Origin of the sequence: Peribacillus deserti, from assembly GCF_016909175.1 — a bacterium.
GTDB classification, from domain to species: domain Bacteria; phylum Bacillota; class Bacilli; order Bacillales; family DSM-1321; genus Paraperibacillus; species Paraperibacillus deserti.
In genome coordinates, this window is sequence record NZ_JAFBFI010000014.1 from 57,672 (window position 1) to 115,342 (window position 57,671).

General features: G+C 40.6%; 50 protein-coding genes, 1 pseudogene and 1 riboswitch (1 of these 52 only partly in view). Of the genes and pseudogenes, 16 read left to right on the top strand and 35 right to left on the bottom strand.

Going from position 1 to position 57,671, the window contains the following annotated elements:
* The first annotated feature begins 225 nt into the window (after window positions 1–225).
* On the top strand, window positions 226–987 hold the full coding sequence (locus JOC77_RS14845) for an SDR family oxidoreductase (protein WP_204544515.1): 762 nt from the start codon (window positions 226–228) through the stop codon (window positions 985–987).
* A gap of 99 nt (window positions 988–1,086) precedes the next feature.
* Here the strand turns inward: JOC77_RS14845 and JOC77_RS14850 are convergent, their stop codons facing one another.
* Window positions 1,087–2,637 (bottom strand): fumarate hydratase, encoded by a 1,551-nt coding sequence (locus JOC77_RS14850; protein WP_338047230.1) that lies wholly within the window; start codon window positions 2,635–2,637, stop codon window positions 1,087–1,089.
* A gap of 249 nt (window positions 2,638–2,886) precedes the next feature.
* Between JOC77_RS14850 and JOC77_RS14855 the strand changes: the two genes are divergently transcribed.
* Window positions 2,887–3,468 (top strand): GNAT family N-acetyltransferase, encoded by a 582-nt coding sequence (locus tag JOC77_RS14855; protein WP_204544516.1) that lies wholly within the window; start codon window positions 2,887–2,889, stop codon window positions 3,466–3,468.
* A gap of 17 nt (window positions 3,469–3,485) precedes the next feature.
* Here JOC77_RS14855 and JOC77_RS14860 read toward each other — a convergent pair whose 3' ends face one another.
* Together JOC77_RS14860 and JOC77_RS14865 are read right to left on the bottom strand one after the other, a co-directional pair.
* Entirely contained in the window at window positions 3,486–3,665 is a 180-nt protein-coding gene (locus JOC77_RS14860; RefSeq protein ID WP_204544518.1) for an SE1561 family protein, read from the bottom strand.
* 209 nt (window positions 3,666–3,874) lie between these two features.
* On the bottom strand, window positions 3,875–4,024 hold the full coding sequence (locus tag JOC77_RS14865; protein WP_204544520.1) for a hypothetical protein: 150 nt from the start codon (window positions 4,022–4,024) through the stop codon (window positions 3,875–3,877).
* Window positions 4,025–4,205: 181 nt separating this feature from the next.
* Here JOC77_RS14865 and yfkAB point away from each other — a divergent pair, with 181 nt between their 5' ends.
* Window positions 4,206–5,330 (top strand): radical SAM/CxCxxxxC motif protein YfkAB, encoded by a 1,125-nt coding sequence (gene yfkAB, locus JOC77_RS14870; RefSeq protein WP_204544522.1) that lies wholly within the window; start codon window positions 4,206–4,208, stop codon window positions 5,328–5,330.
* A gap of 166 nt (window positions 5,331–5,496) precedes the next feature.
* Here the strand turns inward: yfkAB and JOC77_RS14875 are convergent, their stop codons facing one another.
* Window positions 5,497–6,300 carry a YfkD famly protein gene (locus JOC77_RS14875; protein ID WP_204544524.1) on the bottom strand — a complete coding sequence of 268 codons (804 nt, stop codon included), beginning with the start codon at window positions 6,298–6,300 and terminating at the stop codon, window positions 5,497–5,499.
* A gap of 416 nt (window positions 6,301–6,716) precedes the next feature.
* Window positions 6,717–7,772, bottom strand: a complete 1,056-nt coding sequence (gene cax, locus JOC77_RS14880) for a calcium/proton exchanger (protein WP_204544526.1) — start codon at window positions 7,770–7,772, stop codon at window positions 6,717–6,719.
* Window positions 7,773–7,957: 185 nt separating this feature from the next.
* On the opposite strand from cax, the gene JOC77_RS14885 reads away from it, so the two are divergent.
* Complete coding sequence (locus tag JOC77_RS14885) at window positions 7,958–9,136, top strand: MFS transporter (protein ID WP_204544528.1); 1,179 nt, start codon at window positions 7,958–7,960, stop codon at window positions 9,134–9,136.
* A 321-nt stretch (window positions 9,137–9,457) separates the two neighbouring features.
* Window positions 9,458–11,392 carry a heavy metal translocating P-type ATPase gene (locus JOC77_RS14890; protein WP_204544529.1) on the top strand — a complete coding sequence of 645 codons (1,935 nt, stop codon included), beginning with the start codon at window positions 9,458–9,460 and terminating at the stop codon, window positions 11,390–11,392.
* A gap of 148 nt (window positions 11,393–11,540) precedes the next feature.
* Here the strand turns inward: JOC77_RS14890 and JOC77_RS14895 are convergent, their stop codons facing one another.
* Together JOC77_RS14895 and JOC77_RS14900 are read right to left on the bottom strand one after the other, a co-directional pair.
* Window positions 11,541–12,377: a YihY/virulence factor BrkB family protein gene (locus tag JOC77_RS14895; protein WP_204544530.1), complete on the bottom strand. Its 837-nt coding sequence runs from the start codon at window positions 12,375–12,377 to the stop codon at window positions 11,541–11,543.
* Between the two features lie 28 nt (window positions 12,378–12,405).
* Entirely contained in the window at window positions 12,406–12,798 is a 393-nt protein-coding gene (locus tag JOC77_RS14900; protein ID WP_204544531.1) for a hypothetical protein, read from the bottom strand.
* Window positions 12,799–13,060: 262 nt separating this feature from the next.
* Between JOC77_RS14900 and JOC77_RS14905 the strand changes: the two genes are divergently transcribed.
* Both JOC77_RS14905 and JOC77_RS14910 read left to right on the top strand, forming a co-directional pair.
* Window positions 13,061–13,285, top strand: coding sequence for a DUF1128 domain-containing protein (locus tag JOC77_RS14905; RefSeq protein WP_204544532.1), 225 nt, complete (start codon window positions 13,061–13,063; stop codon window positions 13,283–13,285).
* A gap of 24 nt (window positions 13,286–13,309) precedes the next feature.
* The gene (locus tag JOC77_RS14910) at window positions 13,310–13,549 is read left to right on the top strand and encodes a DUF2164 domain-containing protein (RefSeq protein ID WP_204544534.1); all 240 of its coding nucleotides are present in this window, start codon (window positions 13,310–13,312) and stop codon (window positions 13,547–13,549) included.
* Window positions 13,550–13,593: 44 nt separating this feature from the next.
* Here the strand turns inward: JOC77_RS14910 and map are convergent, their stop codons facing one another.
* The 7 genes from map to JOC77_RS14945 form a co-directional block, all read right to left on the bottom strand.
* Window positions 13,594–14,349 (bottom strand): type I methionyl aminopeptidase, encoded by a 756-nt coding sequence (map, locus tag JOC77_RS14915; protein ID WP_204544535.1) that lies wholly within the window; start codon window positions 14,347–14,349, stop codon window positions 13,594–13,596.
* 99 nt (window positions 14,350–14,448) lie between these two features.
* Window positions 14,449–14,964 (bottom strand): type 1 glutamine amidotransferase domain-containing protein, encoded by a 516-nt coding sequence (locus tag JOC77_RS14920; protein WP_204544536.1) that lies wholly within the window; start codon window positions 14,962–14,964, stop codon window positions 14,449–14,451.
* A gap of 68 nt (window positions 14,965–15,032) precedes the next feature.
* Window positions 15,033–16,868, bottom strand: a complete 1,836-nt coding sequence (locus JOC77_RS14925; protein WP_338047232.1) for a family 43 glycosylhydrolase — start codon at window positions 16,866–16,868, stop codon at window positions 15,033–15,035.
* A 130-nt stretch (window positions 16,869–16,998) separates the two neighbouring features.
* On the bottom strand, window positions 16,999–17,883 hold the full coding sequence (locus JOC77_RS14930) for an alpha/beta fold hydrolase (RefSeq protein ID WP_204544537.1): 885 nt from the start codon (window positions 17,881–17,883) through the stop codon (window positions 16,999–17,001).
* A gap of 111 nt (window positions 17,884–17,994) precedes the next feature.
* Entirely contained in the window at window positions 17,995–18,777 is a 783-nt protein-coding gene (gene motB / locus JOC77_RS14935) for a flagellar motor protein MotB (RefSeq protein ID WP_204544542.1), read from the bottom strand.
* Complete coding sequence (gene motA / locus JOC77_RS14940) at window positions 18,770–19,561, bottom strand: flagellar motor stator protein MotA (protein WP_204544544.1); 792 nt, start codon at window positions 19,559–19,561, stop codon at window positions 18,770–18,772. Before motA ends, motB begins: the two co-directional genes overlap by 8 nt.
* 152 nt (window positions 19,562–19,713) lie before the next feature.
* A complete protein-coding gene (locus tag JOC77_RS14945) occupies window positions 19,714–20,094 on the bottom strand; it encodes a DnaJ family domain-containing protein (RefSeq protein ID WP_204544546.1) in 381 nt (126 codons plus the stop codon).
* A gap of 474 nt (window positions 20,095–20,568) precedes the next feature.
* Between JOC77_RS14945 and JOC77_RS14950 the strand changes: the two genes are divergently transcribed.
* Window positions 20,569–21,015: an NlpC/P60 family protein gene (locus JOC77_RS14950; RefSeq protein WP_204544548.1), complete on the top strand. Its 447-nt coding sequence runs from the start codon at window positions 20,569–20,571 to the stop codon at window positions 21,013–21,015.
* 174 nt (window positions 21,016–21,189) lie between these two features.
* The gene (locus JOC77_RS14955; protein WP_204544550.1) at window positions 21,190–21,360 is read left to right on the top strand and encodes a hypothetical protein; all 171 of its coding nucleotides are present in this window, start codon (window positions 21,190–21,192) and stop codon (window positions 21,358–21,360) included.
* Between the two features lie 257 nt (window positions 21,361–21,617).
* Here the strand turns inward: JOC77_RS14955 and JOC77_RS14960 are convergent, their stop codons facing one another.
* Both JOC77_RS14960 and JOC77_RS14965 read right to left on the bottom strand, forming a co-directional pair.
* The gene (locus tag JOC77_RS14960) at window positions 21,618–22,193 is read right to left on the bottom strand and encodes a helix-turn-helix domain-containing protein (RefSeq protein WP_204544552.1); all 576 of its coding nucleotides are present in this window, start codon (window positions 22,191–22,193) and stop codon (window positions 21,618–21,620) included.
* Entirely contained in the window at window positions 22,183–23,856 is a 1,674-nt protein-coding gene (locus tag JOC77_RS14965) for a M20/M25/M40 family metallo-hydrolase (protein WP_204544553.1), read from the bottom strand. The genes JOC77_RS14960 and JOC77_RS14965 overlap by 11 nt, the downstream gene beginning before the upstream one ends.
* A 286-nt stretch (window positions 23,857–24,142) precedes the next feature.
* On the opposite strand from JOC77_RS14965, the gene JOC77_RS14970 reads away from it, so the two are divergent.
* Both JOC77_RS14970 and mreBH read left to right on the top strand, forming a co-directional pair.
* On the top strand, window positions 24,143–25,420 hold the full coding sequence (locus tag JOC77_RS14970) for an MDR family MFS transporter (protein WP_204544555.1): 1,278 nt from the start codon (window positions 24,143–24,145) through the stop codon (window positions 25,418–25,420).
* A 266-nt stretch (window positions 25,421–25,686) separates the two neighbouring features.
* Window positions 25,687–26,694, top strand: a complete 1,008-nt coding sequence (gene mreBH, locus JOC77_RS14975; RefSeq protein ID WP_204544557.1) for a rod-share determining protein MreBH — start codon at window positions 25,687–25,689, stop codon at window positions 26,692–26,694.
* A 1,808-nt stretch (window positions 26,695–28,502) separates the two neighbouring features.
* On the opposite strand, the gene JOC77_RS14980 is transcribed toward mreBH, so the two are convergent.
* The 5 genes from JOC77_RS14980 to JOC77_RS14995 form a co-directional block, all read right to left on the bottom strand.
* Window positions 28,503–29,009, bottom strand: a complete 507-nt coding sequence (locus JOC77_RS14980; protein WP_204544559.1) for a hypothetical protein — start codon at window positions 29,007–29,009, stop codon at window positions 28,503–28,505.
* A gap of 242 nt (window positions 29,010–29,251) precedes the next feature.
* Window positions 29,252–31,162, bottom strand: a complete 1,911-nt coding sequence (abc-f, locus tag JOC77_RS14985; protein WP_204544561.1) for a ribosomal protection-like ABC-F family protein — start codon at window positions 31,160–31,162, stop codon at window positions 29,252–29,254.
* A gap of 156 nt (window positions 31,163–31,318) precedes the next feature.
* Window positions 31,319–31,444, bottom strand: coding sequence for an RAxF-45 family protein (locus tag JOC77_RS21740; protein ID WP_338047231.1), 126 nt, complete (start codon window positions 31,442–31,444; stop codon window positions 31,319–31,321).
* A gap of 474 nt (window positions 31,445–31,918) precedes the next feature.
* Window positions 31,919–33,637 (bottom strand): assimilatory sulfite reductase (NADPH) hemoprotein subunit, encoded by a 1,719-nt coding sequence (gene cysI / locus JOC77_RS14990; protein ID WP_204544567.1) that lies wholly within the window; start codon window positions 33,635–33,637, stop codon window positions 31,919–31,921.
* A 26-nt stretch (window positions 33,638–33,663) separates the two neighbouring features.
* Window positions 33,664–35,487, bottom strand: a complete 1,824-nt coding sequence (locus tag JOC77_RS14995) for an assimilatory sulfite reductase (NADPH) flavoprotein subunit (protein WP_204544571.1) — start codon at window positions 35,485–35,487, stop codon at window positions 33,664–33,666.
* 239 nt (window positions 35,488–35,726) lie between these two features.
* On the opposite strand from JOC77_RS14995, the gene JOC77_RS15000 reads away from it, so the two are divergent.
* A complete protein-coding gene (locus JOC77_RS15000; protein WP_204544573.1) occupies window positions 35,727–36,629 on the top strand; it encodes a LysR family transcriptional regulator in 903 nt (300 codons plus the stop codon).
* Window positions 36,630–36,974: 345 nt separating this feature from the next.
* On the opposite strand, the gene JOC77_RS15005 is transcribed toward JOC77_RS15000, so the two are convergent.
* The 7 genes and pseudogenes from JOC77_RS15005 to JOC77_RS15035 form a co-directional block, all read right to left on the bottom strand.
* Window positions 36,975–38,222, bottom strand: coding sequence for a DUF445 domain-containing protein (locus tag JOC77_RS15005; RefSeq protein ID WP_204544575.1), 1,248 nt, complete (start codon window positions 38,220–38,222; stop codon window positions 36,975–36,977).
* A 106-nt stretch (window positions 38,223–38,328) separates the two neighbouring features.
* Window positions 38,329–39,390 carry a DUF3900 domain-containing protein gene (locus tag JOC77_RS15010; protein WP_204544576.1) on the bottom strand — a complete coding sequence of 354 codons (1,062 nt, stop codon included), beginning with the start codon at window positions 39,388–39,390 and terminating at the stop codon, window positions 38,329–38,331.
* 232 nt (window positions 39,391–39,622) lie between these two features.
* Complete coding sequence (gene ribH / locus JOC77_RS15015; protein WP_204544577.1) at window positions 39,623–40,090, bottom strand: 6,7-dimethyl-8-ribityllumazine synthase; 468 nt, start codon at window positions 40,088–40,090, stop codon at window positions 39,623–39,625.
* 261 nt (window positions 40,091–40,351) lie between these two features.
* Window positions 40,352–40,948, bottom strand: a pseudogene (ribB, locus tag JOC77_RS15020) (3,4-dihydroxy-2-butanone-4-phosphate synthase); the annotation flags it as partial.
* Window positions 40,949–40,961: 13 nt separating this feature from the next.
* Complete coding sequence (ribE, locus tag JOC77_RS15025) at window positions 40,962–41,603, bottom strand: riboflavin synthase (protein WP_204544579.1); 642 nt, start codon at window positions 41,601–41,603, stop codon at window positions 40,962–40,964.
* A gap of 145 nt (window positions 41,604–41,748) precedes the next feature.
* Window positions 41,749–41,881: riboswitch (FMN riboswitch) on the bottom strand.
* An 871-nt stretch (window positions 41,882–42,752) separates the two neighbouring features.
* Entirely contained in the window at window positions 42,753–44,222 is a 1,470-nt protein-coding gene (locus JOC77_RS15030) for a SulP family inorganic anion transporter (RefSeq protein ID WP_204544580.1), read from the bottom strand.
* 152 nt (window positions 44,223–44,374) lie between these two features.
* The gene (locus JOC77_RS15035; RefSeq protein ID WP_204544581.1) at window positions 44,375–45,841 is read right to left on the bottom strand and encodes a hypothetical protein; all 1,467 of its coding nucleotides are present in this window, start codon (window positions 45,839–45,841) and stop codon (window positions 44,375–44,377) included.
* A gap of 279 nt (window positions 45,842–46,120) precedes the next feature.
* Here JOC77_RS15035 and JOC77_RS15040 point away from each other — a divergent pair, with 279 nt between their 5' ends.
* Entirely contained in the window at window positions 46,121–46,387 is a 267-nt protein-coding gene (locus JOC77_RS15040; protein WP_204544583.1) for a GlsB/YeaQ/YmgE family stress response membrane protein, read from the top strand.
* Window positions 46,388–46,534: 147 nt separating this feature from the next.
* Here the strand turns inward: JOC77_RS15040 and JOC77_RS15045 are convergent, their stop codons facing one another.
* Complete coding sequence (locus tag JOC77_RS15045) at window positions 46,535–47,251, bottom strand: phosphotransferase enzyme family protein (RefSeq protein ID WP_204544585.1); 717 nt, start codon at window positions 47,249–47,251, stop codon at window positions 46,535–46,537.
* A 753-nt stretch (window positions 47,252–48,004) separates the two neighbouring features.
* Here JOC77_RS15045 and JOC77_RS15050 point away from each other — a divergent pair.
* Window positions 48,005–49,144, top strand: a complete 1,140-nt coding sequence (locus JOC77_RS15050; RefSeq protein WP_204544587.1) for a zinc-dependent alcohol dehydrogenase — start codon at window positions 48,005–48,007, stop codon at window positions 49,142–49,144.
* Window positions 49,145–49,206: 62 nt separating this feature from the next.
* Here the strand turns inward: JOC77_RS15050 and JOC77_RS15055 are convergent, their stop codons facing one another.
* Both JOC77_RS15055 and JOC77_RS15060 read right to left on the bottom strand, forming a co-directional pair.
* On the bottom strand, window positions 49,207–49,605 hold the full coding sequence (locus JOC77_RS15055; RefSeq protein WP_204544589.1) for an acyl-CoA thioesterase: 399 nt from the start codon (window positions 49,603–49,605) through the stop codon (window positions 49,207–49,209).
* A 34-nt stretch (window positions 49,606–49,639) separates the two neighbouring features.
* Window positions 49,640–50,815 carry an iron-containing alcohol dehydrogenase gene (locus JOC77_RS15060; RefSeq protein ID WP_204544591.1) on the bottom strand — a complete coding sequence of 392 codons (1,176 nt, stop codon included), beginning with the start codon at window positions 50,813–50,815 and terminating at the stop codon, window positions 49,640–49,642.
* A gap of 406 nt (window positions 50,816–51,221) precedes the next feature.
* Between JOC77_RS15060 and JOC77_RS15065 the strand changes: the two genes are divergently transcribed.
* Window positions 51,222–51,755 carry a D-glycero-alpha-D-manno-heptose-1,7-bisphosphate 7-phosphatase gene (locus JOC77_RS15065; RefSeq protein WP_204544593.1) on the top strand — a complete coding sequence of 178 codons (534 nt, stop codon included), beginning with the start codon at window positions 51,222–51,224 and terminating at the stop codon, window positions 51,753–51,755.
* A gap of 79 nt (window positions 51,756–51,834) precedes the next feature.
* Here JOC77_RS15065 and megL read toward each other — a convergent pair whose 3' ends face one another.
* Complete coding sequence (megL, locus tag JOC77_RS15070) at window positions 51,835–53,019, bottom strand: methionine gamma-lyase (RefSeq protein ID WP_204544595.1); 1,185 nt, start codon at window positions 53,017–53,019, stop codon at window positions 51,835–51,837.
* A gap of 184 nt (window positions 53,020–53,203) precedes the next feature.
* On the opposite strand from megL, the gene JOC77_RS15075 reads away from it, so the two are divergent.
* Entirely contained in the window at window positions 53,204–54,067 is an 864-nt protein-coding gene (locus tag JOC77_RS15075; RefSeq protein ID WP_204544597.1) for a sulfite exporter TauE/SafE family protein, read from the top strand.
* A 501-nt stretch (window positions 54,068–54,568) separates the two neighbouring features.
* Here JOC77_RS15075 and JOC77_RS15080 read toward each other — a convergent pair.
* The 3 genes from JOC77_RS15080 to JOC77_RS15085 form a co-directional block, all read right to left on the bottom strand.
* On the bottom strand, window positions 54,569–55,738 hold the full coding sequence (locus tag JOC77_RS15080; protein WP_204544599.1) for a DEAD/DEAH box helicase: 1,170 nt from the start codon (window positions 55,736–55,738) through the stop codon (window positions 54,569–54,571).
* 301 nt (window positions 55,739–56,039) lie between these two features.
* Window positions 56,040–56,168, bottom strand: coding sequence for a hypothetical protein (locus tag JOC77_RS21330; RefSeq protein ID WP_239558774.1), 129 nt, complete (start codon window positions 56,166–56,168; stop codon window positions 56,040–56,042).
* A gap of 323 nt (window positions 56,169–56,491) precedes the next feature.
* Window positions 56,492–57,671 carry the end of an efflux RND transporter permease subunit gene (locus JOC77_RS15085; RefSeq protein WP_204544601.1) on the bottom strand. It continues 2,021 nt past the right edge of the window, so 1,180 of the gene's 3,201 nt are visible here — the last part of the coding sequence; its start codon lies off the right edge, out of view; its stop codon occupies window positions 56,492–56,494.

Here is a 57,671-nt window from a genome sequence, read left to right on the forward strand (position 1 = left end):
ATTTCCTGTGAGTAATCACAAATAGGCATCCCTTATTAATCGATGCTCCTTTTTTAATGGTTTGTAACCTTTTTGGCTGCTAAAGATTCAAATTTGGGGTAAGAACCGCAAAGCATTCAGCGCTTGATTTTCCTTTTTACGGAAGTTCGTTTTTCCACAAACGCATTTCCACTAATTGTATAATTAAGATATATAGGCATTTTTCTGAACTGGAGGAGGGAATAAATGAAAATTTTAGTAACGGGTGGAACAGGGACTTTAGGAAACTCATTTGTAAAAAATGCTCTGAAAGACAACATAGATGTTCGGATCGCGAGTCGCCGCCAGCCACAAGAACCATTAACAGAGTGGTCGTTTTTAGACTTAGAATCAGGGGAAGGATTAAAAAATTCTTTATTAGATGTTGATGTTGTTCTGCATGCAGCCACGAGCCCTGTTAAAAATACTTCAGCGATAGATGTGGAGGGCACAAAAAAGCTGATCGAAGCTTGTAAAGAGAGCAGAGTAAAGCATTTGATATTTCCATCTATAGTCGGCATAGAATCATTACCTATGGCTTATTACCAATCAAAGACCGAAGCCGAAAAAATTATAAAAGAAGGCGGGGTTCCATATACCATTGTTAGAGCAACACAATTTCATTCTTTGATGGATAGCTTGTTTCATACCTTAACAAAATTCCCGTTATCCATATTACCTGGACAATTAAAGTGTCAAAGTGTTGATGTGGATGAAGTTGCTTCTTATTTAATGGAGTTATGCCAATTAACGCCTCAAGGCACTGTCGATGATTTTGGCGGGCCTGAAATATTAACTCTTAAAGAAATGTATACAGTTTGGGAGCAGCATCGACATCCTAAATCCCTGCTTATTCCTCTATCCTATCTTCCAATTTCACTTTTTAAAGCGATGAAGGAGGGAAAGAATACCAATATTGAACAGAAAAGAGGGAAGAAAACCTGGGAAGAATGGATTAAAGAAAATTGAGCCTTAAATTAAAGTAAAATAGCATGTGATTTCATCAGCGAAATCACATGCTATTTATACGGGGTCCTCAGAAGAGAACGTCTTTATGCTCTTTAACTTTTAGTTGAATACCCGGTCTTTAAATTGGGACAGCTTTTCCAGAGAGCTCATCGCTACATCCTGATGCAGGCTGTTTCCGTGAGAGTCCATGGTTACCACTGCAGTAAAGCCTTCTACCTTGAGATGCCACATGGCTTCTGGTATACCAAACTGCATGAAGTCGACGCCTTCGACTGATTTGATGCAGTCTGCATAATATTGAGCGGCTCCGCCGATAGCATTAAGATATACGCCTCCATGCTCGCTAAGGGCTTGCAGGGTTTTAGGCCCCATTCCGCCTTTTCCGATAACAGCACGGATTCCGAATCTCTTCATAATGTCTCCCTGATATGGCTCCTCACGAATGCTGGTTGTTGGGCCAGCGGCTTTTACATGCCAGTTCCCGGCTTCGTCCTTAAGCACAACAGGGCCGCAGTGATAGATGATTTGTCCATTAAGATCGATTGGTGCATCATGATCAGAAAGGTATTTGTGAATCGCGTCTCTGCCTGTATACATCATTCCGTTAATGTGGACCACATCTCCAACTTTTAACTCTCTAATCTGTTCTTCTGTGATCGGTGCCTGAAGGACAACTTCGCGGATAGCGGTTTCTTCTGAAGAAGCTGCCACCTCTTGTTCCGCTTCAGCGGCAAAACTGATTTTTTCTCCGTCCTGATACAGCCATTGGGTTACTTCTCCAGTATCCGGGCTGATTCTAACGCCTAAACGGCGGTATGCCCAGCAGTTATAGGCAACTGACACGAAGAAGCTCGCTGGAATGCGGTGCATCACTCCAATTTTACAGCCAAGCAGAGTTGTTTCTCCGCCGAAGCCCATTGTTCCGATTCCAAGCTTGTTAGCATTTTCCAAAATATATTCTTCCAGTTTATGAAGGTCTTCGATAGGATTCACATCTTCTACTTCTCTAAATAGCTGTGCTTTAGCAAGATCATATCCAGAGCTTCTGTCTCCGCCAATTCCTACACCGATAAATCCAGCACTGCAGCCCTGGCCCTGTGCCTGATAAACCGAGTGAAGAATGCATTTGCGGATTCCATCCAAATCTCGGCCTGCCCTTCCAAGCCCTTCTAATTCACACGGAAGGCTGTACTGTATATTTTTATTTTCACAGCCGCCTCCTTTTAGGATAAGGCGGGCGTCGATATAATCCTGTTCCCACTGTTCAAATTTAATAACCGGAACGCCATAGCCCAAATTATCTCCGCTATTTTCCCCTGTTAATGAATCAACTGAGTTGGGACGCAGCTTCCCATCCTTAGTTGCCTGTTTGATAGCATGCATGATCGCTGCATTTATTTCAAGCTGATTGACGTCTACTGGTGTTTTTACTTTAAAAGTAGGCAGACCTGTATCCTGGCAGATGGGAGATACATTTTCATCAGCCATTTGAATGTTTTCTGTAATCGTAGCTAAACTCATGGCTGCACGAGTACCCACATTTTCCTGCGCTTTAGCCTTTTTTATTGCCCTGCGAACGTCCTTAGGCAGATTTGTAGAGGTTTCTACAATCAATTGATACATGCTTTCTTGAAGTTTTTCTAGATTCACTGTACTTCCCCCTGTGCTACCAAGCTAATTTATCTAATCCTTCTTTTATTACGGCCTAAATCTATGTCTGATTATATATAAAATTCTAAAATACTTAACTTCTTCATTATACCCTTATCTTTTTTTTTCGAAAAGGTTTAGTGTGCAAACGGTAACAATTTTTATGCTTTTTTAGTATAGAGCAGGAATATATATTCCCTGAGAAGAAACCTATCTTATATCTTTTTTATATTTTGCCGGAGGGATTTTATGAATTTTACAGAACTGCATACACAACGGCTTGAATTAGTAGAAATCAAAGCGGAGCATGGACAAAGGCTGTATGACATTTTCTCTAAGGAAGAAGCGACCAGATACTATGGAATGGACGCTTTCAAATCTGTTGAACAAGCAGCAAATCTCATTCATTCCTTTCAAAAAATGTTCAGTGAAAAGAGAGCTGTCAGATGGGGAATTGTCTTAAAGGAAAACAATAGTCTGATTGGAACGATCGGGCTCAATAATCTTCAGTTATGGAATAAACGGACTGAGATTGGATACGACCTTCATCCTGATTTCTGGAGAAAAGGCTATGTCTCAGAAGCTCTTCAGGAAGTATTAAGACACGTTTTTGAAGACCTCGGCCTGCACAGAGCAGGTGCTGTCACTTTTCCTGATAATGAAGCTTCCTCAAGTTTACTAAAAAAATTGTCATTTAAGGAAGAGGGGCTTTTACGGGGCTATATTTTTCAAGGAGGGCGTTCCCATGATGCCTGTGTTTTTTCCCTTCTAAAGCCTGAATGGGAGACGCTCGTCGATCATAAAGAGCAAAAGGTGAGTACAGCCACATAGGCTGAACTCACCTTTCCTTACTTTTTCTTGAATTGTTCTACTTTTACTTCGAGATCATCAAGCATGTCAATCAACCGATCGATATCTTCAAGCTGTGCTTCTTCTGGATCAATATTATCCAATACTTCAATAAACATGGATAAGCGCTGTTTTAAATAACTTACTTGACCATTTTGGTCTTCTATTGCTTTTCCCATTTCAATCTTCCTTTCATCACTTCTGTCCTAAGTACGGCCGGTATAAAGATATATTTCCCAGTCTCTTTTCTTCCCAATTATAGAGCTTTCATTCAAATATTGATAGTTAAATGGATGAGAATCAGCATACCTTGGCTGCAGCTGACCCTTTATAAGAACGGTTTGAAATAAGTATCTAAAAAGCAGCCAGGAATCAGGCTGCCAGTGTCTTAACCTCGATTATTTTTTCCTTTTACTGCTTCACGGGTTAACCGATCATTCTTCAAACCCGTTCTGCTAAAGGCATTATCGCTCTCAAGAGGGCTTTTGACTGGTCCACCGCCCATATTTTTGTCTAATCCATTATTGTCTTTCGGCACATTAAGTCCCCCTATCCTAATTAATCCTTCATATTATCTGTTATTTATATGTTTCAATACGCGCTCTTAAAGCGTTTAAAAACAGAATAATAAATAATGGTGTCAAAATAAGTATTTGACATATTTTTTTTACTTCACCATAATTGTTTAGTATTTCTAAAAGTTAGGGGAAGCCAACGCTATGATCGAACACAAACTAAAGCCAATCACTATTTCCCATGATCCTTGGGAAGCCTATATGGATATTGAACAGTATGGCCAATTAACTTTATCTAATATTGAATTTACCACCACAACGCTTTGCAATATGAGGTGTGAACATTGCGCAGTCGGATATACGCTGCAGACAAAAGACCCGGAAGCCCTGCCGCTGGAACTCCTTCTAAGAAGACTTGATGAAGTTGGCTCTCTTCGCTCGTTAAGTATAACTGGAGGAGAACCGATGCTCTCGAAGCAGCAAACAAAAAATTACGTATTGCCGCTGCTAAAGTACGCACACGAAAGAGGTATACGCACACAGATCAATTCTAATCTAACTTTGGATATTAAAAGGTATGAAGAAATCATTCCTTATTTGGATGTACTGCATATCTCTCATAACTGGGGAACAATCGATGAGTTTATAGATACAGGCTTTGCAATGATGGAAAAAAAACCGGATCGAAACGTACGGGCAAAGCTATTTACCCGGATGATTGAAAATAGCAGATTTTTATCTGATGCAGGTGTGCTGGTTTCCGCTGAAACCATGCTTAATAAGCGGACGCTTCCATATTTGGAGCATATTCACCAACAAATTGTTGAAGAGATGGGCTGCAAGAGGCACGAAATTCATCCAATGTACCCGAGTGACTTTGCCTCTGCCATTGAATCGCTGCCTTTAGATGAAGTACGTACTGCGATTCACAAACTGTTGGATACACGAGATGAGAATGTCTGGATGCTGTTTGGCACTCTTCCTTTTTATCCATGCAGCAGTAATGAACAGGATGCCAAACTTCTTCAGCGGCTTTACAGCTCTAAAAATGTCACTGTCCGCAATGATCCCGACGGGCGTTCAAGGCTGAACGTTAATATTTTTAGCGGCGAGGTTATTGTAACAGACTTCGGAGACGCACCATCCCTGGGCAATATCACAGACACCCCTCTTCAGGAATCCTATGATAAATGGCTGCAAACCGGATTAGCCCGACAGTTGAACTGCCATTGTCCAGCTGTTAAATGTCTTGGACCCAATGTCCTTGTAAAAGATGCCTATTATAAGGACCTTGACTTTACAAGCCGTAAGTCCAGACTTGTCAGGTAACTTGGGGTTGCTTTTAGGAAATCCTAAGAGTTATGTGTAATTTTGATATAAAATCATAATTCCGTAAAGTTAAGCATTAACAAAAGAAAATTCCCTTTTTTCACCAAAAGTCCGGCAGAATTTCATAAACGGAAAAGAACTCCCAAACGAAGGGAGTTCTTTTACATTATCTTGGACGGCCAGACACCATAAAGCTGAAGGATAGGTGATCTTGAATAGGAATCCAGGCTCCTATTCCCTGTGAGGTCACATTCTTAACGGTAATGTACCGTTTTGTGCCTTTGAGAGTGAGGTAAACTTCTCCATAGGTGACTTTCCCTTTTTCATTAACTGCTGAAGCATAGGCATGCAGATAGCCCATTCTTTTAGCTGGGATATTATAAATTCTGTCTTTCTTTGTACCGTTTCCGATGATCGCTTCATAGGCAAGCGGCAGCTTCGTTTTTTCAGAAGCCTTGATGAGCATCATTTTATGAACATCATCAGCTGCTGGTATTTTTGCGGTAAGTCCTCCGCGCACAGTTTTTTGTGCTTCTTGAACATAGTGAATTTGATATGGTGATTCTCCGCCCCGGTTGTCATAATAATTCGTATTGATTTTTTGATATTCCCAGTTTGGAGCACTTTCAACAGATTGGTAATTCAGGGCCCAGTGGCCTAAATAAACGGTTGCACGGTATCCCAGGGCAAAAGGTGTTTTATTAATGGTCGTTTCATTAAGCATGCGGATAAGTTCAGGATTTTCAATTTTCACATTTGAGGACTTGATCAGCTGCTTCGTTAATTTGCTCGGTTCTAAGTACGGCATATCCTGTGAAGCATTTGGAAACGTATTTTCCTTGGTGATATTTAGTACCGACTGCGGAATGGCAGCCGCTGGTCTGATATGTTTAGCAGAAGCCAGGGAGGAAGTTCCAGAACCAGCTATAAGTGCAAAACAGAGTGATATGGATAAAGCGATTCTTTTCATGTTGCACTCTCCTTATATGCTTTAGAATCTTAATAAGCATAGGATGCTCGTCTTTTTTTTAGAATATGCAGATGTGCAGCACAGCCTTGCTAACTTTTTATTGAAAAAAATGTAACACATTTGTAAGTATCAGAATATTTACAAATTTCCGTTAATCTGTTATGATTTAACTACACCAAAAGCGAAGGAGGCGAAATCGTTCATACCCATCTACATACAGGGAGGTATGCCTATACAATCAGATTTCAGCTATATACGTGCAGAAAGTTGGTTAATGGATAAAATGGTTTCGCTAGAAGAGAAGAACAGCCTGGGGGTGGATTAAGCGAGAAACAATTTGTAGAACGGCCCTGAAATTAAACAAAATATTAATAATATAAATGACTCTGCACCTATAAAGTGCAGAGTCATTTTGGTTAAAGCAGATAAAATCCAATTCCCATAATTACATAAGCAGCCAGTAAGGTTAACCCCTCAAACCAGTTCGTCTCCCCGTCATTCGAGAGCATGATCATAAGGAAGACGGAAGTGACCATAGCGGTAAGCTCCGGCCAGGTAAAGACCAGCGGCATAGCATTTGGGAAAAGCAGTGAAATCAGTACAAGCAGCGGAGCTACAAACATGGCAATTTGCAAGGTGGAACCAACGGCAATTTCTACGGCAATATCCATTTTATTTTTGTATGCCATGACGATTGCTGAAGCATGCTCGGCGGCATTACCTACAATAGCAACGACTATTACCCCTATAAAAAGATCAGTCCATCCAAACGTATGGCCAACCTGTTCAAATGTATGCACCAGGTTTTCCGATACATAGGCCACCGCAATGGTTGCAATAGCCAGGATACCCATTGCCTTCCCCTTTTTCCATTCCGGCTCTTCATGCTCATGCCCTGCTTCATTCTGATGCTGATACACGCCTCGATGTGTTACAAGCTTAAAGAATAAAGCAGCAAGATACAGGACAATCATGATGATTGAAATCCCAACGCTTAATGTCAGCGTTTTTTGTTCATTCATCTGCTGGCTGAATACCTCAGGAATGACAAATGCAACGATAACTCCAAAAATGAGCAGTCCAGAATTGTGCCTGGCATCAAAGACATTAAACTTCTGCCTTTTATATTTTAATCCCCCCATAAAAAATGAGAGACCTGCGACTAAAAGAAGGTTTCCTATTACAGACCCTGCCAATGAGGCCAGGACAACTTCAATTAACCCTGCTTGTAAAGCGAAGATTGAAATAATCAATTCAACTGCATTTCCAAAGGTGGCATTTAACAGCCCGCCAATCCGCGGGCCTGTTGTTATGGCGAGACTTTCGGTCGCGCGGCCCATAAAGCTGGAAAGAGCCACAATTGTAAGACAGTAAATCACAAACATTAATATGGTAGGTAAATGCATAATGGAACCAATGACCGATAGGGGAACCCCAATCAGTACTGCGATTAAAAATATTTTATTAACCATATTTCCCTCCTAATAATAAGAAATGATTTCCTTTATAAGTCTCTTACTAAAGTTATGTAGTGTATATCCCCTTTACTTCACAAAATAATCCACCGCATGGGTATCCTTTACCTCATTTTCTGCTTGCATAATCCTCCTTGTTACTAGTAACATCAAGTATTATTAATTTCTATGGGAGAGAACACATGAATCAGTCAAAATTACACTTTTGGATCATTGTCAGCATTGTGGGAATATCAGGATTTTCACAAGGCATGTTATTACCCTTGCTTGCTATTATCTTTGAACACCATGGAGTCAGCTCCTCGATTAATGGCCTGCATGCAGCCGGTTTATATATCGGAATACTTTTGGCATCTCCATTTATGGAACAGCCGCTTAGAAAACTTGGTTATAAAAAAATGATCTTAATAGGAGGATGTATAGTATTCGCTTCCCTTTTCATGTTTCCACTTTGGACCAGTATTTGGTTTTGGTTTGTTCTTAGAATGCTGATTGGAATCGGAGACCATATGCTTCATTTCGCTACCCAGACCTGGATTACAGCATCCTCTCCCATTGAAGCACGGGGCAGGAACATTTCGATTTACGGCCTATTTTTCGGCATAGGCTTTGCAGCAGGCCCTGTTTTGACTAATTTAGTAGAGATTAACGAAAACCTTCCCTTTTTCATATCTTCAGGAATCAGCCTATTAGCATGGCTGACTATATTTATATTAAAGGATGACTACCCTGAACAGTCCATTGAAACCGTTTCTTTTGCAGGAACTATAAGCAGGTTTGGCCAGGTTACACGTTTCGCCTGGCTTGCTTTTCTTCCAGCCTTTTCATACGGTTTTGTTGAAGCATCACTAAATGGAAATTTTCCAGTATATGCTCTCAGAAACGGTATTGATGTATCAGCCGTATCTATTTTACTCCCAGCGTTTGCGATCGGTGCTATTCTCACTCAATTTCCTCTTGGGTGGCTCAGCGATAAAATTGGCAGAAAAAAAGTCCTTCTTCTTGTCATGTTGTCAGGCTGCGTATTTTTTATGCTGGCTGGAATGAATAAGGATTCTTTTATGGGATTATTTATTTGCTTTTTATTAGCTGGCATGATGACAGGCTCCACCTTCTCATTAGGCATCAGCTATATGGCTGATTTAACACCAGCCAGCCTGCTCCCTGCGGGCAACTTAATGTGCGGGATCTGTTTTAGTGTAGGAAGCCTCGCCGGCCCGTTCTTTGGAGGAGTTGTTATCGAGCACGTTACAGGTGCTGGCTTTTTCTATGTGATTAGCAGTATATTTTTCATTTGCTTTTTACTATTAGCCTTATTTAAACCTGTAAGTACAGAACAGTATCATTCGATGAAGCTATAAGTGTTCACTGCTTATGAAGTCGTCCAAGCCGTTTATGAATGAAAAAACAAGGGTACAGAAATTTAACGTATAAAAAAATTTTCCATTCATCTTTCTTTTACTTAGACTCTGTGATAGGATATAAATATATCCTAGATTAAACTAATTCTAATTTAGCAAACGCTTGGTTTTCTGTCTGAGAGGACTTATTTTTGCGTATAAGCCTTGCTGTCATCGGTAATGATGACAGCTTTAATATTTTTTAGAGGGTAATTGAGCTTGAATATCTTTCTCAATTAGAATTAAATTTCACAGCATGGTCTTAATAAAGGAGGAATAATTATGAATACAAACGCAAAGGTTTTAGATAGCTCTCCCCTTCCTGCGGAACCAAAAGGAGAATCTATTTTAGAGAAGCTGAAGCCCCATGCGGAGCTGGCTGCCGCCCTTCTCAGCGGTCTTCTTATTGCAGCTGGATGGATATTATCAAAAAATGATCTATCATCAGCATCCATTGCTTCCTATCTTTTAGCCTTTGTAATCGGCGGATTTGCTAAAGCAAAGGAAGGAATTGAAGAAACAATTGAGAATAAGGAACTCAATGTAGAAATGCTAATGGTCCTTGCTGCGATTGGTTCTGCCATAATTGGCTATTGGACGGAAGGGGCTATTCTGATATTTATTTTCGCGGTCAGCGGTGCTCTTGAAACATATACGATGAATAAAAGCCATAAAGAAATTTCTGCACTAATGGAGCTTCAGCCTGAAGAGGCAATACGGCTTACTTCAGATGGAAAAGAAGAAAAAATACATGTAAGTTCACTAAATATCGGAGACAGGATATTGGTGAAACCCGGAGAACGTGTTCCTTCTGATGGTGTGATCATGGAAGGTATAACTAATTTAGATGAGGCAGCCATTACAGGAGAATCTATTCCAGTAAGTAAAGGGAAAGATGACGACATATTTGCTGGCACTGTAAACCTGCGCGGTTCTATCATAGTTAAAATTACTAAATCTAATGAGGAAACTCTATTCCAAAAGATTATACAGCTTGTACAGACTGCCCAAAGTGAAAAATCCCCTTCTCAGCAGTTCATTGAGCGTTTTGAAGGCAGGTACGTAAAAATTGTCCTATCAGCAGTACTCCTTATGATGATCGCCCCACATTTTCTTTTTGGCTGGAGCTGGAATGAAACCTTTTACCGGGCTATGATATTATTGGTAGTCGCTTCTCCATGCGCCCTTGTTGCATCCATCATGCCTGCCACTCTATCAGCGATATCCAATGGAGCTAGAAATGGAATTCTGTTCAAAGGGGGCATTCATCTCGAAAATCTTGGGCATCTTAAAGCTATTGCTTTTGATAAAACGGGGACCCTTACAAGAGGAAAGCCTGAGGTTACAGATGTTGTTGTCCGTGCTGATTGGAACGAACAAGAATTTCTTCATCGTGCTGCTTCTATAGAAAACTATTCGAACCACCCTCTTGCGCAATCCATAGTCAAACACTTTACTAAGAGCTCGAATCTCGACCTCTTGACTCCTTCACAAATGGAAGATGTTTCAGGCTGGGGTGTGCAGGCTAGCTTAAGTAATCAGAAGTGGATGATCGGGAAGGCAGAATTTGTAGGAAAAGACCTGGCAGATTCTTTTCTAGACGGCATCGCAAGGAAACTATCGAAAGAAGGCAAAACACTGGTTTTTGCCAGAGATGATAAGGGAATAGCCGGTATTATTGCCCTGAAGGATCTGGTCAGGAGCGAAACGGCTGCCGCTATTGAAGAATTAAGATCCGAAGGTATTCACACAGTTATGCTTACTGGGGACAGTAGAGACACTGCACAAGTGATTGCAGCCGAAAGCAGGATAGACGAATATATTGCTGAGTGCCTGCCAGAGACTAAAGTGGATGAAATAAAAAACCTTAAAGAACGTTTTGGGACAGTCGCAATGGTTGGAGATGGGATAAATGACGCTCCCGCCCTCGCTACATCATCGGTCGGAATTGCAATGGGTGATGGTACAGATGTCGCCCTTGAAACTGCAGACGTAGTTCTGATGAAAAATGATCTGCCTCGAATCGCCGGAGCCGTTAAACTTTCTAAAAAAATGAACAGCATCATCAAGCAAAACATCATCTTCTCGATTTCAGTCATCATGCTGCTGATCTGTTCTAACTTTTTACAAATACTTGATCTGCCTTTTGGTGTCATCGGACACGAAGGCAGTACTATTTTAGTCATTTTAAACAGCCTGAGATTATTAAAACAATAATCAGTTGATTAAAACTTGTCCTGCATCTCTCCCTGATCGGGGGAGATGTTTCCTTTATCCGCTGCTTTTGCATTGAACTGCCTCGCACTCCAGTTTGAACGACAGTGCATGCACACGAACATCACCGTAATTTTCCACCAATAATCTCTTAACAATCTGGCTTTTTCCTGCTGCTTACAATGGCATTGATTTCTCCGCCTATAATAATAATAATCCCGGTAAGGTAAAACCAAATCATCAGCACAATCATTCCTCCAAGACTTCCATATGCAGCAGAATAATGAGCACTTTTTTCTACATAAAAGGAAAAGGCAAAAGAGGCGGTAATCCACCCCAAAACAGCAAAAATGGCTCCTGGAAGAATACTTAAACATGTTAGTTTTATATTTGGGGCAAACCAGTAAATCGCTAAAAAAACAATGAATAATACAGTAGAACTTATAACCCACCTTATCACATTCCAAGCGGATAAAAATTCTTCGGAAAGTCCAAGCTGCTCTGTAAGTAATATCCCAATTTGTTTACCAAACACCGGTAAAAGCAGAGCTGTAATAAATACAGCGATCATCCCCAATGTAAAAAGTATCGACAATCCCCGCGAAACTGCAAAATTACGGCTTTCTTTAACATCATAAGCTTTGTTGAATGCGCTGATAATGGCATTCATCCCACCGGAAGCAGTCCATATTGTACCAATAATCCCCGCTGACAGTAATTTCCCATTTCCTCTCATCACTTCCGTAAGGTTATGTTCGATCATATCCATGGTCTCAGCAGGTGCATACATGGCAGCAAAACTCAATATATCTCCCTGTTTAATAGGTAAATACGGAAGCAGCGACACCAAGAAAATCATAAGGGGAAATAAGGATAACAGAAAAAAATAAGCAAGCTGGGCAGCCATGCCAGAAACATCATCACTCAAAATTCGTTTATAGATGTCTTTTATAAATGACTTTTGGTTGATTGGCTTCCTATGGTTCATGATCCCAGCTCGCTTCTTTTTTTAATTGTTAATGCGTGGAATGTAGAGCTTTATTTCCGTATTGGGCAGATGGAACGGATCCGTCATGAGTAAATACATCTTTCGTTTCCATGACTACTTCTGCTACCTGAATTGGAACTTCTTTCAGCTCATCCACTTTTTCAGAAATAAAATTAATATCTTCGGAAATTTCTTCAATCTGTGATCTTAGTCTGCTTGAATATTCACCCATTTTAGTTATCCCTTCTAAGGGATTCGTTAAAAAAGATTTCATTCCTCGGAAAGTCCGGCCGCTCCCATCCATGAAGGATAGACGGGTATTTCGGTCAAACATTGCAATCATACCTCCTGCGAGCGCGCCATACATTAGTCCTCTTAATAGTTTACTGTTGGTTCTGTACCCTTGCCCAACGTTTTCCATCCATTCTCCTCCTTAGGGAAATGAGGTAAATAACTAAACAGCCTGGATATTTGCAGGCAAAAAAATTGTGGTGCTATGATTATTTTCTGCATTAGAGTCAAATATATAATCTAAAGTTTTTTGAAATAATTTCATAAGAGTATCTGAAAGCAATAATCGCCATATACGCAATTATTAAATATAATTGACTTTTATATCAAATAAATGAAAAGATGGAATTACCAATTTAAAGCCTCGGCTTATATGAAAGGAAGATAATAGTATGGATTTATCACAGAATACTCCTGCCAATGCTGAATTTATGGTAGATAAGATCATTGAAAAATTACGGATTATGAATATTGGAGCAGTTAAGGCCTCACATTTTAATCAGGAAATGTACGAAGAGCTTCGTGATATTTATGAAATGGTCATGAAGAAAACGAACTTTACTCCACGCGAGCTTGAAGCAATTGCTGAGGAATTAGGCAGCTTAAGAAATATTTAACCGTCGGGACGGGAGAAAATGGTGATGATGCGCTTAACTAGAGACCAAAAAAATATTTTGGTTGAAAAAATCCAGGAATTTTTTTACCAAGAGCATGGGGAAGAACTGGGGAACCTTGCTGGTGAGAACTTATTAGAATTTATTTATAGAGAAATCGGTCCTTATATCTACAATATAGGCATTAGTGATGCGAAAGCTCTTGTGCAGGACAGAATGCTTAATATAGATGAGGACTTATCTTCACTGGAAAGACCATTAAAATGACAAAAAAGCATCGGACTTCAGTCCCGATGCTTTTTCTCTGGAGTTCATTCTTCCTCTTGTTCCGTCAGTATAACCGGTCCATTTGAGGTAATAGCTATTGTATGCTCATATTGGGCAGAAAACTCCCCATCATGCGTTCTAGCAGTCCATTTATTATCGTCCAATTTAGACATAAAAGAACCAATATTAATCATCGGTTCAATGGTAAACACCATTCCCTCTTTAATTCTTGGTCCTTTACCCGGAGATCCGAAATGGGGTACGTCTGGCTTTTCATGAATGACGGAACCAATTCCATGTCCAATAAAATCACGAACTATAGAAAATCCTTTCGCTTCTGTAAAGGATTGGATTGCATGGCCAATATCGCCGATTCTGTTTCCAATTTGGGCAGCTTCAATCCCTTTGTAAAGGGCTTCCCTGGTTACGTCCAGTAACTCTTGTACTTTTGGGCTTACTTCCCCTACGGCATAGGACCAGGCAGAATCAGCCAGGGCTCCGTTCAGATTGACAACCATATCAATGGTGACAATATCTCCTTCCTTTAAAGGAGTTTTTCTCGGAAATCCATGACAGATTTCATCATTTATACTGGCACAGATGGCATATTCATATCCTTTATAGCCTTTTTGCTGCGGGATAGCGCCGCGTTCTGTTAAATATTTATCAACAAACTCTTCAATTTCCCATGTAGTAACCCCTGGAGCAATCCTTTTTGAAATTTCTCTATGGCAAGCTGCCAGAAGTTTCCCTGCTTCATGCATCGCTTTAATTTCCCGGGGCGACTTAATAACGATCATATATAACACTCCTGAATGATTCCCTTTTTTCTTATTGTATCCTAATACAGAAAAAACGGGAAACGGAGCAGCCCCCATTTCCCATTTATTTTCCGTTCCTTATTTAAGCAAATTAAGTGATTCTCTTGTAAAGGCAGGGATATCATCTGGAGTACGGCTGGTCACCAGCTGGCTGCCGCATACAACGACTTCTTCATCCTTAAAGTTTACTCCTGCATACTCCATGTCCACCTGGATAGATGTGTACCCCGTTGCCGTTCTTCCTTCTAGTGTTTTTGCTGTGATTAGCAGCTGAGGTCCGTGGCAGATAGCGAATACAGGCTTTTTTTCATCCATAAATGATTTTGCAAATTGGACAAACCTGTTGTCTGCACGGAGCTGATCAGGAGAAAAACCACCCGGGATAAAGAGTGCGTCAAATTCCTCTGGGTTTACGCTGTCAATTGCCTCATCTATCGTTACCTCTACTTCACCTTGTTTCCCTTTAACCGATTTACCCTTTTCTTTTTCGATTGTTACCACAGTGTGGCCAGCCTCTTTAAAGGCATTTGCAGGGTCCCTGTATTCGGAGTCTTCAAAATCATTCGTTACAACACATGCGATTTTTTTGCTCATTTATATCCCCCTCCATAATTATAAGTTAACACCATATTTCTTCCCTTTAATAACCGGGATAAACATGATTATTCGGCTGATGATAAGCTGATATAATCTATTTCAGCATCTCCCGAAGAATGTGTGAGCGTTATATCATTTACACCTTTACGCAGCCTTAAGCTAGCAGACGACATGGCTAAACCTGTGTACCTGCCATTCACATAGACCTTTTGAACATCAGGGGACGAATTGGCTGATTCATTTTTGATTGTTAATAGGTAGCTGCCTTCTTTTGAAACCATGACTGGAAAGTGAATCTTGCTTCCCTTGTTTGTTTGTACTGTTTGATGATTGCTAGACTGCAGATCATTAATAACTTCAGCGTTTTTTACATAGCCATGTTCAGCCTCGTACTTCACTGTTTTCATTTCTTTCGGAATTAATTCTATAGAATCAATTTCCGTGAAAAGCTTCCCTTTTGAGATGCGAATAATATTCTGCTCCTTATCTAACACTGCATCCATCTCCGCAGCTCTCCAGGAATCCCATCCAAATGGCTGATACGACAATTCTTGCACCTTGCCATTGATACTTACTAAGTGGGATGTTGTTTCACCCATTCCAGTTGAATATCTTACTTTAAGGGTGTACTCACCTTTTGGCACTCCCACGTTAAATTCTACATAACTGTCCTCAAAATCGATCATTCCTACTTTTGCTCCTCCAGATGCACCTGTATTATTTACAATACGGGCATTGTGGACAGTCCCCTGCTCCGCTTCGTACTTATATACAAGACCTGGAAGCTTTGGTACAAGGTCTCCTTTTGATTCTCCTGAAGGAACGCGCATTAACGTATCCGCTGCTAGTGGTACTCCAAAGTTTGGTGTTCCATCCTTATTCCATGTAAATGGCTGCATCCGCACACTGCGGTTCCACCCTGCCCCCTGAAACTTGGCTGCATGATAGATAATCCAGTCTTCTTTACCATCCGGTGATTTCACAAAACTATTATGGCCTGGCCCATACACATTTAATTCTAGGTTCTTTTGAAAGACAGGCTGCTGGCTCTTTTTCCATGAGTCTTTCTTTAGCGGATTTTTGCCATCCAGTGACAGCATGCCGAGGCAGTAATCAACCGTCCAGCTGCCGCTTGCTGAATATACGATAAAAACCTGCCCTTTTTTATTTTTTAGGATTTGAGGTCCCTCATTAATCAGAGGGGTTCCGTGCTTTTCCCATTCAAGCTCAGGTCTTGAGATTTCTACCCGATCCCCGCTTAAAGTCCATGGATTTTTCATTGGAGCAATATATAAGTTCTGGCTTACATTTTCATCGCCTTCCCAGCCTGACCAAACAAAGTACAACTGATCATTATGCCGAAGAACAGTTCCATCAATCGCCCATTTATCTGTTGCTGCCGCAATTTTACCGTAATTACCGCCAGGATGGTGATACGGCCCTAAAGGGTCTGCCCCTTCTGATTCCAGCACATACATCCGCTGCTTGCCCATATCTCCTTCAGAACCTGCGTAATAGATATACCATTTCCCATTAATAAAATGTAGTTCCGGCGCCCACATATGTTCTCTATTAGGAGCGTCAGCACTTGGAGTCCACACAACTGTCTTTTCTGCACGATCCAGTTCAGATAATTTTTTAGTTTTCCAGATTGTGATATTTCCGCCTGTCGTCTGCGTGTAATAATAATAGCCGTCTGAATGCTTCACTGCCCATGGGTCAGCACCATCTCCAATGACCGGATTTTTAAATACTCCAAAGTCGTTTGTATCGATTTTCGCATTAAAGGTGTGCGGTCCTCCTGGTATTAGTCTCTCTGAAGCCATCGATTCCTTAGGCATGTTAGTAAACAAAAGCGGCAGGAGCAAGGCTGCAGCCGATATTTTCCCAAATGAATGCACGTTCAAGTGAAATCCTCTCCTTATTTATGATGTTTTAGCAACTACTAAAATGATAGCGCTTACCAATTGATAGAACATCGCACTTTACTCCCATTTACTGTTACATTTGTCCTGAATAAAATAAGCAGAATCACATGTGATTCTGCTCCTTAGGGGCGGACACCTCCTGTATTTGTTGAAGTACATCCCGCCAGATTGATAAAAACATAAAGTGCCCTTTATCTTTAATGATAAACATCCGTGATTTCGTGTACCGCTGCTTTAAAAAACGGGAAGTGAACACCGTCCAAAGGTGATCGTCCTCTCCCTGCCAGATTATGGTTGGATAACAGCCGCTGGGCCTTACTTCAAAGTCTGCCTTACACATGGCGAGTACTTCATAGTAAACCGCCATCCCCTCATATTGATAGGCATCATAAGTTGCCTTTTTCAGCAACTCTGTAAACAGCATAGCAGCTTCCTTATCATCGTGGACCATCTTCTCCATTCTATTCATAACTGCATGATCGATATCCTGATTAATCCTTTTGCTTACTCTTTTAAATAAATATCTGCACACACCAGGGAAATGTAACATAATCCATCTTACAATTTTCCACTTTACCGGCATTATTCTTTCCACTTCTGGCTGGCTCAATGGCAGCACACTGCCGAGTAAGGTTAAACTTGATACACATTGTGGATATAGACGAGCAAACTCTTGAGCAAACATGCCTCCTGTGGACCAGCCTGCCACTGCACACCGCTTAATTCCTAAGCAGGACAGCAACTGATAGAGATCCTCCGCAAAATCTTCAGAGGAGTAGCCTGGATGCAAGTCTGATTTTCCATACCCCGGCCGGTCAACGGCGATGACAAATAGCCGTAAGTCGGAAAGCACGTCCCGATCTTCCACCATTACAGCGGAAGACGACCCAAATCCATGCAAATACACGACTGGGTGGTGGGCCGGGTCTCCAACTATTCTATACGATAATTTTCTTCCATCAGATAGAGTATATAATTCATAATCCATAGTATGTCCGCATCCATTCGAAAACCCATAAAGTTCTACCCATTTACCCTAATATATAAAAATAAAAACCCTGTCCCTCAGACAGAGTTAAATGTGTTTATTTACTTATGGCTATCTAGCTCCTGATTCTTTCTGTTCACGAGGCATAATCAGGATTTCCACTCTTCGGTTAGCTGCTCGTCCTGCTGCAGTTGAATTAGAGGAAACAGGCTTAAACTCCCCATATCCTTTGGCACTAAACCATTGGGGCTTTAATTTTGGATTTTCTAATAGTATTTTCATAAAATTAACGGCGCGCATAACACTAAGGTCCCAGTTGGAGTCAAATTCCGACGTACTGATCGGCATATTATCGGTATGACCGCTGATCACAATCCCCCTCGGCGGATTCATTACCAGCAGGTCTGATATTTCTCCGGCCAATTCTCTATCGACTCCCCTGATTTCAGCCAGACCGGATTCGAATAAGATTTTATCACTGATGGTAACAAGCAGGCCTTCATCTGTAAGCTTGGTCCCAAGTCTCCCCGTTAACTTATTTTTATCAATGTAGGTATTTACCCTTTCCTGGATTTCGGCGAGCTCTTGCTGATCCTCATCGCCTAACCCTTTATCCTCTTGATCATTTCCGCTGACAGCATTATTTTCACTATTAAGATTCTTACTAGAGTTCTCTGGAACAGGACTTGGATAATCCAATACGCCAGTTCCGCCTGAAAAAACGTCATCAAATGCCTGGGATACAAGCTTAAACTTGGCTGCATCTACTGAGCTCATGGCAAATAATACAATAAATAAAGCAACCAGCAGGGTCAGAAGGTCTGCATATGGAAGAAGCCAGCTTTCGTCGACATGCTCCTCATGATTCTTATGTTTTTTCCTCCGCTTAGACATCCTTGTTCACTTCGCCTTCAAGCCACTTTTTCCTGTCTCCTGCCGGCAGATATGAAGTCAGCTTCTGCTCGATTGTCCTCGGTGCTTCTCCTTCAATAATAGAAAGAATTCCTTCAATCATCATTTGTTTAATCTGTACTTCTTCCTTAGATTTTCTCTTTAACTTATTAGCAAATGGATGCCACAGCATATACCCTGTGAATATTCCCATAAGTGTAGCAACAAAAGCAGCTGCAATGGCATGTCCGAGTGCTTCCGTATCATTCATATTGCCGAGAGCTGCAATCAGGCCTACAACAGCACCCAATACCCCAAGAGTTGGAGCATATGTACCAGCCTGTGTAAAAATGGCAGCTCCACCTTGGTGCCTTTCTTCCATTGCATCAATTTCTTCAGATAGCAGGTCTCTGATATAATCCGCGCTTTGACCTTCTACCGCTAAGTTTAAACCATTTTTTAAGAAGGGCTCCTCTACATCCTCGGAAATGGCTTCGAGAGCGAGCAGGCCTTCCTTTCTTGCAATAACGGCCCATTCCGAGAAAGTTTTAATAACCTCTTCCGCACTGATTAGCTTTTTTTCGGTAAATAATATTTTAAAGAGCTTTGGCACCCTTTTTATTTCATTTATAGGAAAAGCAATCACTACTGCAGCTATAGTTCCAAGCAAAATGATTAACAAAGCCGCCGGATTAGCCAGGGCTACCGGGCTTACACCCTTCAAGACCATACCAACTCCTACCGCAATCAGAGCGAGTACAATACCTATTACCGATGTTTTATCCATAAAACCCACCTGTCTTTAATAAAAGTCGTATTTGATTCTTTTATTTATATCGGATACAACAGGTAAATAGTGAGCACTTTTAGTTATTTTTTTGCTTATGTTTCGTTCATGGGCCTTTAAAATAAAAAAATCCGCCCCTGCAGGGACAGATCTTATTTTCGAGATAGTTTATCATAAACTTTTTGATTATACTGTTTGAATGCATGAGAATGGTTCGATTTCCGCTTTTCTATTACTTTCCCAAATTGATAGAGTTTTTCGTTCAGCTGCTTCTTTAATGATTCTCTCTCTTCAGGATCATAACAATAGGCAGCTAAATCTTCTAAGTTCATCAATTCTTTTCGCAAAGCCTCTTCCTGCTGGTCCAGCATGCCGGCATTTTTCATCAGCTTGTAAGCCATGCGAAGACTTTCAGGAATAGAAGATTCATCCTCAATCTCTAAAGGGCGGCCATATCCGGGCAGCCTTTGAAATTCCCCTTCATCAATTGATCTCTTGATCTTATCTTCAGCAACCAGGTGTGCAAAATCCATGATTCACTCCTCCAAGAAATCGTTTTGTATGATCACTATGAGCAGTTTAATTTAATTTATTTATTAGTATCCTACACTTTTGGCATGAAAATTAAATGGGGTTAGTTGTTATCGTTTTTTGACTTTTGATGTAGTACCTTATTAAGACCCAGCAATATCTTACGTGCACCTGCTTAAACGGGGTTTTTAAACATTCTGGGTTTAGTCATTAACCGATCTTCTGAAAAAAGGGTGATTATAGTAACTGCTGGTTTATAATTTTACTTTTTACCTGTTATTCTGACCCTATCCTGCAGGAAAAGAAAAGGTTAAGACCGTAATTTGTTATAAAAATAGAAACTATGACAGTTTTTGTAATATTATTGTAATATTTCTTAATAGACTTGTAATGAATTTTCTGAAATCTTTTTGTTATAGTAAGATTATCATAGAAACAACCAAAATCTTACACGAAAACGGGTCGGAGGTTCTATAGTGAAGAAAGTTTTTATAGCATCCTTGCTTCTTTTTATGATGTTAGCAGGATATTTAACTCCAGGTATTAAGGCCGAAGCATCATATTCACCTGATAAGGTAGTAACTGAAGGTAAAAAATACATAGGAACTAAATATAGATATGGCGGTACCACACCAAGAGGTTTTGATTGTTCAGGTTTTGTAGGGTATACATATAAAAAGAGTACTGGGAAAGTCTTACCGCGTACAGCGGCTGAAATATTCAGCAAAGGCAGCGCTGTTAAGAAATCCAGCTTAAAAAAAGGTGATCTTGTTTTTTTTAGTACATATAAAAGAGGCGCATCTCATGTGGGTATTTATGTAGGTTCAAATCAATTTATCCATGCTGCGTCCAGCGGAGTAAAAATCGATTCAATGAATAACGTTTACTGGAAGCCAAAATTTTTGGGAGCCAAAAGATTATAAAACCGAACAGACGGCTGCCGCTGTCTGTTTTTTTATACCCCATTTTCCAATGTAAAAAACCCTTTTTAATGATTTTTCTTGTTAAATTTTGTCCGGGTAAAAACTACAATCTCTTTGATAATTCTGGAATGTTTGAGCAAACTTGTGATAGACCATGAAAAAGGAGGCATTTGAATGTCACGCGGAAAATCATTTGATCACAAGCGCAGAGGTCATCCAGGCAACTTTCCAGATCATACCTTTGTTGAAGAAAAAAATTCTTCACGTCAATTTGAAGAAGTAGAGGATATTGTTACACATGAAGCCTTCAAAAACCGGATAAAAACGGGTGAAAATGAAGAGTAACTTAAAGAACAAAGCAGGCATTTCTTATGAGTGCCTGCTTATGGGTTAAACTTCTCTTTCTCTTAGCCTTCTAGAACATTAACGTTGTGCAGGGCGACGTGCTGGTCTTATCCTTATTTTTGTGTGAGCCCTAGCACATCTTCTAAGCTGCTGGAATCTACTTTGACTTCATCATATGACGCTATGTAATACACTCTGCCTGTCAACGTTATATTCACTAGTTATTTTCCTTATAGAAATAAGATTATCTTATTTAACTATTCTAGCGACATCATCCAGATCCCGACAGCCGGTATAGAGCCTGTATTCTTGAAACTATGGGGACTGGTACTATCAAATGTGATAGAGTCACCTTCATGTATTTCATACACTTGATCACCAATCGTTACCTCCATGCTCCCTTGCAGCATATATCCGCTTTCCTCTCCATTATGAAACATTAAAGGCTGTTCTTTTGTTTGTGCTGCTTGAAGAATCATTTTAAAAAATTTATATTTTTTGCCTGTATTAGGTGTAAGCATTTCATACCATACTTCTGGTCTGGACATTTGGAGCTTACGATGCTCACCTTGCCGGATAATTTTCACACTTTCAGGCTCTTGATCTTCAAAAAATGTAAATACATCAACCTCTAGGAAGTAGCTCAGCTTCCATAATGTATCTAGAGAAGGCGCAGCCAAGCCGCGTTCAATTTGGGAGATCAAACTCTGGCTGACTCCAATAAGCTCTCCAAGTTTATCAGTGGTGTACCCTTTTGTTTTTCTATAATGACGTATCTTATTTCCAATCAGCTCCTTAGGGAGCTCTGCTGGCTGTTCAAGCCTACTTTCCATGCAGAACTCCTCCTTTAAGGACTGATAATACCGCATATTTCAGCAAGGCAGGGGCTGCTTTCAAGGAAAAGGGAAGTTCAAGCCTCTCCGTGCGTTTATGTGCATCTTTTCCATAAGGTCCTATATTAATTGTTGGGATATTTAAGTCTTTTATCGTATGAAGAGGAAGATTATAGCCTTTTCCATAGAGCGGCATCTCCTTTTCAAGTGAAGGAATGATTTCATCTGCATCAAGCAGCCTGCAGTAACTTACATCTGATAGCCCTTCAAAAAACGTCTTCAGCTTAATTTCTTCACCAAAGTTATATCTCGCGTATTCCTTGATTTCCTCTGCCATTTCAAAGAGTTTTTCTTCATTCGAATTGCTCCTGTCCAAGTGCACATGTGGATAATATGGAGGTGCAAACATAATTAAATAATACGGAGCCAGATCAGGAAAATAACTGCTAATTCCTCTGGCTATTTCTACAGAGAGCTGACGATAATCTAAATCTGCTGAAGTCTCTTTATTAATCAGTTTTGCCATACTAGCTTCGAATTCTTCTCCGTGCCTGTTCTGTCCCATTTTATAAAGGTCAGAATAGGTATATACTCTAGGCTTTAAGAATGATAGTTTATCCATTCCCGAATCTAAATGGTCCTCGTAATAAGCTTGTGACATTTTGGTATAAATTTCATCCGAACACTCGCGGGCTAATATCAATAATTTTTCTATTACATCCTGAGGGCTCTGCTGAAGGGTAAGTATATTATAAAGAACATAAGCATCTGTAGGTGTTTGTACATTATAAACATCCTTTAGGTCCGAAAGCTTCAGGCAGGTTGGCCGAGGGTTCCTTTCCCCTCCTGCCTCGTCTTTAAAATGAGTGGACAGCTCCATTTTATTTGTAAAGGATGCAGCCATCCATGAAGCATTAACACCTTCGAGCGGCTCACCTACATGAGTTTCTTTCCCATTACAGAATATAAGTGGAAGAAGTTTGCCGACAGAACCTAAATAAATATATTTTGTTCGGTCTCCCGGGTATCCGGCAAAGCTTGGCTCACTGCAAATACAAACTTCGTATTCCAGCCCACGCTCTTCCTTAAGCCTAGCGAGCAGCCTGATTCCTTCAAACATCCCCTCGGAATTTCTTTCTTCATCAGGAGTAGCAAGCAGCAGAATATTCCCCTCAAACCCTTCATCAAGACAAATTTCCGATAATAATGCAATTTGGAGGGCAAGGCCAGCTTTCATATCCATAATGCCTCTCCCAAAAAGCCACTCACCTGATTCAAGATCTTGTCTAACATCATCTTCTAACCGCTCAGAATGCAGCTTAGCCGTATACTCCACTGGATTGAATGCATATGGCTTTAAATAACCATAATCCTCCACTCCAACCACATCAAAATGGCTCAGCAGAATTACCGTCTTATTGGAGTTCCCTTTCCCTTTGAAAAAAGCTGCTACTGTTTTACGGTTTAAAGAGTCATTTGTCAGCGGTTCATTATAAATTTGATCTTCATGTACCTGAAAGTAAGGGATTTCTTTTATTATCTCAATTATTTTATCAGCCATTGTTATTTCCTGTTCTGTGCCGGAAATGCTCGGGGTTTCAACTAATCTCGTGATTATCTTCAAAATATCTGTTTCATTATTCCAATGGGACTCTTTTAACATAATGATCCCCCTTCAATATTAATCACATTAATTTTTTTATTAATCATACTATTATAATCTTACAATTATTCGAATCTATCAATATAAATTTTATTTCTAATCAATTAGATTTCTAAGATACTTATAAGATTATCTGCAATTTCTCTTAAAAACCTGCGAATATTGTCCGGGAAATATGTCTGATTATGGTTCTTATCAACCGCCAGATCCGCCGATTTGTATTGTCACGAGTTGTAGAATCAAGGTAAGATGGAAATGAAAATAAGAGAAATGGAGATTCAATATAATGCGGCTTCGTGATTGGAACAAAAACTTAAAAATCCGATTGGGTGCGGAAGCTTTAGTTAACATCACCTTTTGGATGTTTTTCCCCTTTTTGGCCATTTATTTTACAGATTCTTTCGGTAAGAATATGGCTGGTTTTCTGCTGATTTTTTCTCAAGTTTTTTCTGTGATTGCTAATTTAATGGGTGGATATTGCGCAGATAGATTTGGCAGAAAACGAATGATGGTTATTTCAGCAATAGGACAAGGTGTTTTCTTTGTTCTATTCGCTTTTGCAAATTCACCCTGGTTTGAGTCGCCTATCATCGGCTTTATCTGTTTTACTATTGTCAGCATTTTTGGTTCCTTTTATTGGCCTGCCAGCCAGGCTATGGTTGCAGATGTTGTAGAAGAAAAGGACCGTAATGATGTTTTCGCCGTATTTTACACCTCTATTAATATAGCAGTGGTAATCGGCCCTATAGTAGGGGGTATTTTTTATGCGAATTATCGTTTTGAACTATTATTAATATCTGGGCTATTATGTATAGCGCTGGGTTTAGTCCTGGCTAAATGGATTGATGAAACAGCACCCCAAAAAGAACATTCAACTTTGGCCGGAAAAAGCTCTAATTGGGTTCATTTCTTAAAAAATCAACTTAATGAATATGCTATTATTTTGCGGGATAAAACATTCCTCCTATTCATTGTTGCTGGTGTTCTTGTAGCCCAGACCTTTATGCAGCTGGATTTACTTATTCCTGTTTATACAAAAGAAGCAGTTGACACACAAACCCTTTTATCTTTAAATAATTGGTCATTTGATATAAAAGGTGAACAGGCTTTCGGACTTTTAATCTCCGAAAATGGCTTGCTGGTTGCACTATTTACAATAGTCATATCAAGATGGATGTCGATCTTCAAAGAAAGAAATGTATTTATCACTTCTTCCATTGTTTACGGGATCGCTATTTTTGCCATGGGGCAGACCAGCTGGATTTGGGGATTAATCATGGCCATGGCTCTATTTACTTTTGCCGAGTTAATGACAGCAGGAATCCAAAACGGATTTATTTCAAAATTGGCACCAGAACATATGAGAGGCCAATATTTCGCAGCCGCCAGCCTTCGTTACACAATTGGCAGAATGATAGCACCTCTGTCTATTCCCATGACCGATATTCTTGGGTTTACATGGACCTTTGGCACTCTTGCTATACTTTCGTTTATAAGTGCATGTATTTTTCATATTATGTATAAGCGGTTCGAGTCGCAAAATGTTGTAAAAGCCGTGAGTTAACATTCATAATGGATATAAAAGGGCTTATCCATGCGGTAAGCCTTTTTAACTGTTTTTTTATATGTCCCAACGTGATAAAGATAGAAAATCGGCCATTTTTTATTACTAACTTCCCTGTTTCCTGCAATTACCTGTACCTGTAGAACTAGTGATTCTCTGCCTTTCGTGTATGAACCATTAATTACCATAAGTTTAATCCGACAAAAAATTTAAATTTTATGTAGAATGCTTTTATGGGGTTAAACTCTATGAAAGGGTGACTAAATATGTTTTCGAACACTGAAATTGGAATTGATTTAGGAACAGCAAATACGCTAGTATACAGTAAAAATAAAGGGATTGTTCTAAACGAGCCATCCGTTGTTGCGATAGATACAGAAACAAAGACTGTATTGGCGGTTGGACTAGAAGCCAAAAGTATGATTGGTAAAACTCCGGGAAATATAGTAGCGGTCCGTCCTCTAAAAGATGGGGTCATTGCTGACTTTGATGTAACCACACAAATGCTTAAGCAAATCATGAAAAAAGCTGGAAAAAAATTAGGATTCTCTATTAGAAAGCCTAATGTAGTAGTTTGTACTCCATCTGGTTCTACCTCCGTAGAAAGACGGGCCATTCATGACGCGGTTAAGAGCTGTGGAGCTAAGCATGTACATCTTATTGAGGAACCTGTTGCAGCAGCAATCGGGGCAGATCTTCCTGTAGATGAGCCCATTGCAAACGTAGTCGTTGATATTGGCGGAGGCACTACAGAAGTAGCAATCATCTCATTTGGAGGAGTAGTATCCTGTAATTCCATCCGAATTGGCGGAGACCAGCTGGATGAAGACATCGTACAATTTGTCAGAAAAAAATATAACCTGCTAATAGGCGAACGCACAGCTGAACAAATCAAAGTAGAAATCGCCTACGCACTAGTAAAACACGAAGAACTTTCCATGGAAGTCCGCGGGCGCGATCTCGTAACAGGTCTCCCAAAAACTATTACTCTACGATCTTTTGAAATACAAGATGCAATCAAGGAATCACTATTACATATTCTTGAAGCCATCCGTGCAACCCTGGAAGACTGCCCGCCCGAACTAAGCGGAGACATCGTAGACCAAGGTGTCATCCTAACTGGCGGCGGTGCACTACTAAACGGAATACAAGAATGGTTAAGCAATGAAATCGTAGTTCCTGTCCATATCGCACCAAACCCTCTAGAATCCGTAGCCATCGGAACAGGCCGCTCCCTAGAGGTCATACACAAACTACAAAAAGCAGCGAGGTAAACAGAAAAGCGGAAAGCGGTGCCTTCCCAAGAACATTCATTAAACCCTCCATGATTGACAATTTTTTTGGGGGTGCAAATTTTCATTAGGAAGGCAGAGACCCGACAAGCATAAGACGAGCAGGCCGTGAGAAGTGCTTTTCTTCTCATGGACTGATTGGCTTATGTCTCGAGGGTCTCAGCTTGAAGCTAGACAAAACCGAAAAGCGGAGAACGGTGCTTTTCTAAATAATTCGTATTGAATAGGCTAAGCTTAATGCTTAGCCTTTCGTATCTTGTCACAGACTAATGAAAAGCAGACACCTGATAAAGTAGGCTTGCTGATTGACGAGCGTAGCGAAGACAGAAGCCTAGCCGCACTTATGCGTTAGCCAGGCATAAGAAAAGCGGAGAACGGTGCTTTTCTAAATAATTCGTATTGAGAGGCTAAGATTTTCGTTTAGCCTTTCGTATTTTGTCACAGACAAGGTGTCAGTTCGCAGCTAGACAAACCCGAAAAACGGAGAACGATGCTTTTCCTAACAATTTATATTGTAAAGCCTCAGCTTATCGCTTAGCCTTTCGTATTTTGTCACAGACTAATGAAAAGCAGACACCTGATAAAGCAGGCTTGCTGATTGACGAGCGTAGCGAAGACAGAAGCCTAGCCGCACTTATGTGTTAGCCAGGCATAAGAAAAGCGGCAGCGAAAGGCCGCTTTTGCCTTTTGATGGCGATTGATTTATGACCGAAGGTGTCAGTTCGCAGCTGGACAAACCCGAAAAGCGGAAAGCGGTGCCTTCCCAAGAACATTCATTAAACCCTCCATGATTGACAATTTTTTTGGGGGTGCAAATTTTCATTAGGAAGGCAGAGACCCGACAAGCATAAGACGAGCAGGCCGTGAGAAGTGCTTTTCTTCTCATGGACTGATTGGCTTATGTCTCGAGGGTCTCAGCTTGAAGCTAGACAAACCCGAAAAACGGAGAACGATGCTTTTCCTAAGAATTTATATTGTAAAGGCTAAGCTTATCGCTTAGCCTTTCGTATTTTGTCACAGACTTATGAAAAGCAGACACCTGATAAAGCAGGCTTGCTGATTGACGAGCGTAGCGAAGACAGAAGCCTAGCCGCACTTATGCGTTAGCCAGGCATAAGAAAAGCGGCAGCGAAAGGCCGCTTTTGCCTTTTGATGGCGATTGGCTTATGACCGAAGGTGTCACAAACAGATAGGCGAAGTGCCTTTCCCAGACCCGATAAAGAAGCCTTGCTGATTGCCGGACAGAAGCATAGTCGCAATTATGCCTTAGCTTAGCTTAGCTTAGCTTAGCTCAGCCTAGCATAACCAAACAGCCCTGTGAAAGTACCTTTTATTTCATCGGGCTGTTTGGCTAATTAAGATACCGAATTCAGAATAGATTTCTCACTAAAATTAGTAACATCCCTTGAATTTTTAAAAAACCTCTTATATCTCGAAAATCCCACTTATATTTTCAAAAACCCTCTATATTTTTAAATTCCCTTTAAAACTTCAAAAATCCCTCTTAATTGGTGACTCGCTTCTACACAGACCAATTTCCCTGCCCAACAATGAGTTCACCCTATAGTTAATACTAAAAACCCCTTTATCTCAAAATCAACTTTGAAAAATAACATACTCATGCTAAGTAAAATCTCCGTTTTAGCTAAAAAGCAGCTGTGTACAATCCGACGAAGGAGTTATACCAAAAGCGAATTCTCCTTCCTGACACCAAATCCCTTTCCACATCTACTTCGAAAAACAGCATCAAAAAAACCGCTGTATCGCATACAGCGGTTTTGAAGATGAGACTATTGAAGCTCGGCACTGAAAGTTGGTGCAACTAGCTTAGCACTTTCGAATGCTTTTTTTAGTTTTTCTTCACCTTGAGTGAATGTTTCATTTGCAGCATCAAGAGATGGTGCGTCTTTCTTAAGCTCCTCTGCTTTAGCCTCGTAGGAAGCAGTGAAGTCCTTAAGAGCTCCCTCAAGGTCAGCCTTTTGATCTTTAAGTTCTGCAGGTGCTTTAATGTTTTTTAATTCAGCAGCTACTGCAGCAGCAGACTCACTAGCTTTTTGTCTAACATCAGCAGCAGGTGTTTCCTCTGCTCCTTCGTATGCGTTTAAATCGCTGTCTTTTGCGTTAACTTTTGCTTTAAGTCCTAAATAGAAATCAAGTAAAGTACCTGATACATCTACCTTTTCAGTTGATGCTTCTTCTGTCTTTTTCTCAGAAGCTTTTTCTTCGGATTTGCCTGAGCATGCTGTTAAACCGATAGCAAGTGCTAAAGCAGAACCTAGTAACCAGAATTTTTTCATGTTAATCCCCCTCGTATACATTTGGAAGCATCAAATTGTGCTTCCTTGTATAATTTTTAAGCAGGTAATTCCCAATCTTTTGAAAATTTCCCCGCTTTAAATCTTACCATCTGCCTATAAGGTAGTAAAGGGAATGTTCTGTAAAATTAAAAAGATTAAATTATATGAAAATTCAGACGTAAAATCAAGTCTTTTTTAATTACAATTTTAAAACATTTTCAGCATCCACACTTAGTAAAGATTCAATCAGTGTTCTCGAGGAATTCTTCAAGTTTTTCATATAATAAAGTTTGTTCTTGCTCTAGCTTCGTTTGTTCCTCATACAGCTCATTAAGGAGCTGCAAATCGGTTTCGCCCTGCATCTTCGCGTTTATTTCAGACAATTTTTTATCGAGAAGGTTAATCCTTTCTTCTACCTTCTCAGCACTATATTCCGGCTTATTACTCAACTCATTCTGTTTTGTTCTCTTTTCACTTTTGACTACCTTTATTTCTTTCGGCTTTTGTTCTTGTTTCTGGATCAGTTTCTTTTTTTGTTCATCAAGTTTTACTTTAGCCCAATTATAATTACCGGTAAAAGTATACAGATACCCATCATCAAGCCAGCATGTTTTTGGGAATAGATTATTTAATAAATAGCGGTCATGTGAAACGGCTAGAATGGTTCCATTAAATTCTTCTAAAGCTTCTTCTAATACCTCACGGGAATCGATGTCCAAATGGTTTGTTGGTTCGTCTAGAATTAATAAGTTTATATCCTGATGCATAAGCTGTGCAAGCTTCAGCCTCATCCTTTCTCCTCCGCTGAGCTGGCCAACCTTCCGAAATACTGCAGGACCATAAAATAAGAAGCGGGCAAGGATATGGCGGGCTTCCCCCTCAGTTATGCTGATTTCTTCCCGAAAGGCTTCAATTACTGTTTGACTGGAGTTCTGAATATATAAGTGCTGTGATAGATAACCGATCTTCACGCTGCTTCCTATCTGGATTTGTCCTTGGTCTACTTCTACTTCCTGCTGAATAATTTTGAGCAGAGTCGATTTGCCTGAACCGTTTTTTCCTACAATGGCAATTCGCTCCTGGAATCGCAAATGAAAGTTAATCTCCTGAAATAACACTTTCTGCCCGAAACTTTTGCTGGCATTTTTAATAAGGATAACATCTTTGCCGCTTCTTTCACCTGACTCCAGCTGAAGTCCCATCTTTTTGCGTTCCAGGATCGGCCGCTTTAATTTTTCCATTCTTTCCAGGGCCCTCTCCATGTTCCGCGCACGTTTATGCAGGCCTTCATTCGGGGGATTTGCCCGATTCGCCCATTCTCTTAGCCTTTTTATAGCTTCCTTCATCTTTTTTATTTTTTTTTGCTGTTCCTGATAAGCCTGAAATTCCTCAAGCAGCCGCGCTTCTTTTTCAGTAACAAATCCTGAGTAGTTTGAATGGTATATTGTTGCCACTCCATCCTCTATGTCTATAATTTTTGTAGCTGCTTCATCCAAAAAGAAGCGGTCATGAGAGATGAGTACAACAGTACCCTCATACTCCTTCAGAAATTGCTCCAGCCATTCAACTGCAGCTATATCAAGATGGTTTGTTGGTTCATCAAGCAGAAGCAAATCTGGTGATGTCAACAGCAGGAGTCCAAGGCATACCTTGGTCTGTTCTCCGCCGCTCAACATCTCGAATGCCGCTCCCATTAATGGATTTAACTGTAATCCATTTGCGATTCTAGATATTTTCGCCTCCACTTCATACCCGCCAAGCAGACTGAACCGCTCCTGTAGAGTTCCATATTCCTCTAAAATACTTTCAATCCGATCTCCTTCTAGGGCCATCCGGGTTTCCAGCGCCTGCATTCTTACTCCTATCTCCATAGTTTCTGAAAATGCCGAACGGAGAACGTCTTCTACACGAAAATTCTTCTCAAATGTAGGAATCTGAGCAAGATAACCAACCTTTAACCCTTTCTTTAAGGAAATAACTCCTTCATCTGGAGCTTCTTTTCCAGCTAGTAATTTCATAACCGTAGTTTTACCGCTTCCGTTTCTGCCAACAAGGGCTGCCCGGTCCCCTTCATGAATTTCAAACGACAATTCTTCAAAAACTCTGTTGCCGCCATACATCTTTCCAGCCTGCTGTATACTGCAAACAATCATTTCTATATCCTCATTTCATCTATTTTAAATTGGATTTTAGACAGAAAAAAGCCCATAGAAAGATATATTCCTTCCATGGGCTTTTACAAATAAAAAGAGGCCAAAAAAGCCTCTTTCCATTCCATATATTAAGCGGAGAAGAGATATCTTTACATTTTATTGGGATATGCAATTTCGAAAAAAGGGCAGACTACCCCCTTGGAAAATTGCTTCATGAAAAATTGCCCGGCAAATATAAATAAAATTTAAAAATTGCGCGCGCAGCCCAATAAAACGATTCATCTCTTCACCTCCTTATGTATTTTCTAAATTATATGATAATTATATATGTTCTGTGTAGAAAGAACAACATAATTACTATTATTAACCATTTCAGATTGAATTATGAAATGAAAAAGAGCGCAGATATCAATCTGCACCCTTTTTCATTCCTTTAATAAAGGAATGGCATACTTACTATACACTTGGGGCCGAATCGATCTTAAGTATATCGATTATTGACCAGCGTGCCTTTGGTACGCTCAGTATATCGTAACTGCCTTACATTGCCTAATACTCGATTTGAAGTCGCTGCTAAACGATTCATCGGCTATCAGTCCCTTCTCTTTTTGTATCGGCTTTGCCTTATTTATTTACCCTGCATTAGGAAAGGTAAACCTCACATTCCTTTTTTAAAAATTATTAGTTTTTATATGCCGACTCTAGCTTAGAAAGAGAAAAGACAGGAACATAATTCCTGTCTCAGAATACTCTTCATTAATCATGAAAGTTCATACCATCTGTCGTTGCTTTAATAATGCCGGCACGGATGACATAGTCACCAAAGTGTTCACCTTCCAGACGTTCCTTCGCATAACGCGGAAGAAGCACACGAAGCTCGTTAAGAATTTCTTCCTCACCAATGTTTTCGCGGTAGATTTTACTTAGGCGGCTCCCGTCAAAAGCTGCACCCAAATACATATTGTACTTTCCAACTGCTTTTCCGATAAAACCGATTTCACCTAACGCATGGCGCGCACAGCCGTTCGGGCATCCGGTCATGCGGATGGTAATTTCTTCGTTACGCAGTCCATTTTCATCCACAATAGTTTCGATTTTATCAATTAAAACCGGTAAATATCGTTCTGCTTCGGCCATCGCAAGGCCGCATGTCGGCAGTGCGACACAGGCCATTGAACTGCGGCGGAGTGCTGAAAAATGCCTGCCGTCCGTAAGGCCGTATAGTTCTAGTAATTCGTTGATTTTTCTCTTTTTCATGCTTGTTACATTGCCAATAATCAGGTTTTGATTAGCCGTCAAACGGAAATCCCCTTTATGGATTTTAGCAATTTCACGCAAGCCCGTCATCAGCTTATAATCTTCAAAATCGGCTACGCGCCCGCCTTCTACAAACAATGTAAAATGCCATTTCCCCTGAATGCCCTGCACCCAGCCGTAGCGGTCACCATTATGGTCGAACACATAAGGCTTAGCTTCACCCAGGCTCCAGCCCAGGCGGTTCTCAAGTTCATTTACAACTGTTTGCAGCCCTAGGCGGTCAACCGTATACTTGAAACGGGCGTATTTACGCACAGAACGATTTCCATAGTCACGCTGAATCGTAATAATTTTTTCGGCTACCTCAAGAACCTGGTCCGGAGTACAGAAGCCGATTACTTTCGCTACCTGCGGATAGGTCGCCTTGTCACCATGGGACATACCCATTCCACCGCCGATTGCCACATTGAATCCGATCAGCTTATTGTCTTCGATAATTGCAATCAAGCCAAGATCCTGGGAGAAAACATCCACATCGTTGGAAGGCGGTACAGCGATTCCAATCTTGAATTTACGCGGCAAATAAAGCGGTCCGTACATTGGTTCTATTTCTTCCACTTCAGGAGTTCCGGCTACCTTTTCTTCGTCCAGCCAAATCTCATGATAAGCTCTTGTACGTGGCAATAAATAATCACTTAAGCGTTTGGACCATTCATAAACCTCAGAATGAATTTCAGATTGATAAGGATTGGATGTACACATTACATTTCGATTTACATCACCGCACGCTGCTATGGTATCCAAAAGGGATGCATGAATTTCCTGGATTGTTTTTTTCATATTCCATTTTAAAATACCATGCATCTGAAACGTCTCGCGTGTGGTCAGCTTTAAGGTGCCATTGCCATATTTTTGAGCGAGCTCGTCCATGACCAGCCATTGATGGGGCTGTGCCACACCGCCTGGCATCCGGACGCGCAGCATGAACTGATAAGCAGGCTCAAGCTTTTGCTTTTGGCGTTCATTGCGAAGATCCCGGTCATCCTGCAAATAGCTGCCATGATGCTTCATAAGGCGGTTGTCATCATCAGGAATGCCGGCACTGATTCGGTCCAGCATGACCTCCTTCAGAGTGCCGCGCAAATATTTGCTTCGTTCTTTAATTTCTTCAACATCACTCGGCGGGCCGTCAGGTGCTCTTAATATTTGATTCACCATGTTGTAAAACTCCTTTCAATCTTAAATCAATATACATCACGCTGAAAGCGTTTATTTTGCTGCATGCCGGCTAAATATTCCGCCGCCTGTTCACGGCTCATGCTTCCTTCTTTTTCAATAATTTCCAGCAAAGTGTTATGGACGTCATGGGCCATATTTTTCTCATCGCCGCAAATATACAGGACCGCACCATCCTGCAGCCATGCGAACAATTCCTTGCTTTGTTCCAGCATACGGTGCTGAACATATACTTTTTCATCCGTATCGCGAGAAAACGCAACATCCATCTTCGTCAGCACGCCCTCTTTCAGCCACTTCTGCCACTCAGTCTGATAAAGGAAATCCGTTACAAAATGCTGGTCGCCGAAGAACAGCCAAGACTTTCCTGACGCGCCCGTTTCTTCCCGTTCCTGCATAAAGGCACGGAATGGAGCAATGCCTGTTCCCGGTCCTACCATAATAATCGGAGTTTGCGGATTTTCAGGCAGCTTGAAATTCTGGTTTTTCTGAATGTAAACCGGGATCGTGTCGCCCGGCTGCAGCCGCTCTGCACATTGGATGGAACAAACACCCTTTCTTTCCCGCCAAAACGAATCGTAACGTACCGCTCCGATGGTCAAATGAACTTCATCCGGATTGGCGGATAAACTGCTCGCGATGGAATACAGTCGGGACGGCATTTTGCGCAAAATAGAGATAAACTCCTGTGCAGAAGCATTCCACGGACCAAAATCCCGCAGCAGGTCAAGCAAATCACGGCCGTTAAGATAGACTTTTAAAGCTTCTCCATTCCCAGGTGCTGTAAGCTCACTCAGCTGTTCATTCGCTGAAAGCTGTGCTGCCTGTTCCAAAAGAGGTTTAGTTAAGGTTGTGATTTCAAAGTGAGATAGCAGCGCTTCTCTTAATGGACGAACGTCTCCCTGTTTATTAACTTTCACGTTCTCTGCTGCATCCCATTTCATTTCAGACAGCAGCTGGTCTACAAGGGCCGGATCATTATCCGGATAAATGCCAAGGCTGTCACCCGGTTCAAAGCTTAAACCAGACCCTTCAAGCGATAATTCAAGGTGGCGCGTTTCTTTATTTGAGCCGCGGCCGTTTAAATTTAAGTTTTCAAGTACTTCTGCTTTAAACGGATTGGTTCTGGAATACGCTGATTCCACTGCTGCAGGCGCCGCTGCAGACTCAGGAGCTGCATTATTGGTTTCCTGTCCTTCACTTAAGCCGCTAATGACCCCTTCTATCCATTCTGCTGCCTGCTCATCATAGTCTAGGTCACAGTCAACTCTTGTAAACAAGCGTGTACCTCCGAGTTCTTCCAGGCGTGCATCAAATTCCTTTCCGGTTTGGCAGAAAAACTCATACGAGCTGTCTCCAAGAGATAACACAGAGAAACGAAGATCATCAAGCTTAGGTGCTCTTCTGCCATGAAGGAACTCATGGAATGACAGCGCATTGTCAGGCGGGTCGCCTTCTCCATGTGTACTTACCAGGATAAGGAGGTTTTGGACTTTCTTTAAATTATTGGGCTTAAAATCGTTCATGGACGATACTGTTACCTTAAAACCTCGTCCTTCAAGTGTCTTGCCAGCTTTCGCCGCAAGTCCCTGGGCATTCCCTGTCTGTGATCCATATAAAATGGTCACTTCTCTCGGTGTCAGCTGTCCACTGGTTGCAGCTGGAACCTCCGCTGCCTGTTCGACTGCTGTTCCTAAAGCATTCGCTGTCTGAGAAGCAGCCAGATAACCGCTCAGCCAAACTTTCTGTGATTCTGTTAAAGTCGGCAGAAGGCGGTTAAGGAGTTCTGCCTGCTCCTGATTAAACGGACTGTTCATTACCTGAAGTTGCAACGATATCCACCTCACAAAGGAATTTAATCATATGTACGACATAAGACTTTTTTGTAATTGTTTCATAGATTGAGATTCAAAGAAGATATTTCTATTTTCCCTATAAATTAAGTCGGGTTTAAATCATTTATAAAATAAAAAAAGTTTATAATTATCACTTTACCGAAAGACTCAGCATTAGTAAAATAAATAAAAATAATAATAGCTATTAAGATTACTAATAATAGGGAGGGATCCATTTGTATTATGATGAGTTAAAAACATTTGTTACTCTAGCTGAGGTGAAAAATTTTACCAAAACAGCCGAAATCCTCCTCATGTCACAACCCAGTGTCAGTCTCCATATTAAAAACCTGGAAAAAGAATTTCAAACTAAATTATTTCAACGCTCTCCTAAATTCCTAAAGATTACCCCATCCGGGGAGATTTTATATGACCGCGCTAAACAAATGATTACGATTTACGAACAGACCCGGCAGGATATTTTAGAACATATTAATTCTGTTAAAGGAGAACTAAAGATAGGTGCAAGTTTTACAATTGGAGAATATATATTGCCCGCTTTACTTTATGACCTGCAGCAGGATTATCCAGAGCTTGACCTTCAAGTGATTATTGGAAATACAGAAGAAATTGTACAATCTGTTCGTTCATATGAAGTAGATATAGGTTTAATAGAAGGACAGACGAATGATAAGGAGCTTTCCGTACAGGCTTTTATGCAGGATGAGCTTTTTATCGTTTCTTCTAACAGCCATGCTCTCGCAGGCCGGGGGGAAGTCGAAATTGCTGATCTTCAGAACCAAGCATGGATTACCAGGGAAGTCGGCTCAGGGACCCGAGAATATCTTAACCATGTCATTCGCTCAAACGGCCTAAAAGTTAAATCCATGCTCACCATAAGCAGCAACCAAGGAATAAAAGAAGCTGTGATCCATGGAATGGGCCTGTCACTTCTGTCCCGCAGTGTCATCCAGCGAGACGTAGAGCATCATAACCTTTCTATCATCTCTTTAAAAAAACAGTCCTTTACTCGAACGCTTTCCTGCATTTACTCCCCTATTATGCAGGATAAAAAGAACGTAAAGACATTTATCCAGGCATTAGACAAAAAATGGCCTGATAAAAAGGAACAGGGTTAACGGCCGTCTAAGTGATAAAAAAAAGCGAAAGCATGTTAGATTCACATGCTTCCGCTCACTATAGAGCTAGACTTCCTTTACCTTTAAAATGAACAGACCGCTGCCCGCATAGAATAAGGACGCCAGGTGAAATAGGACGCTGATAGAAAAGAAGTCTAAAATGATTCCACTGGCAAAAACAGCTGAGGCCGAAAAAATCGAGGTCCAAAAATGATATCTCCCTATAACTCTCCCTCTTTGGCTGCCATCACTCAGGTCGGCCACCATGCCCTTTTTTGCTGTTGCTCTCTGAACCTGGCAGACATGAAAAAAGAACGGGCTGATGAAGTCCGTTCTTCGTATGAACTAGAGGAAGAGCTTAAAGACCGTAATACCTATCCCAATGATAAATCCGCATACGGCACCATTCACTCTTATCCATTGAAGATCTTTTCCTATATTGTTTTCCATCATTTCGATTAGTGTTTCGTTATCCAGCTTGTCTAAATTTTCTTTAACAAGCTTTCCGATTTTCGCATGATTGTCTTCCACAATTCTTGCAATCTGATTCTGGACCACATCTTCTATTTTATCCACCTGTTTTTGATTATTCTGCAGGCTGGACAGCATCTGTTCTAGATATGGCATTAAATAGGTATCCATAAGCTTTCTATCCTGAATTTTTTCAAGTGAAAGCTGCTTCAGCTTATGAAGATTTTCATTGATCAGGCCAGCCGGCTCCCATTCAGCAGTCAGCTTTAATTTAAAGTCTTCCATTTCAGCAATCAACTTCTCGTTTTCTGGAATTCCCTGCAATTCTTTACGGATATATAACAGGAGCGCCTGACGGTTTGGATTATCTTCTCTTTTTAAACTATCCACTCCGCCTGCGAGCAGGCTATGGATAATATTGCCGAGCTTTTCTTCACTCATGACGCCTCGGAATGATTTAATCGCAAATTGCAGAAACCCATCAAATTCCATGGAATCTAATGCTTGCAAGGCCACGCTCCCAAGCTGATAGCTGCGATTTTCTTTCTTTAACCATGTTTCAATCATAGCCAGTAACCGATCCAGCAACTTTTCATCATATTTACGGGCGATCGTGTGATCTGAAATGTTCTTTAGAAGGGATGCTAATTGAACGGATGCTAAATATTCCTTCAGCTTCCGTTCTATAAATGGGGTCACCTTCTCAACGTTTACCTGCTTAATCCCATAGATGAGAATAGATTCGATTCCCTTTTTGGCAGCTTCTGTACCCAGCTTTTCCTGGGTCACGGAAAGAACCTTATTAGTAATCGAGATTTGTTTAATCTTCTCCTTTATACTCTCTTTTGTCAGCCAGTTAGTCTCTAGGATATTGACCAGTGCAGTAACCATACGATCTCTGTTCTTGGGCAGCAGTGCCGTATGCGGGATAGGCAGTCCCAGCGGATGCCTGAATAAGGCCGTAACTGCAAACCAGTCGGCCAATCCCCCTACAATTCCAGCCTCAAATCCTCCCTGCAGCAATCTGCCGATCAAAGAATCTTGAAAAGGAATAGTCGCTAAAAATCCAGCACCCATAATGATAAGGGACAAACGGGCTAAATGCCTTGAGCTATTAAACATGTGTTCTACTTCCTTTTTACTAAGAAATGTAAGATAAGAAATGTTTTGGTTTTCACTTCAATTAAAAAAAGTTGTCTATTCTAGAATAACACGATTTAAGATGCGGCTATTGTTTATTGCTAATCTTATTAAGTATAACCTGAATATCATCGGGCTTTACCAGTTCCACCGGGGAGAATCCCTTTTCAAACACAACAGAATCCGCTTCTATTAATAATACGTATTTATTATTAACTTTTGCCAGATGGAGGTTTTCTCCATAATCAGAAAGAAGCCCTTGGACTGATACATGGTCAAGCTTCATTTTCAGTGGAATTTCGGGTGTATGATCGATGATTTGAGCAGCCGCTTCCACAATCTGTTCTGTAGAAAACTTCTCCTGAAGCTCTCTTTTTTCACTTCCCGCCCAAAGTTCCATCGCCTGCTCCATCTGCTGGCGCTCTTCGCTTTCAGGAGCATAGGCCTCATCCATGTGCTCCTGAACGATATTTAGCACCTGTGACTTTACGATTTCAGGCATAGACTCTCCATATTCTACAAACTTTAAAAAATCCTCAAAGTACCGGGCGTGCGAAGATTGATTGATCTTTAATTCCCGCTCTTCAATCATCCCTTCTTCTGGCATGTATGGATATTGAATGGATTTCATATTTTTTGTTGTAATGGCCATTTCTACGTGGCGGATGAGCGTAGATTCATCTGATATAGAGGCTACCTTTGGTTCAAAGTCGCATTTCAAAATGAAAACAAACGGCTCATCAAAGTATTTACGAAGCTTTGCCCTAGCTACCAGGAAGACCCCTCCGCGCACAGCACTCGTATCCACGTAGGATACAGCAAATTTTTCGCTTTGATTCTGAAACTCTTCCTTTGTCTCTGCAAAACGGACACGCGAGAACTGATTGTAGTTGGGGTTAGAAGATAAATCATGGCCTTCCTCCACTATAAAAAACCCTATTTTGGTTGGAACCTCTTCCGACTTCGGATGTCTCTCCGCTTTTCGTTTTACAATTTTAGTAAACTCTCCATCTAAAAAATCCTTTAAAGGGCTGTTCTCATATTCTTCTTCGTTCAATGTTTGAAACAGCTTATAGCGCTTATCCGCGTTTTCTCCTTTACCCTCTACCTGAATTACATAAAAGGACAGATATTGTATGTCAAAATCCATATAAACCACCTAAGTTGTTAATTTTAGAGCTCGGAGATTCGATCATTTTGGCTGCCGAGCAGTTTTTTATAGTAATAATATACCTGGCTGCCTTCTGGCTTAAAAGTAACTTATCACTATTACCTTTTTAATGCTACAGCAAGGTGTACTGAATTGACAATGAAAAATGCAGGCGTCCTGTCCAAATTCAAGGAAATAAAATAACCTGGCAGGATGCCTGCCAGGCAGTAAATCAGTCGATTGAAGAATAAAGATTCGCCATTTCAACTGCTGTAACAGCAGCCTCATATCCTTTATTGCCCGCCTTTGTGCCGGCACGTTCGATCGCCTGCTCGATATTTTCAGTGGTTAAAACACCAAAAATAACGGGAACTCCTGTATCTAAAGAAACGGATGCTACACCTTTAGCCACTTCATTGCAGACATAATCAAAGTGAGGCGTTGCACCACGAATGACTGTCCCGAGCGTAATTACGGCATCATATCCACCTTTAACTGCAAGGCGCTTTGCCACCTGCGGAATTTCAAATGCACCTGGAACCCAGGCTACATCAATATTATCTTCATCTACTCCGTGACGCTTCAGGCCATCAAGCGCACCGCTTAATAATTTTCCTGTTATAAACTCATTAAAACGGCCAACTACAATTCCTACTCGTAAGCCTGTACCAATCACATTACCTTCAAAAACTTTTCCCATTATTATAGCCTCCTATATGCCAGCAAATTCGATTATTATTATTTAAACATTGTTAAATTTGTCTGGTAATTGCAACGTAGGGCACTCGCTTTTTCGCAGGCAATCAGGGAGCCTCCTCAGCGATACACGCCTGTGGGGTCTCCCTTGATCCGCTTTTCTGGGCAGGAGTCCCGAGCCTTCCGTTCCAATCAACAAAGCGCCAAAAATCAACATTGAATTTTAAAATAGCTTTATTTAAAAAGTACTGCTTGCCGCTGATGCTTTTTTCCGATAAGAAATCAAATCAGCGATTGTTATCATCTTTAATCCATGTTCCTCAGCGATTTTAATTAAATCGGGAACTCTTGCCATTGTTCCATCTGCATTCATAATTTCACAAATGACTCCCGCAGGCTTTCCTCCGCTTAATTCAGCTAAGTCTACAGCGGCTTCTGTATGACCGGGCCGTTCCAGCACTCCGCCCTTTTTAGCGATGAGAGGAAATACATGTCCCGGACGCTTAAAATCTTCTGGTTTAGCATGCTCGTCAAGCATTTTCAAAACAGTGTGCGATCTCTCAAACGCGCTGATTCCCGTTGTAGTATCTTTATGATCAATTGAAACAGTAAAAGCCGTTCCATGCTGATCCGTATTCGTCTCTACCATAGGATTCAATCCAAGTTTTTCTGCAAGATCTGCTGTAATAGACGTGCAAATGAGTCCTCTGCCATACATCGCCATGAAATTAATAGCCTCTGGGGAAGCATCTTCAGCTCTTACGATAAAGTCTCCTTCATTCTCACGGTCCTCATCATCAACTACGATCACAATCTTTCCTGCTTTCATATCCTCAATAGCGTCTTCTATCCTGCTGAACAAGTTAAGCACCGCCTCAATAAAATCCATTTTCCTGTAAAAAATCTATACTTAATGAAGATGATTTTTTAACGGATTCGGTTTTTTTCAATATATACTTTGCAAATAAGTCCGTTTCTATGTTGACGATGTCCCCCTTCCCCTTGCTTCCCAAAACGGTTTTTTCATGGGTATGGGGAATAAGGGAAATCGTTATGGTATCATCATTTACCTTAAAAACAGTTAAGCTTGTGCCATCTATCGCAATCGATCCTTTAGGTATGCAATACAGACTTGTATCATCCTGCAGTAAAATGTCATAGTACACTGCATTTGCTTGGTGGACCTTATTAATAATCCGCCCTACACCGTCAACATGGCCTGTAACGAAATGCCCCCCGAACCTGCCGCCTGCTGCAATCGCCCTCTCTAAATTCACCTTTGATCCAGGCTGCAGCAGGTGAAGCGAAGTGGCCTTTACTGTTTCAGGCATCACATCAGCGGTAAAACTCTCAGACGAAAAACTGGTAACGGTTAAACAGACTCCATTAACAGAAATACTGTCTCCAAGCCGCACATCTTCTAAGACAGTCTCAGCATATACTTCAAGCGCACTGCTATTTGCCTGCTTATGCAATAGTTTTACAGTGCCGATTTCTTCAATAATTCCTGTAAACATCTGTCTCCCTCCACTAAAAAAATAAAAACCCTTTAAAACAAGCCTAAAGGGTTGGGGAGAATATGGATAATAAAGGTGCATTGAAATAAGCCTATTGCTTAGTTTACGTAAAACAATAGACTGATTCAAAAATTGACCAGTTCCACATGTCCTTCTCCCATCCAGACTATACTGTCGGCTTTGGAATCACACCAAATCCTGCCTTAAAAGGCTCGCGGGCTCGTAAGCTAAGCTTCATCACCGCCGGCTGGGACTTTCACCCGACCCCGAAGGACAAAATATATGATTTTTCAAACATAGTATCAGTCTCTGACTGTCACTATGAAATAATTGAATTTTAGCATCAGAAAAAAAGAAAAGCAAGAAATGGGTTCCCTGTGTTTATGAAACTTTTTAGATTATGGAGAAACACGCTTTATATGGGTATCTTTAAAGAAGAAGATATTGTGAAGTGCTTGTCTAATTAAACGTAGAAATCGTATCTATTTTAAGGGATCTCTGCGGTGGAAAGCGATTTATAACAGAAAGTAAAAATATCTGCTCTAATGAATGATATCATTCCTATAGCGAATAAAAGAAGACTAATTGTATGCGTAAGCAAAATCTGGTTATAGTGACCCCTCTTTTTGCTGGAGAAGGCAATTTTCTTAAATGAAAATTATACTATTACACTTCTAACCCTATAGGTAAGGATCATATCAGGACATAGATATTTTACATTTATGTTTTTAGCTGATATTTGTTCTGCCAGAGCGTTTTTTGATTATATTTTTACCATTTATGCTTGTGTTTTTCGATTTAATGCTTTTGTTTTTCAATTTAATGCTTATGTTTTAATTGTCTATGCTTATCTCTATATTTGTAGCTTAACTTACTAGACTTATGATTCTATGGATTGAATTATGCTTAACTTGGCAGGTAAATGATTCTGAATAATAGATTTATGCTTATTTCCATGCTGAATAAATGGACCCCTTTAAATTAACGGTGGTCAAACGTCGAGTTATTTTACACTATTGTCAAACACCAAACTTATTTACCTCGCAGCTTCTAAGGCAGCCAGCCAGCGTCAGTCCACATATTTTCAATATATAAATCCGAGCATACAAAAAGGACTGACATTTTTCTGTCAGTCCTTTCGTGAGTACCCTAATAATTTTTCGCAGCTTTACGCTCTGCTTTATCGAAAACAGCTAACTTATCCATCAGGCTGGAGCTGGCTGGATTTAGTCCTTTTATAGTTACCTTCGCACCCATTTCTTTATACTTTAATACAATTCTATCAATGGCTCCCACTGCAGAGTCATCCCAAATATGAGATTCGGTAAAATCAATAACAACAGAAACATCATCTTTAATTTCGAAATAGGAAATAAATTCTGTTACAGAAGCAAAAAACAGCTGTCCTTTAACGCGGTAGACAGTCTCTCCGCTTTCCTCACTCCTGCTAACATCCACACGTGATATTTTTGCTGCAAAGAAAACCGCACTCAGGACCACACCTGCAATTACTCCTTTTGATAGATCATGGGTCATTACAACTGTAACCACCGTAACGATCATTACCACAACATCGGTTTTAGGCATAATATGGAGCTTCAATAGAGACGACCAGTCAAAGGTGCCTATTGACACCATAACCATAACCCCCACCAGTGCAGCCATTGGTATTCTGACCAGCAAATCCTGGAGAGAAATGATAAGAACCATTAAAAACACTCCGGCTATAAGTGTTGATAACCTTCCCCTGCCTCCTGATTTTATATTAATAACCGACTGTCCAATCATGGCACAACCTGCCATGCCGCCAAAGAAACCTGCAATAATATTAGCAGTGCCCTGACCTCTGGCCTCTCTATTTTTATCACTATCTGTATCGGTCATATCATCAACAATTTGAGCTGTGAGAAGGGACTCTAGCAGCCCAACCAGAGAAAGAGCTATAGAATAGGGAAAAATAATTTTAAGAGTTTCAAAGGTAAGCGGAATATCAGGAATCATAAATGCAGGCAGACTTTGTGTCAGCTCCCCCATATCCCCGACCGTCCGGATAGAAGCTCCCGTTACAACCGCAATGATCGTCATAACAATGATGGCAACCAAAGGGGCTGGTATAGCCTTTGTAAATCTCGGGAGGATGTAGATAATAGCAAGGGAACCTGCAACCATAGCATACATTACCCAGGATTCACCATAAAAGTGAGGCAGCTGAGCCATAAAAATTAAGATGGCCAATGAGTTCACAAAACCTGTCATAACACTTCTCGGTATAAACTTAAGCAAATGGCCTATCTTCACCATTCCCAGGATAATCTGAATAATACCAGTCAAAACTGTCGCTGCAAATAAATACTGCAAACCATGATCCTTAACCAGGGTTACCATTAAGAGCGCCATTGCTCCTGTAGCAGCGGAAATCATGCCCGGTCTGCCTCCTATAAAAGCAATAACAACAGCAATACAAAATGATGCATACAATCCGACCATAGGGTCCACACCTGCAATGATGGAAAACGCAATGGCTTCAGGTATCAAGGCAAGAGCCACTAGAACGCCAGAAAGAATATCCCCTTTAACATTACCAAACCATTCATATTTAATTGTCTGTAAATTGAACAAAAGAACACCTCTTCTAATTAGGTAGTAAGACTTTCAACTCTCATGAAAGCCGGGCCGTTGTTAACGCAGAACATTATAGCATGCCTGATCCTGCCAAACAAAGTGAAATTTTGTAAAATAAAAAACTGACCACTTAAGGGTCAGCTCTGAACTTAATATTTATTCCTAGTGGAAACAGCCGTCTTTCTTTCCCATAATTCCCTCTTTTTTCTGTCATTTCTCCAGGTTAGGAAACTTGAAATAGTCAGGTATACAGCTACAATCAAACCGCTTACCGTCACAAATAAGGCAATATACTCAAATAGGGAATATCCCGCTAATTTTCCCCACTTAATATTGCCCTTTAAATCCTCAATCACTTGATTCATTCCATAAATTCCGCTGATTACTGTAAACAGCGTTAGATATAAAAGCAATAAACTGTTTTTCTTATCAGAAAAAGACTCCTGGTATCGATACAAGCTATAAAGCGTCTGCTTTCCATCATCATACATTTCTTCGATTTTAAATACATCTCTTAAATGCAGAAAGATATCTCTTCCCTGTGATTGGGTAGCCAATTCAATGAAATAATAATTGGCAGTGAAAGAATTGACGATATAGATAAGTTCTTCCACTTTTTCTCTATCCTTATCAATGCGGATTTCAGAGTAATCATTGGCTATTTTGAGCAAAACAATTTTATGAAACAAATTTAGGAGAAGTCCATAATAATACTCTCCAAACATTTGGCTGACCAGCGGATCCAGAGCCGGCCTCTCTTCATTGGTTATACATGAAAAATGGTCCTCTTTCACCACATAATAGGTGTCGGGTGCCCATCTGTCATAACTGTTCTCCTTAAGGAATTCATGAATATATCTCCTATTGGTAGAACTGATGCTTGGTTTCCCTTCTGAGTCGCTTCCATCTAAATTAGCTGCACGGAACACATCCATTTTCTCAAAAGGATCATTTTCTTTAAAAGAGAAAATAGATTGGACATACATCCTGTCATCCTCAAAAAACGGAAACGTTTCAAAATAGGATTCCTCCATATTCGTTTTATCGAAGTAATCTGTAATGGAAGGATTTAAATGCTTAATGATAAATTCTTTAACGTCCTTAAAGGTTTTCTCCTCTCCTTTAAGACTTATCTCATTCCTTGAGTACCTTTTGGAGCTAAGGCTCCTGAATCTTTTTGCAAATTCCATCGCCGAAGAAAAATTGGCATCTTCGCCAATTTGCAGCCGAATAGTTATAAACCCTACATTCATCGGGCAAAGCGTAACATCAGTGGATAAGAGCTGGAAAGGGAGCGAAAACTTCTCCGCGTTATAATAACAGTCTAAGTTCATTTGCTTTGAGAATCTATGAAAGCCCTCCTGTTTTTCGTTACTTGGGAATAAAATTTTATTTGTAAAAGGCAGGTAATATCCCTCAATATTTTCATGAAAAATTTGAAAATCACCGTAATATTTTCTTTCAAGGGACAGATCATCCAGTTTAAATGCTTCGTATTGCTGGTCGCCAAGCGTTTTTTTTAGGGAAACAATTCGATATTCCTTTATTGAAAAGGGAAGGACAAATACCAATAGTGCCCGATCAAGATTTTTTTCCTTAATTTCGATTGCTTTCATGCTCCTGCTAACTCCCTTCGGGCATGGCTTATCTAATATCATGATTATATGTACTATTATCTCTCTTACTGATTAATTTATTAATACCACACTGTATAGTAAAAAAACGAGAAATTGATGGTATAGTGCATACTTAAAAATGCATGGGTTATCCTAAACCTTAAATAAAGTAAAAATAAGTAAATTAAAAATGATGTTTAGAACATCCCAATCTGGGGCAAAAAAAGAACAAGCTTATAAGCTAAGCAAAAAAAATTATCAAAAAGGAGACATGCTATTATGGAATTTTTATGGTCATTAATTATAGGTGGTATCATTGGTTGGCTAGCTGGATTAATTTTAGGACGTGACGTTCCTGGTGGAGTTATCGGGAATATTATCGCTGGTTTTATCGGTGCTTGGCTTGGAGGACTAATCTTTGGCAGCTGGGGTCCTGATGTAGGCGGATTTGCAATTATCCCTGCTTTACTTGGAGCTATCATTCTTATTTTAATTGTTAGCTTCATTATGAAAGCAGTACGCGGCAGAAGCCACAACAATCGCTAACCTGTATAAAATTTAAATAACCACCTAAATAACCAATCAAGAAAAGATCAAAACATCCACTGTTTTGATCTTTTTTTGTGCTGCCTTCTATAGATGCAAATTTTCAATCACAGGTCTCTCATGTTCTATCCGAATCTTTTAAATCCCTCAATGTATAACGTTGCCATGCTTCAAGTTGGTCCAAATCCCAGTGCTTAGTAAAAAGATCCAGTAAAAAAATTCCCTTTGTTTTAAAAGAATGGGTATTTGCTCCGTGATTCCTCGGTAGACAGTACGTTCTTTGGCATAGCCATCGAAAAACTTACTGAAAAACTGTTTAGGAAATGCTGCTTCCATTAAAGGAAGAATTCTGCCAGTGCGCATGATAAAAAAGCTCGCTGCTATATTATTGGCAAACCAATAATATGCACAGTCATCAAAATCGAATAAGGTAATTTCTCCGGAATTAACTCGTAAATTCCCCTGGTGAAAATCATTATGGATAAGTCCAAACAGTTCTGTTCCTGTAGGAAGAACGGATAAAGTTTTAAGATGTTTCTGGTACTTTTCTTTTATTTTCCCCTGCGAGTCTACTCTCTCTACATGGAATATATCAGCATTCGCTTCCAATCCCATAGGCCTCTTTATGCTGCTTGCATCCATTTTTCCGGCAAGCTTATGCATCTTTCCCATAGTTTGACCCCAGTTATAAAACAAATCCTTATTCCAAACATCTGGCTGCGTTACATCGATTGGACGGCCTGGTACCTTTTCAAAGGACACAAGATAATAGATGACTCCATTGTCACTCACCGTTTCGATTAGATTTCTGTTGATTGACTCAACCGGAAGCGAGACCCGGACTCCTCCATTATGTAATCCCAAATAAATTTCAATTCACTCTCAATTCGGCTGATATTTCTTAGCTTACTGGGAGTAATGCGCAAATATTTTTGTTTGCCGTCATTTCCGTATGAGTAAACAATATTTTGAAAACCTTCAGAAACCCGCTGTATTTCAGTATGTATTTCAAATAGTCTTTTCGCCTCGATAAGAAGATTTTCGTTGTCCATTAAGTATTCCTCGCTTTTTATCGGATTCAAAAAATTAAATCTGTAAATGACTAAAAAACGCGGGCCCTGCCGCGTTTAAAGATTATGTTCAGAAGTGAGTAAATCTATCTGTCGTTCTCCTATTTATATCAAGTCACTATTAATTTGGCCGTTTCTTAACTATCTCCTTTTTTATCACTGCATAAAGTGAGCCTTGGCATGGAACCTGGAACTTCTTCTGAATACAAAACACTTCTAATCTGGGATTGTCACTTAAAAATCCCCAAGCTGTTTTGTTTTTAAAAAACACTTAAATGACGATTAGTAAACTGAAGATTATGTTCCATTAAACTTTCTAAAAACAGCCAAAGTCTGTACGTTTTAAATAGATAGATTCCATACATTTTTAAAGTTAATTAATTTATTTCATTAATTGGGGGAAATTAGAAAGTGTCACATACTTCGTAGATAACCAACAAGTTTTGGCATGGACTTTTTTATTTCCATTTAAAGATTTTATTTAGAATTGCTTTTATAAAGAAAAATAGGGGTATAAGTGAAGTATTCCATACTTAGGAGGCTGATTATGAAAGCTGTAACGTTTCAAGGACCAAAGAACATGCAGGTAAAACAGGTTCCGGACCCAAAAATTGAAAAGAACGATGATATTATTGTCCGAATTACTTCAACGGCAATCTGTGGTTCCGATCTCCATATTTATCAGGGCGCACTGCCTACTCATAAAGACTATGTTGTCGGTCATGAGCCTATGGGGATTGTTGAAGACGTCGGGCCAGAGGTTACTAAGGTTAAAAAGGGGGACAGAGTTGTCCTCCCGTTTAATATTTCATGCGGCCACTGCTTCTTCTGTGAGCATGATATGGAAAGCCAATGTGATAACTCCAATCCAAATCCTGAAATAGACTCAGGAGGATATTTTGGATTTACTGAAAGATATGGGAATTATCAGGGGGGACAAGCTGAATTGCTGCGTGTTCCTTTTGGGAACTTTATGCCGTTTGTTATTCCGGAATCATGTGAACTTGAAGACGAAGCCTTGCTCTTTATGTCTGACGTACTTCCGACTGCCTACTGGAGTGTAGAGAACTCCGGCGTAAAGAAAGGCGATACCGTGGTGGTACTTGGGTGCGGTCCAGTCGGCTTAATGGCTCAAAAATTCGCATGGATGAAAGGGGCTAAGCGGGTAATCGCCGTTGATAATACCCCTTACCGACTGAACCATGCAAAAAATAAAAACAATGTAGAAATCCTAAACTTTGAAAAATTTGATGATTCAGGTTCACACATCAAAGAGATCACAAATGGGGGAGCAGACGTAGTAATAGACTGTGTAGGCATGGACGGCAAAAAATCACCAATGGAAGCAATCGGCCAAAAGCTAAAGCTTCAGGGAGGAACCATAAGTCCGATTGAGATTGGTCTGAATGCTGTAAGAAAGTTTGGAACCATTCAGCTCACTGGTGTCTACGGATCCATGTATAATATGTTCCCGCTCGGTAATATTTTCGAGAGGAATGTTTCCCTGAAAATGGGACAGGCACCTGTTATCCACTATATGCCTATGATGTTTGATATGATTTCAAGAGCCGAATTTGATCCCACAGAGATCATCACTCACAGAGTTCCGCTTGATGAGGCAGGCCAGGCTTATAAAGTCTTTAATGACCACGCAGATGACTGTATCAAAGTTGTATTGAAACCATAAGAATTAGAACACAAACACCCCTTCTCAAAAGCAGGAGGGGTGTTTGATTCTGTGAAGATTTTTTATTCATTGGGGTAATAATGACTCTCCAATACTTTTCGTAATTCGTCTGGAATTGGTTCCGAATGCTGAAGCTTTGTATTATAGTTCACGTAAGCTGCGGTTCCTTTTACACATAGTCTGCCAGCCTGATGAATCTCTTCGTACAGGATCAGGCTTGAGTTCCCGATTTTTTTCACCCATGTATAGACATCAGCCTTTTCTCCGAAATAAATTTGGCCGATATAATCCACATTCATATTTACGATGATCATTCTCCAGTTCTCAAATGAAAAGTCAGGTGTAAATAATTTGAAAAGCTGATTTCGCCCTGCCTCCAGCCACACTGGAACTGTTGTATTATTAATATGGCCTACTCCATCTGTTTCAGATACTCTAGGCTCTATGATTGTATGGTACATGCTATCCCTCCCTTATTCATTTTAAACTGGAGCTTTATCTTCCAAGTGCCAGTTCCCCTTTTAGAGCTGAGAGATAGATGCTCTTTGTTGCTTCTAATGAAAAAGGCTTTGGACTTCTAGCCAGAAGCCTTGTCTGCTTCATGCCATTTTCCGCCAGGCGGTTAATATCATTCTCAGTGATGCCATATTCCCCGAGTGTAGTCGGCAGCCCTGTATCCCGAATTAGATTCTGGATTTCTTGGACCACTGAAATGGCAAGATCCCTCTGGTTCTTGTTTTCCACAGGAAGGCCAAGAACAGCCGCCAGCCTGATCATTTTCTCCATACAGGAAGGCCAGATATAATCTAATACGTAAGGCAGCAATACCGCATTCGATTCGCCATGGGGCAGCTTGAATAACCCTCCTAGCGGGTACGCTAAGGCATGCACACCTGCTACTCCCGCATTGTAAAAACTTAAGCCTGCCAGCATACTCCCCCACGACATTTCATTTCTGGCGGCTGTATTTTCCCCCTGCCATACGGCTGTTCTGATATTTGCTGCAATCCTCGTTACAGCTTCTAACGCAAGTGTGTCGGTCAAAATGGATGCATTGATAGAGAGATAAGCCTCAATTGCATGAGTTAAAGCATCCACGCCGCTCGCCGCAGTAACTCTTGGGGGAAGAGTGTAGGTTAATTCTGGGTCAATGATCGCTATATCAGATAGTAAAAACTCATGACTGATAACGTCTTTTGTATCTTCCAGTGAAAAAACGGCAATATCCGTAATTTCCGCTCCTGTACCAGCAGTAGTTGGAATCAGAACCTTTGGCAATCCGGTGTGGCTGAATGTCTTTGTTCCTGTTAAATGTAAAAAATCGGAAATCTCACCAGAATTTCTGGCCAGAACCGACGCGGCTTTCGCTATATCTAAGCAGCTTCCTCCGCCGATCCCAATAACAAGATCAGCCCGATAATCACGTACAGCCTGTACAGCCTGGTCTCCAACCGCAATAGGCGGTTCTGCCTCGATCTTTGTGAATAAGGAATACTCTGTGTCAAGCTCCTGCAGCATAGCCTCCAATTCATTTGTTAATCCTAGATGAACAACGATCGGATCAGCAAAGATGAAAACTCTCTTAGCCTTATAATCTTTTACAATGGCAGAGATATTTTTAATAGAACCTTCCCCTGTTATGATTTTCTTAGGCGAAGCAAATAATTTCATACTGGTTCCCCCCACTCCTGATTAGTAGAATCCTTTTTTCATAAGGTAAAATAATAATTTAGCCCAGTATGATTCCGCTTACATTTTAAAACAGCAGCTACAGGAAGAAATCACGTTTCAAAGGAGCATGAAGAAGAACCGGGTTTATTTCAGCCGATAAAGAATGCATGCTTAAGTAATACTTTCTTAAATATGGTTAGCTGATCAGGCTGAATAATTCTGTATGTAAAAGCATCTATGCTGCCGTTTTACGGTTAACTCTTTCTAGATACAACCTGAAAATCTCCGGTTTTTCCTCAATTAATCTATCTCTAAGTCTCTAGTTTTGTTCATTATATCAAATCGCTGTTTTTGATTCATTTCTTGGGGGAATACTTTTTAAAATTAAGAATCTTAGGAGGAAGACATGGAAAAGGCTGTCTTTTTAGATCGTGACGGTGTATTGAATGAGATGTTATCTAACCGGGTGAAATTTGTAAATAACACAGGGCAATTGTATTTGTTAGAAGGAGCTGCAGAAGCCATTGCTGAGTTTAACAAAGCTGGATATGAGGTGTTCGTCGTAACGAACCAAGGCGGTGTAGGCCTTGGTTACTTAAAGGAGAAAAACTTGGTGAGAATTCATGAACATCTTCAAAGCCTTGTTAGGGACAAAGGGGGATCGATAACAGAGATTGCCTATTGTGCACACAGGCCAAATGCCGGATGTGAGTGCAGAAAACCAGGCCCCGGTATGCTTTTCGATCTTGCTGCAAGGCATAATATTGACCTTTCCGGCAGTGTAATGGCCGGTGACCATGAACGTGATATTGAAGCAGGTAAAAAGGCCGGATGTAAAACGGTTTTCATCGGCGATGGTCCTTCCTCAGCCGATCTTATTGCGCCTTCCTTACACTCAGCCGTCCAGCCTATATTGGATCTGCTGTCAGAAAATAAATGAAGCCGCCTGCGGTTCCAGCTTAAATGCTCATCGGTTTTCATACCTGTAACAACAAAAGCCAAATTCATGGCTTTTTTCATTAGATGGAATCTAATCCTTGTTGTAAATCCTCCCAAATATCCTCCCATGCTTCAAGACCAACTGATAATCTAAGCATCTGATCCGTTATGCCCATTTCCAGCCTTTGAGTTTCAGGAATTACGGCGTGTGTCATCGTTGCCGGGTGCTGGATTAAAGTTTCTGCATCTCCCAGGCTGACAGCAATTTTAACCAAATGCAGCGAATTTAATAATCGCTGTGCATCCTTTTTAGTCCCTTTTATTTCAAATGAAATCAATCCTCCTCCGCCCTTCATCTGCTTTTGCATGATGTTGTAATCCCTGTGGCTCGGGTCTCCCGGGTAATAGACATTTTCTACTGCACGATGCTCCTTTAATTTTTCATATAGCTTTTTTGCATTCTCAGTGTGGCGGTCCATTCTGACAGGAAGTGTTTTTAAACCGCGTAAAAGAAGCCAGGCATCAAAAGGAGATATGATCCCACCAATATCCTTTAAGGTAGTCATGGCCAGCCTTCGGATAAATTCCTTCTTTCCTGCGGCTAAGCCTGCAACCACATCTCCATGCCCGCAGATATATTTAGTTGCACTATGGAGAACAATATCACACCCAAGTATTAGAGGCTGCTGCAGATAGGGAGAACTGAATGTGTTATCCACAACCACTGAAATCCTATGTTCCTTCGCTGCCCTAGATACCATCTCTAAATCTATCATTCTCATTGTGGGATTAATAGGTGTTTCCACATAGATACAAACCGTCTCTGGCTTGATCAACTGCTTGATTTGCTGTTCGTTTTCCATAGGAGAAAAATCATATGTGACATTAAATTTTTCTTTCAATAACTCTAATAAACCAAAGGTACAGCCATATAACCCCTGTGAACATATAATATGGTCACCGGCTTTTACCAATGAAAATAAAACAGCGGAAACCGCCGCCATCCCTGATCCAAATGCAATTCCATCCTCAGCACCTTCAAGTGCAGCAATTCTCTCTTCAAGTGCCCGTACAGTGGGGTTTCCCAGCCGTGAGTAAATAAAGCCTTCCTCCCTGCCTGCAAAACGATTCTCGCCTTGTTCGGCTGTTTCAAATGTGAAAGTAGAGGTTTGAAATAGGGGTATAGACAAACTTCCTAAGTGATCTTTTGCTTCATATCCAGTATGAATGACTTCTGTCTCAAAATGTTTAAACTTTTTCTCCATCGTCACGCCTCCCGATACTATCCCATATTATTCGCATGCCTATTTATCATTGTATGATGAAAACAAGCATTTTGTAAGCGTTTTCTTTTTGGGGAGTCCAGAACTTTTTGTTTTATCGTGACAAATGCACAGAGCTTTACATACCAATATATACAGTTCAAATTTAGCAGGCTGGAGGTAAACAATGAAAAAATTAATCATCCTGGCACTTATCGGCTTAGCCGCGCAACTGGTAGATGGCTCACTTGGAATGGGATTTGGCATTACATCCACTTCTCTGCTGCTGCTGCTTGGCTCTGCGCCTGCGGCCGCTTCCGCATCCGTCCATTTTGCAGAAGTTGTAACAAATGCGGCATCTGGAATTTCTCATATTCGGTTTGGTAACGTAAATAAGCAAACTGTCTTACGGTTAATCATTCCAGGATCGATCGGAGCTTTTGTTGGTGCTTGTTTTTTAAGCAGTCTTCCAGGTGATGTAATGAAGCCTTATATTTCCGGATTTTTATTATGTCTAGGTGTATACATTATTTGCCGTTTTGCATGTAAAAGCCATACAAAGCCCCCGTCAAATAAGGGATTCTCAAAGAAGCAATTAATTCCGCTTGGATTAGTGGCCGGGTTCATGGATGCGACAGGCGGGGGGGGCTGGGGACCCGTAACAACCCCAATGCTTCTTGCAAAAAATGAAGATGAGCCCCGCAAAGTGGTTGGCTCAGTAGATACCAGCGAATTCGCAGTCTCTTTGTCAGCCACTCTAGGCTTCCTCATTTCCCTTGGCTGGTCCGAAGTGAACTGGACCTGGGTCATAGCCATCATGATTGGTGGTATCGTAGCTGCCCCAGCTGCAGCCTGGCTGGTTCGCAAACTTCCCGCGCATTTATTAGGAGTGCTTGTTGGAGGCATTATCATCCTTACCAACCTGCGAATACTCATGCATACAGGTGATTTTTTCTCAGAAACTTTCATAAATATTTCATATGCAACCGTGGTGCTGATCTGGGCCATAGCCGTATGGGCCTCAATTAAAAGGAATCGGAGCAATAGATAAATTTAATCAGTATGAATCTTGAAAGGCTTGGTTTTAAGCCAGGCTTTTAACCTGCACTATTGAGAATTCTGATATCTAATAAGACAGACTAGCTAATGGCGAGCGCGGGTAAGACAGAACTTAACCAATATGGATAATTTATCGGCAGAAATGGACCTTCCAGTTCATAAGCAATCGATTTGAGAGTTTAAATAAAATTCTTATATTTGAAATAAAATTATATATAAAAGTCCCACTTTAACTGTAAACAGCATTTTTTTATAATGATATAAGCTTGTCGCTCCGCTAACTTTATCCTTTAAGAGGGGTAAAGCGAATTTTAAGAGGTTTTTTTCGATTTTAAGGGGAGTTTTTGAATTATAAGAGGGAATTTCAAAATTTAAGAGGGTTTCGCTTTAGCTCCCATCCCAAGCCCATACCAATTAGAGCCAATTTCAATAAAGCCTTGGCCAGCGAAAATCCATTCAAAAATCAAAAAAAGCAGCCAGCGGCTGCTTTTTGCTATTTTCTGTTTTTAATGACCGGCTTTGCGGCTGATCTTATATCAGAGATTTCTCCCTTGTAAAAGGTTTTTGGCTGGATTTCAAGATTAAGGTCTCGGGCCAATCGTTTTAGATCGCGCTCTTCGTTTGGCGCAATAATGGAAATGACTGTTCCTTCCGCACCTGATCTTCCTGTTCTGCCGGATCTGTGAATATATTGTTCCTTTGTTTTAGGCAGGTCAAAATGTATCACATGGGTTAATCCTTTTACATCCAGTCCCCTGGCTGCTACTTCAGTTGCTAACAGCAATGAATACTCTCCGGTGCGGAGGCCTTTTATGGAGGCTTCTCTGTCTCTTTTGTTGGATTCACCGTGAAGAACCCCATGCGGGACACCATTATACTCAAGCCTCTCAGATAAGACACTCAAGCTGCCAATATCCTTCACAAAAGCGAGGCCTTTTAGGCTGTCCAGCCGGCTGATTTTTTCGAGAATTTTAATTTTATCCCTCGGGTCAGCTGTAATGTAAACATGTTCTACTTTTGAAGGAATATTCTCTTCTCTCTTCACAATCACCAGCTCAGGTTCTGACATCATTTTCTTTGCATGAGCTTCGATCTGCGGCGGAAGTGTTGCAGAAAACAAAACAACCTGTCTGTCCTTAAGGGTACTCTTTACAATATTTTGGATTGTTCCAATGTGTTCTGGTACAAGAAGCTGGTCTCCTTCATCCAGGACAATTGTTTTAACTTCATGCATTTTCATTTTCTTTTGCTTAATCAATTCATTGATTCGACCAGGAGTACCTGCCACAACCTGTGGGCGCTTTTTTAACTTTTCCAGCTGTCTCTTCAGGTTTGCGCCTCCGATAAATGAAGCTCCTGAAATCTTGCTTCCTTTTGACCACTTTTGAATTTCTTCATTAATCTGCATCACTAATTCATGTGATGAGGCAAGAATAAGGGCCTGAATCGATCCGTTCTCTTCATTTATTGCATTCAGCACAGGCAGCAGGTAGGCAAGTGTTTTTCCAGTTCCTGTTGGGGATTCCGCAATTACATCCTTTCCCTCAAGAAGGGGAGGAATAGCCTTTTCCTGAATCGTTGTTGGTGCCTTAAACCCAGATGCTTCCCAGTTATTTTGCAAAGCAGGCTTCAATTTATTTAAAAAATCTTCTGTGTGAGTCATGTAAATCTCCTTCAGCTGTGTTTATACACTTATAGTATCATAAGGATCTTCTTATCTTAAGTCTGTTTGTGTGTGAATTGTGTTCCCTTAACGAGCATCCACCTTTATCTTATCATCTCGGAGCAATTTTCCATATTAATTGCTCCCGCTTATCTTAGAAGAAAACTCCAGACATAAGACTATAACTGGATATTTCCCTTTACCCTTTTTTCCGGTCATTTCATCTTCAGATTTTTCTTTAAGTAAAAGTCCATCTAATTTCTAAACCCCATTGACTTTTATAATCCAACGCAAGCAAGTTTCATTCGATTGTAACATCGCCGCTTGCAGCTTCTGCATCTATATGGGCGGTCATTTCCTCATGATCCATATTAATATCCCCTGAATTTGACAGTGTATGAATCACTCCTGCGATCTGGGATAGATACATATCCCCCAACTAGCCTTGGCCGTAATTTTTCCAGCTGCTTGTATAAGGACTAAACTTTTTCTGCTTAAGTATGACCATACGAAATGACACCGCTCTGCACAGCTGTTTGAAGAACAGAGCTTTCACATTTGAAAGTTCGATGTCTCCGCTTTTAGCGGATAGGGGAAATTAATCTTTAGTGACATTTTGGTTGATCAGCATATCTACGGAATTTCCCCTTCCTTCGATGCTGTCTGAGCTAACTGCTGAAAATGCAGGATAGTAAAGGGAAATTTATCAAAAATACCCCGCACCAGCAATTAGGGTGCAGGGTATACATGAAATTAACCGTTCTGTTCTTTACGTCGCTTTCTATTTTTAACCTTGCTTAAAGCTTCATACACAATCGGAACAATGACTAATGTTAACAGAGTTGAGCTTGTAAGCCCGCCGATCACTGTTACTCCAAGCCCTTTGGATATAATTCCGCTTCCTTCTAAACCTAGCGCAAGAGGAATCAATGCTCCAATAGTAGCAATGGCTGTCATTAGTATAGGGCGAAGGCGGGTAGATCCGGCTTCAAGCAACGCTTCTCTAGTCGCTAGTCCGCCTTTTTCGTTATGAATAACCCGGTCAATTAATACAATGGCATTCGTAACAACGATACCTATAAGCATCAATGCACCAATCATGGCAGATACACTTAAAGTTTCTCCGGCAATCAATAGCCCCAGCAGTCCGCCAATAATCGTAAATGGCAGGGAGAACAGAATAGCAAAAGGTGCAAGACCGCCTCCAAATGTAATGACAAGAACCAGATATACAATGGCAATTGCTGCAAGCATGGCGAGTCCAAGCTGTTTAAAGGATTCATTAATATCCTCCGACACACCGCCCATATCTACTTTAATGCTTGACGGCATATCGAGTTTATCCACTTTTTTCTGCAGGTCTGCGGAAGCTTTGGCAGCATTATCTGTCTTAAGCTCACCGCTTACTTCCACATAAATCTTCCCATCTCGGCGGCTTACTGTATTGGATGTTTCTCCTTCTTTAACCTGGACAACATCCTTGATTTGAACTTCTTTCCCTAAAGGAGAAGTTATCGTCTTATTGGTCAAATCAGTCACAGAATTGTAAGTTTCTTTCTCAGTCTGGATGTAGACATTTAATTCTTCGTCATCTTTACTAACTTTCGTTAAGATCGGACGCTCCCTTTGAGGGCTTAATTCCATGCCAATCTGCCCTGCAGTTAGACCAAGTGAGCTCAATTTCTTCTGATCGGCTGTGAACGTATATTCTTGGTACGTTTCCGACATGCTTGAATCAACGTTTTTAAAATTAGCGTCCTTCTTCATTATATTTTGAATATCCTTCACGATAGGCTCAATATCTTTCATGCTGTCTCCGTATACATACATCTTCACTTCATTGCTTGCACCGCTTGAACTGAAGTTTTGGGACAGCCATTCCCCATTAGTTGTGAAAGATTGAAGATCCTTGATTATCTTTTCTTTTTCCTTC

Bases quoted from the DNA above. Each gene is read 5' to 3' on its own strand.
- cax (WP_204544526.1), bottom strand. From the start codon at position 7,772: ATGGTTAATAAAATATTTTTAATCGCAGTACTGATTGGGGTTCCCCTA.
- JOC77_RS14855 (WP_204544516.1), top strand. From the start codon at position 2,887: ATGAATTTTACAGAACTGCATACACAACGGCTTGAATTAGTAGAAATC.
- JOC77_RS14845 (WP_204544515.1), top strand. From the start codon at position 226: ATGAAAATTTTAGTAACGGGTGGAACAGGGACTTTAGGAAACTCATTT.
- ribE (WP_204544579.1), bottom strand. From the start codon at position 41,603: ATGTTTACAGGAATTATTGAAGAAATCGGCACTGTAAAACTATTGCAT.
- JOC77_RS14895 (WP_204544530.1), bottom strand. From the start codon at position 12,377: ATGAACCATAGGAAGCCAATCAACCAAAAGTCATTTATAAAAGACATC.
- map (WP_204544535.1), bottom strand. From the start codon at position 14,349: ATGATCGTTATTAAGTCGCCCCGGGAAATTAAAGCGATGCATGAAGCA.
- JOC77_RS15055 (WP_204544589.1), bottom strand. From the start codon at position 49,605: ATGTACCATACAATCATAGAGCCTAGAGTATCTGAAACAGATGGAGTA.
- JOC77_RS14875 (WP_204544524.1), bottom strand. From the start codon at position 6,300: ATGAAAAGAATCGCTTTATCCATATCACTCTGTTTTGCACTTATAGCT.
- JOC77_RS14955 (WP_204544550.1), top strand. From the start codon at position 21,190: ATGTCACGCGGAAAATCATTTGATCACAAGCGCAGAGGTCATCCAGGC.
- JOC77_RS15035 (WP_204544581.1), bottom strand. From the start codon at position 45,841: ATGAAAGCAATCGAAATTAAGGAAAAAAATCTTGATCGGGCACTATTG.
- cysI (WP_204544567.1), bottom strand. From the start codon at position 33,637: ATGGTGAATCAAATATTAAGAGCACCTGACGGCCCGCCGAGTGATGTT.
- JOC77_RS14980 (WP_204544559.1), bottom strand. From the start codon at position 29,009: ATGAAAAAATTCTGGTTACTAGGTTCTGCTTTAGCACTTGCTATCGGT.
- JOC77_RS14885 (WP_204544528.1), top strand. From the start codon at position 7,958: ATGAATCAGTCAAAATTACACTTTTGGATCATTGTCAGCATTGTGGGA.
- JOC77_RS14930 (WP_204544537.1), bottom strand. From the start codon at position 17,883: ATGGATTATGAATTATATACTCTATCTGATGGAAGAAAATTATCGTAT.
- JOC77_RS14945 (WP_204544546.1), bottom strand. From the start codon at position 20,094: ATGGATTTTGCACACCTGGTTGCTGAAGATAAGATCAAGAGATCAATT.
- mreBH (WP_204544557.1), top strand. From the start codon at position 25,687: ATGTTTTCGAACACTGAAATTGGAATTGATTTAGGAACAGCAAATACG.
- JOC77_RS15010 (WP_204544576.1), bottom strand. From the start codon at position 39,390: ATGGATTTTGACATACAATATCTGTCCTTTTATGTAATTCAGGTAGAG.
- JOC77_RS14970 (WP_204544555.1), top strand. From the start codon at position 24,143: ATGCGGCTTCGTGATTGGAACAAAAACTTAAAAATCCGATTGGGTGCG.
- JOC77_RS14890 (WP_204544529.1), top strand. From the start codon at position 9,458: ATGAATACAAACGCAAAGGTTTTAGATAGCTCTCCCCTTCCTGCGGAA.
- JOC77_RS14905 (WP_204544532.1), top strand. From the start codon at position 13,061: ATGGATTTATCACAGAATACTCCTGCCAATGCTGAATTTATGGTAGAT.
- JOC77_RS15005 (WP_204544575.1), bottom strand. From the start codon at position 38,222: ATGTTTAATAGCTCAAGGCATTTAGCCCGTTTGTCCCTTATCATTATG.
- yfkAB (WP_204544522.1), top strand. From the start codon at position 4,206: ATGATCGAACACAAACTAAAGCCAATCACTATTTCCCATGATCCTTGG.
- JOC77_RS15040 (WP_204544583.1), top strand. From the start codon at position 46,121: ATGGAATTTTTATGGTCATTAATTATAGGTGGTATCATTGGTTGGCTA.
- JOC77_RS14910 (WP_204544534.1), top strand. From the start codon at position 13,310: ATGATGCGCTTAACTAGAGACCAAAAAAATATTTTGGTTGAAAAAATC.
- JOC77_RS14965 (WP_204544553.1), bottom strand. From the start codon at position 23,856: ATGTTAAAAGAGTCCCATTGGAATAATGAAACAGATATTTTGAAGATA.
- JOC77_RS15065 (WP_204544593.1), top strand. From the start codon at position 51,222: ATGGAAAAGGCTGTCTTTTTAGATCGTGACGGTGTATTGAATGAGATG.
- JOC77_RS15060 (WP_204544591.1), bottom strand. From the start codon at position 50,815: ATGAAATTATTTGCTTCGCCTAAGAAAATCATAACAGGGGAAGGTTCT.
- JOC77_RS21330 (WP_239558774.1), bottom strand. From the start codon at position 56,168: ATGTATCTATCCCAGATCGCAGGAGTGATTCATACACTGTCAAATTCA.
- JOC77_RS15080 (WP_204544599.1), bottom strand. From the start codon at position 55,738: ATGACTCACACAGAAGATTTTTTAAATAAATTGAAGCCTGCTTTGCAA.
- JOC77_RS14920 (WP_204544536.1), bottom strand. From the start codon at position 14,964: ATGAGCAAAAAAATCGCATGTGTTGTAACGAATGATTTTGAAGACTCC.
- JOC77_RS15050 (WP_204544587.1), top strand. From the start codon at position 48,005: ATGAAAGCTGTAACGTTTCAAGGACCAAAGAACATGCAGGTAAAACAG.
- motB (WP_204544542.1), bottom strand. From the start codon at position 18,777: ATGTCTAAGCGGAGGAAAAAACATAAGAATCATGAGGAGCATGTCGAC.
- JOC77_RS14860 (WP_204544518.1), bottom strand. From the start codon at position 3,665: ATGGGAAAAGCAATAGAAGACCAAAATGGTCAAGTAAGTTATTTAAAA.
- megL (WP_204544595.1), bottom strand. From the start codon at position 53,019: ATGGAGAAAAAGTTTAAACATTTTGAGACAGAAGTCATTCATACTGGA.
- JOC77_RS14960 (WP_204544552.1), bottom strand. From the start codon at position 22,193: ATGGAAAGTAGGCTTGAACAGCCAGCAGAGCTCCCTAAGGAGCTGATT.
- JOC77_RS14900 (WP_204544531.1), bottom strand. From the start codon at position 12,798: ATGGAAAACGTTGGGCAAGGGTACAGAACCAACAGTAAACTATTAAGA.
- motA (WP_204544544.1), bottom strand. From the start codon at position 19,561: ATGGATAAAACATCGGTAATAGGTATTGTACTCGCTCTGATTGCGGTA.
- JOC77_RS21740 (WP_338047231.1), bottom strand. From the start codon at position 31,444: ATGAATCGTTTTATTGGGCTGCGCGCGCAATTTTTAAATTTTATTTAT.
- ribH (WP_204544577.1), bottom strand. From the start codon at position 40,090: ATGGGAAAAGTTTTTGAAGGTAATGTGATTGGTACAGGCTTACGAGTA.
- abc-f (WP_204544561.1), bottom strand. From the start codon at position 31,162: ATGATTGTTTGCAGTATACAGCAGGCTGGAAAGATGTATGGCGGCAAC.
- JOC77_RS15075 (WP_204544597.1), top strand. From the start codon at position 53,204: ATGAAAAAATTAATCATCCTGGCACTTATCGGCTTAGCCGCGCAACTG.